Here is a 57671-nt window from a genome sequence, read left to right as displayed (position 1 = left end):
GCCCTTCATGCTCGTGACGATGTCGCCCGGCTTCGTGGCCGTGCCCGAAGGCATGTTCTCGACAGCCGGAATGATGCCGACCACATTGATCTTCAGGCCCATTTCGGCGACCCCGCGCAATGTGCCCAGCACCGAACCGGCGCCGCACATGTCGTACTTCATTTCGTCCATGCCTTCGCCGGGCTTGAGCGAAATGCCGCCCGTGTCGAACGTCACGCCCTTGCCGACCAGCACGACCGGCGCGGCCTTCGCGGCGCCGCCCTGGTACTGCAGCACGATGAACTGCGCGGGTTCGGTGGAGCCCGCCGTCACCGACAGGAACGAGCCCATCTTCAGCGCTTCGCACTGTTTTTCGCCGAGCACTTCGACCTTCAGCTTCCAGTCTTTCGCGAGCTTCTTCGCGGTGTTCGCGAGATAAGTCGGCGTGCAGACGTTGCTCGGCAGATTGCCGAGGTCGCGCGTCAGGTCCATGCCGTTGGCGAGCGCGGCGCCCTGCTTCGCGGCGAGCTTGGCGGCCTTCTCGTCGCCGGTATTCACGCTGAACACGATGCGTTTCAGCGCGCGCGCCGAGTTGTCCGGCTTGCTCTTCATCTGCGTGAACTTGTAGGTCAGTTCGCGCAGCGCGAGAATCGCGGCGCGCACAGCCCAGTCGGCCGAACGCTCGAGGATGGGCAGTTGCGCCAGCGTGAACGTGACCTGCACGACCTTGGTGGCGAGCAACGCGCGCCATGCCGCGCGCACCGCTTCGCCATAGGCTTTCTGACTGAAAGCGTCCTGTTTGCCGAGCCCGACGAGCAGCACGCGCGATGCGCCGATACCCGAGACTTCATGCAGGAACAGCGTGCTGCCCGCTTTGCCTTCCATGTCGCCCGCCTTGATGATGCGGGTCAGGAGGCCCTTGGTGGCTACGTCGATTTCGAGTGCCGCGCCCGAGAGCGTCTGCGACTCGAACACGCCGATTACGATGCAATCCGATTTCCCGGTGAGGAAACCGTTTGACGAGCCTTTGGTCCAATCACAGGCTTTTATGCTAAAGTCCATCGCGCTTGTCCTCGGATAAAATCTGGGCTTAGGATGAAAGCCGCAATTATCCGCTATTTTTCCTGCGGCGGCTGCACCGGAGGCGTGGCGGAAAGCAATCCGCGCGTCGCTGAGAGCGCCCCCTCTCGTCATCAATAATGATCTTCGAACGCTCCCTCCAGCGCGAACTCGCGTATACGGCTGGTGCCGTGTTCATGGTTCTGCTTACGCTCGTGCTGACCACGATGATGATCCGCATCGTCGGCTTCGCGGCGCAAGGCGAGATCGACCCGCGCGACGTGCTGGTCCTGATCGGCCTGACCGTGATCGGCTATCTCGCCATCATGCTCGTCGCCACTTTGTTCGTGTCGATCCTGTTCGTGCTGACGCGCTGGTACAAAGACTCCGAGATGGTCGTGTGGCTTTCGTCGGGCGTGAGTCTCAGTCACCCGGTTTATCAAGCCCATCGGCATGTTCGCCACGCCGATCATTATTCTTATCTGTTTCTTCGTATTCGTCGGCTGGCCGTGGTCGAATCAGCAAAGCAAAATGATCCGCGCGCGCTTTCAGCAGCGCGACGAAGTTTCACTGCTCGCGCCAGGCCAGTTCCGCGAATCGGCTAGCAGTCATCGTGTGTTCTTCATCGAGAAGATGTCGCCGGATCAGGGCCACGTCGAGAACGTATTCGTGACGAGCACCGAGAACGGCAAGGTCAACGTGGTGGTGTCGAAGAACGGCCATACCGAAACGCACAAGAACGGCGACCGCTTCGTCGTGCTCGAAAACGGCCGGCGCTATGAAGGCGAGCCGGGGCATCCGGATTTCCGCATCATGGAGTTCGAGCGTTACGGCGTCAAAATCGAGAGTCAGCCGGTGGTCAACACGCCCACCACGACGGGCACGCCCACGCTCACGCTGCTGCGCAATCCGACCCAGGTGAATCTCGCCGAATTCGCGTGGCGCGCGGGGCTGCCGCTCATCGCAATCAATCTGATGCTGCTCGCCATTCCGCTCGCGCATCAGAACCCGCGGCGCAGCCGCACGATCAACCTCGTGATGGCCGTGCTGATCTATCTGACGTATTCGAATCTGCTGAACGTCGTGCAGTCGTGGATCGAGCAAGGCAAGATGTCGTTCGCGCTCGGGCTCGTGATTCTGCATGTCATCGTGGCAGCGATTGTCGCGTTTATCTTCTGGCTGCGCGTGCGCAACCGGCCGCTCTTCACGAGGGCCATGTTCAGCCGTTCGCAGGGAGCCTGATCAATGCGCATCTATGAAAGGTACTTCGCGCGTCAGGTCTACCTCACGTTCATTTTCATTCTGTTCGCGTTTTCGGGCCTGTTCTTTTTCTTCGACCTGATCAACGAACTGAACTCGGTCGGTCACGGCAACTATAAATTCCAGTACGCGGTGCTGCGCGTCGCGCTGCAAACGCCGTCGCGTTTCTACGAGATCATTCCGGTCGCCGCGCTGATCAGCGCGATCTACGTGTTCGCGCAAATGGCGGCGAATTCCGAGTACACGATCTTTCGCGTGTCCGGGCTCGCCACTAATCAGGCGCTGCGCTCGCTGCTGAAAATCGGCATTCCGCTGGTGTTTTTGACGTACCTGATCGGCGAAGTGGTCGGCCCGTACACGGATCAGTTGTCCGAGCGCGTGCGGCTCGAGGCGCTCGGGTCGTCGGTGTCGAGCAACTTCCAGTCGGGCGTCTGGGTGAAGGACACGCTGACCGCGCGCGCCGACGGCGAGCAGGTCACGCGCTTTGTCAACGTCGGCGAACTGAAGCCGGACGCGACCATCAGCAATGTCCGCATTTACGAGTTCGATTCGAAGTTCCGGCTTTCGAATGTGCGCATTGCGAAGAGCGGCGTGTATCAGCCGCCCGGTCATTGGCAATTGACCGGCGTGACGGATACGCAGTTGATCGACGTGCCCCCGCCTTCCGGCACGCCGGCCGATGCGCTGAATCCGGTGTATCGCGCGAGGCAGGTTGCGCTGCCCGAATATTCGTTGCGCTCGGAATTGACGCCGCAGATTCTGTCGGTGCTGCTGGTGTCGCCGGATCGCATGTCGATGTTCAACCTCTTCCGCTACATTCAGCATTTGACCGAGAATCATCAGGACACGCAGCGCTATGAAATCGCGCTGTGGCGCAAGGTGCTGTATCCGTTTGCGGTGTTCGTGATGCTGGTGCTGTCGCTACCCTTTGCGTATCTGCATACGCGCGCCGGCGTGGTCGGTATGAAGGTGTTCGGCGGGATCATGCTCGGCATGAGCTTCCAGTTGTTCAACACGCTGTTCTCGCATATCGGCACGCTAAACACGTGGCCAGCGCCGTTGACGGCGGCCACGCCTGGACTGGTTTATCTGGTGCTCGGCCTCGTCGGGCTAAAGTGGGTTGATCGCCATTAGGAGCCTTCGCGATGGCTACGCATGGGTTGATCCTGTTTGGGCATGGCGCACGCGATGTGCGCTGGCGTGAGCCCTTTGAGCGGCTCGCGCAGAAGCTGCGCGCAGCGCGCGCTTCGGGCGCGAACGGCGACGATGGCCGTGTGCGTCTCGCTTTTCTCGAGTTGATGGAGCCGGACTTACCCACCGCGGTCGGCGAACTCGTTGCCGACGGCTGCGATGCGATTACCGTCGTGCCCGTGTTCTTCGGGCAAGGCGGGCATATCAGGAAAGATCTGCCCGAGTTGATTCAGCGTTGCCGCGACGCGCAGCCTTCGGTGGAGATTACGTGCGCGGTTGCCGTGGGTGAGGATGAGGCTGTGCTCGATGCTGTCGTGGGGTATTGCTTGCGGCAGGGGTGATTCTTTTGTTCCAGGATCGCTAGTTGCAGCCGGCGTTTAAGCCGCCACCAGAATCCCACCCGCCACAGAGCGCGCCGCGTCCTTCGCCTTCACACCTCCGCGCGCCGCAAACGCCTCGCCGATCATCAACAGACTCGGTTGCGAAGCGTCCAGCCATCTTTGCGCTTCCCCCGCAGCCAGCTCTTCGAGCGTCAACGTCAGCATGCGCTCACGCTCGGTGCTGCAGGCCTCGACAATCGCCACGGGCGTCGAAACCGGCTTGCCCGCGTCGATCAACTGCTGCGCAATCTCGACGCCGCTGTCACGCCCCATATAGAACACGAGCGAATCGGCGTTCACCTGCTCGCGAATTTCATCGGAGCCCGGCGCGCGGCTGAACGTCGCGAGTGCGACGCTGCGCGACACGCCGCGCAACGTCAATGAACGCTTCAGGGAGGCCGCGCTGGCGAGCGCAGCCGTGATGCCAGGCACCACTTCATACTCGATGCCCGCGGCCTCGAGCGCACGCATTTCCTCGTCCGCGCGACCGAACAGCATCGGATCGCCGCCCTTCAGGCGCACGACGACTTCGTGTTCGAGCGCCGCATCGACGATCTGCTTGTTGATGAACTGCTGCGCCGTCGATAGCTGTCCGCAGCGCTTGCCGACAGCAATCCGCTTTGCGTGGGACGGCGCGTAGTCGAGCATCGCCGGCTCCACCAGCGCGTCGTGCAGCACGACGTCGGCGCTCGCGAGAAGCCGCGCACCGCGCACCGTGATCAGGTCGGCGGCGCCTGGTCCCGCGCCGATCAGATAAACCTTACCCATGTGTGTCAGCCTGTTCGTCAGTGCGCTCGCTGCCAATCAATCGCCGTTACGCCGAGAACGCGCGGATCATGCCGGCCGCGACTGTGTGATGCGTCGCTTCGTCGATCAGCACGAACGCGCCCGTGCCCTGATGCGAGTCGTACACGTCGCACACCAGCGGCTTTTGCAACGTGAGCGCCACGCGGCCGATGTCGTTCATCGCGAGCTCGCGGCGATCCGTCGACTGCGACAGCGTATGCACGTCGAGCACTTCCTTGATGGAGCCGATGCGCGCGAACACAGTGTTGGTGGTCTGCTTCAGCAGATACTTGCGCTGTGTCGACAGCGGCGTGTCGTCAAACCAGCACAGGTCGGCCTCGAGCTTCTTCGCGGGTTCAGGCGCGGCCTCGCGCAGCACGAAGGTATCGCCGCGCGACACGTCGACGTCTTCCGCGAGACGGATCGTCACCGTCTGACCGGCAAACGCGCGGTCTACCGCAGCCGTGCCGCCCACCACCGGCGCGATGATCTCAGCAACCGTCGCTTCGCGATTAGCCGGCAGCACGACGATCGTGTCGCCGACCTTCACCTCGCCCGCTTCGACGCGGCCCATATAGCCGCGGAAGTCGTCGGCCTGGCTGCCGTCCTGGCGCGCGACCCATTGCACCGGGAAACGCAGCGCCTGGCCCGTCGGCACTTGCACCGGCAGCGCTTCGAGCAGATCGAGCAGCGGCTCGCCCGCGTACCACGGCATGCGTTCGCTGGCCGTCACGATGTTGTCGCCCTTGAGCGCCGACACCGGCACGAAGCGCACATCGCTCAAACCGAGCTGACGCGCGAGTTCGACATACGCGTCGCGAATCTCGTTGAAGCGCGTCTCGCTGTAATCGACCAGATCCATCTTGTTGATCGCGACGATCGCATGCTGCAAGCCGAGCAGCTTCACGATCGCGCTGTGACGCTTGGTCTGCGGCAACAGTTGCGCAACGCCGTCGACGAAGGTCACGCGCGTTGCGTCGACGAGAATGATCGCCGCGTGCGCGGTCGATGCGCCCGTCACCATGTTGCGCGTGTACTGCTCGTGGCCCGGCGTATCGGCGATGATGAACTTGCGCTTCGCGGTCGCGAAGTAGCGATACGCGACGTCGATCGTGATGCCCTGCTCGCGTTCGGCTTCGAGACCGTCGGTGAGGAGCGCGAGGTCGATTTCGTCGCCGACGGTGCGCTTGTTCTTCGCGCGCGACAACGCGGAAAGCTGGTCGCTCAACACAGCCTTGCTGTCGTACAGCAGGCGGCCGATCAACGTGCTCTTGCCGTCGTCGACGCTGCCCGCGGTGATGAAGCGAAGCACGCCGAGGTCTTCTGGTTGGTGAATGCTGCTCATGATGTTCCTTTACGTATGTCGGCGTGCTTAGAAATAACCTTGCTTCTTGCGCTGTTCCATCGCGGCCTCGGAGACCTGATCGTCCATCCGGGTCGCGCCGCGCTCCGTGATTTCGGTCACGGCCGTTTCGGCGATGATCTTTTCCAGATCGTCCGCATCGCTTTCAACGGGACACGTGCAGCTAATGTCGCCGACCGTGCGGAAACGCACCACCGCCGTTTCGCTGACTTCGCCTTCGCGCATCGGCGTGAGCGGCGTGACGGGCACGAGCAGGCCGTTGCGGCGCACGATCTCGCGTTGGTGCGCGTAATAGATCGACGGCAATTCGAGCTTCTCGCGCGCAATGTATTGCCACACGTCGAGTTCGGTCCAGTTCGAAATCGGGAACACGCGCAGATGTTCGCCGTTATGCAGACGCGCGTTGTACAGGCTCCACAGTTCGGGGCGCTGCGCCTTCGGGTCCCATTGGCCGAACTCGTCGCGGAACGAGAAGATGCGCTCTTTCGCGCGGGCCTTTTCTTCGTCGCGACGCGCGCCGCCGATCAGCGCGGTATAGCCATGCTGTTCGATGGTTTCAAGCAACGTCACCGCTTGCGCCGCATTGCGCGAATCCGTTTCGCGACGCAGACGCACCGTGCCGCGCTTGATCGAATCTTCAACGTGGCCAACCACCAGTTCCGCGCCGATCTCTTTCGCGCGACGGTCGCGGAAGTCGATCACTTCGTCGTAGTTGTGGCCCGTGTCGATATGCACGAGCGGAAACGGCAGCACGGTCTTGCGATTCGCGCCGATGCCGAACGCCTTCAGTGCGAGCGCGAGCACGACGACCGAATCCTTGCCGCCCGAAAACAGCAGCGCCGGCTTGCTGCATTCGGCGACCAGTTCGCGCAGGATATGAATCGACTCGGCTTCGAGCCAATCGAGGTGATCCATCCGGTTCGCCGTGTTGGCAAGCGGAGCGTTGACAGTGGAATCGAGCGTGGTGCTCATGTTTGGGTCCTTCGTTGATTCGCTTGTCGAGCGGTTGCTCGCGAAGCGCACAGATTCAATTCGGTATGTGCGGCGTGAAGAAGCAAAGACAAGTCTTCAACTCCACGCCGCATCAATAAGCGATGCTTCAGGCCGGGGCGTTCTCGCTGCGATCCACCGCAATCGGCGTGATCGTCGTGATGTGCAGTCCGCATTCCTTCGTGTCGCGCGACTCCCACCACCAGCGGCCCGCGCGGCTGTCCTCGCCGGGACGCACGGCGCGCGTGCACGGCTCGCAGCCAATGCTCGGATAACCGCGCGCATGCAGCGGATTCACCGGCACGTCGAACGCCTTGAGGTAATCCCATACTTCGGCTTCGGTCCAGTCCGTGAGCGGATTGAACTTCGCGATGTTGCGCGCGGCGTCGTGCTCTTCCTCGTGCAGTTCGGCACGCGTCACCGACTGTTCGCGGCGCTGGCCCGTCACCCATGCGCTGACATCCGACAGCGCGCGATTGAGCGGCTCGACCTTGCGGATCTCGCAGCAGCGCTTGCGCAGATCGACGCTTTCATAGAACGCGTTCAGACCATGTGACGTGACGTATTCTTCGACGGCGGCAGCCTGCGGATGAAACTGCTCGATGTCGTAGCCATAACGCTCTTTCACGCGATCGATCATGCCGAGCGTCTCGGCGTGCAAGCGGCCAGTATTCAGCGAGAAGATGCCGATCTTCACGCCGCGCGACAGGATCGCGTGCGTGAGCAGCATGTCTTCGGCGGCGAGGCTGCTCGCGAACTTCACGTTCGCGTGACGCGCGGCGATCGAATCGAGCAGCGCATTGAGGCGCTCGACCTTGGCAGCGAGTTCGGGCGCGAGCGACTGCGATAAAGCGGCGCTCATGCCGAAACCTTTTGCGAAGCAGCCGACGACGAAGCCGAAGCAGCGCGGCGGCGGAACAGCGGCGCCGGTTCATCGAATGCGCCCTGATACTGCACGGTGAAATCGTCGAATGCCTTGATGGCGTCGCTAATGTCTTTATCCGCGCGCACGGCGAATGCGTCGAAGCCGCAACGCAACATCAAACGCACCTGGTCGCGCAGCACGTCGCCGATGGCGCGCAATTCGCCCTTGTAGCCATAGCGCTCGCGCAGCAGGCGGCCGATGCTGTAGCCGCGGCCGTCACGAAACACCGGGAAGTCCACGGCGATTACCGCGAGCTTGTCGAAATCGCCGGCGATGTCCGCCGGTTCGCTGTCCGGCGCAAGCCACACGCCGAGTTCAGCGGCGCCACGCGAGGCGCTCAATGCGTCGCGCTCCGCTTGCCAGAATGCCAGCGGCACGATGATCTTGCCGGCCGGCAGTTCGTTCACCGCGGGCAGCGAGCCGTCTTCGGCGGGACGCACGAGCGTCCAGTCATCGTTGACGATCGCGCGATTCTTGATGATAGAAGCCATCTGTTCTGTATCCTTTGCGCGCTTACGCGTGAGCCGGTTGACGCGATGCGTACACGCGTTCCTTAAACGGAGCGATGCCGATGCGGCTGTACGTGTCGATGAAACGCTCGCCTTCCTCGCGATGCTCGACGAACGTGTCGATCACCTTCGAGATCACGTCCGGCATTTCTTCCGCCGAGAACGACGGGCCGATCACGCGGCCGAGATGCGCGCCCGTTGCGCCGGTGCCCTGCTCGCCGCCGAGCGTCACCTGATACCACTCCGAGCCGTCCTTATCGACCCCCAGAATGCCGATGTTGCCCACATGGTGATGACCGCAAGCGTTGATGCAACCCGAGATATTCAGCGACACGTCGCCCAGGTCGTACACGAAGTCCAGATCGTTGAAACGCTCCTGAATCGCGAGTGCAATCGGGATCGACTTGGCATTCGCGAGCGAGCAGAAATCGCCGCCCGGGCACGCGATGATGTCGGTCAGCAAGCCGATGTTCGGCGTCGCAAAACCTTGCGCCTTGGCCTTTTCCCACAGCGCGAACAGGTCGCGCTTCTTGACGTTCGCGAGAATCAGATTCTGTTCGTGCGACACGCGAACTTCGCCCAGCGAATACTCGTCGGCCCAATCCGCGACGGCTTCCATTTGCGCGTCGGTTGCGTCGCCCGGCGCGACGATGCCGTTTTTCAGCGACAGCGTCACGGCCGCGTAACCCGCGACCTTATGCGGACGCACATTGCGCTCGACCCAACGCGCGAAGCCACGGTTTTCGAGCAGATGCTTTTCGAACGAAGCGTCGGTGTCGGCGAGCTTCTCGTACACCGGCGGCTGGAAGTATTGCGACACGCGATCGAGTTCGGCTTGCGTCAGCGTCGAAGGACCGTCCTTCAGATGCTGCCATTCCTCTTCGACCTGCGCGGCGAACTTCTCCGGCGACAGCGCCTTCACCAGAATCTTGATACGCGCCTTGTACATGTTGTCGCGGCGGCCGTAGCGGTTGTACACGCGCAGCACGGCTTCGCTGTACGTCAGCAGATGTTGCCAGGGCAGATCGCGACGAATGACCGCGCCGACGATCGGCGTGCGGCCCAGACCGCCGCCCGCCAGAATGTCGACCACGAGTTCGCCCTGCGCGTTGCGCTTCACATACACGCCCATGTCGTGAATCTGCACGGCGGCGCGATCTTCCTGCGAACCCGAAACGGCGATCTTGAACTTGCGCGGCAGCCACAGGAACTCGGGGTGGAACGTCGACCATTGACGCAGAATTTCCGCCCACGGCCGCGGGTCGACGAATTCGTCGGGCGCCACGCCCGCGAACTGATCGGCGGTAATGTTGCGGATGCAATTGCCCGACGTCTGGATCGCGTGCATCTGCACCGACGCGAGCTTGCGCAGAATCTCCGGCGTTTCCTCGAGCTTGATCCAGTTGTACTGGATGTTCGAGCGCGTCGAGAAATGGCCATAGCCGCGGTCGTGCTCGCGCGCGATCACGGCCAGCATGCGAAGCTGGTCGCTGCGCAGATTGCCGTAGGGAATCGCGATGCGGTGCATGTACGCGTGGCGCTGGTAGTACAGGCCGTTCTGCAGACGCAGCGGACGGAACTCCTCTTCGCTCAATTCGCCCGACAAGCGGCGGCGAACCTGATCGGCGTACTGCGCGACCCGTTCATCGACGATGGTCTGGTCGTACTGATCGTATTGGTACATTCGGGGACCCCAATTTTTTGGCTTGCACACACGACGGTCCGGCGACCGGCGCTCCGGTTCCACCGCGCTTCTGAACATCCGTGTTTGTCAGCTCGATCGAGTCAGGGTTTAGACCTATCTCTCATTTGCTTATAACAAATACAGATATCCATATTGAAAAAGATGGACAGATCGTAATAAACTCGCCTTATATTTCAAACGACTAAAAAATTCTTTTGATATGCGGAGAGGTTATATGAACCTGCATCAGTTCCGCTTCGTCCGCGAGGCTGTGCGGCAGAACTTCAATCTGACCGAAGCGGCCAAGGCGCTGTTTACAAGCCAGCCGGGGGTTTCCAAGGCGATCATCGAGCTCGAGGACGAGCTGGGCGTGGAAATCTTCACGCGCCACGGCAAGCGCGTGCGTTCGCTGACCGAACCGGGGCGCATCATCCTGCAATCGGTCGAGCGTATTTTGCAGGAAGTCGAGAGCCTGAAACGCGTCGGCAAGGACTACGCGGCGCAGGATCAGGGCAACCTGGTGATCGCGGCCACGCACACGCAGGCGCGCTATTCGCTGCCCGCCGCCATCGCGGAGTTCAAGAAACGCTTCCCGAAGGTTCACCTTTCGATTCTGCAAGGCAGCCCGACGCAAGTGGCCGAGATGGTGCTGCATGACCAGGCGGACCTCTGCATCGCCACCGAGGCGATCTCCAACTATAAAGAACTCGTCTCGCTGCCGTGCTTCCAGTGGCATCACGTCGCCGTGATGCAGCCGGATCACCCGCTGCTCGACCGCAAGCTGTTGTCGCTGGACGATCTGACGCAGTATCCGCTGATCACCTACGACAACGCGTTCGCCGGCCGCACCAAGATCAACGAGGCGTTCCGGCTGCGCGCGCTGCATCCGGACATCGTGCTCGAGGCGATCGACGCCGACGTGATCAAAACCTATGTCGAACTCGGCCTCGGCGTCGGCATCATGGCGGACATCGCGTTTAACGCCGAGCGCGACCGTCATCTGCGCGCGATGCCGGTCGGCCACCTGTTCGGCAGCAACGTGACGCGGGTCGCGCTCAAGCACGGCGCGTATCTGCGCAGCTATGTGTATACGCTGGTCGAGCTTCTGTCGCCGGGCCTGAACCGCAGGCTGATCGAACAGGCGCTCAAGGGCGAACACGAAACCTACGAACTTTGATTTGACCAACGCGCTTTGCTTTGTCCGCTACGGAGACCCATCGATGACGTCGCATAAAAACAGACTTCGCGGCCTCGCCGCTCTCGGCGTGCTCTTGCTCGCCACCGCCGCGCATGCCGACATCAAGGTCGGCATCGACCTGTCGAGCACCGGCCCGGCCGCCGTGATCGGCATCACCAGCAAGAACGCGATGCTGATGTGGCCGGCCACCATCGCCGGCCAGAAAGCCGACTATATTTTTCTCGACGACGCGTCCGATCCCGGCGCCGCCGTGCGCAATATCCGCAAGCTGATCAACGAAGACCACGTCGACGTGATCGTCGGCCCGAACATCACGCCGGCCGCGATGGCCGCGCTCGATCCGGTCGCCGAGAGCCAGACGCCGATGATCACGCTGATCGGCTCCGCCAGCGTGGTCGAGCCGCAGGAAGGCAAGAAGGTGTGGGCCTACAAGATGGCGCAGACCGACAGCGCGATGGCCGACGTGATGACGCGCTACATGTCGAACCATAACGTGAAGACGGTGGGCTTCATCGGTTTCGCGGACGGCTACGGCGAAAGCTGGCTCAACGAGTTCAGCAAGTTTGCCGCGCTGCGCCACATTCAACTGGTCGCGACCGAGCGCTATAACCGCACCGACGCGAGCGTCACCGGGCAGATTCTCAAGCTGATGGCCGCGAAGCCCGACGCGATTCTGATCGCCGGCGCGGGCACGCCGACGGTGCTGCCGCAGCGCACGCTGATCGAGCGCGGTTATAAAGGGCCGATCTATCAGACGCACGGCATCGCGACGCCGGAGTTCATCAAGCTGGGCGGCAAGGACGTCGAAGGCACGCTGTTTCCGACGCAGCCGGTCGTCGTCGCGCGCACGTTGCCGGCGGATCATCCCGCGAAAAAAGCGGCGCTCGCGTTCGCGAACGACTATGAAGCGAAGTACGGCGCCGGCAGCGTCACGCAATTCGCGGGCGATGCAGCGGGCGTCTATCCGCGTCTACAGGATGCGGTCACGCGCGCGCTGAAGACGGCGCAACCGGGAACGCAGGCTTTCCGCGTGGCGCTGCGCAACGAACTCGAGCACGCCCATGAACTGGTGGTGCCGAACGGCGTCGTGAGTACGAGCGCGAAGGATCACGTGGGACTGGATCAGCGCGCGAGCGTGATGGGCATCATTAAGAACGGCAAGTTCGTGTACTTGAGCCAGTAAGCGTCTAACAAGCGACGGTTACGCGAGGAGCGGCGCTTCACGCGTAACTTAACCGCCGCGCTGAAATTGTTAAAGTAGTAGTCTTCAACCGACCGGCATTACCACACCATGCGCACCACGCGAGCCATCCACGCCGTCGAGCGCCTGAAAACGCGCAGCGGCAATCCGCAGTTCGCCGCGATCAGCCTCTCGGGCGGCCTCTTTTATCTCGTCGACAAATCAGGCGGCTCCGACAAGAAAGTCTCCGACCCGCTCACGCTGGACGACTTCGTCAAGTTCGTCGACGCATACGGCCCGCCCAAGCCTCGCAAGGCAAGCAAGCTCGATATCGCATTCGAAGCGCAGATCAAGAAGAGCAAAGGCGGTTAGAACGGTTACGGCGCAATCTCGCGCCACTGACCATCGGCCGCGCTGCTCGCCAGCACGGCGTCGATAAAACGCAGACCCGCCACGCCGTCATCCACGGTTGTCAGCAACAGACTTTCCGGCGGCAGCGCGCGGCCCTCGTTCAGCGCCTCGATCTGCAACGCCGCGTCCTTGTACAACTGCGCGAACGCTTCCAGATAACCTTCGGGATGACCCGCCGGCACCCGCGTCGCATGGGCCGCGCTCGCGCCGCTCACGCGTGCGCGCGTCAAACGCTGCGCTGCTGCGCCGAGCGGCGTGAACCACAATTCGTTGGGCTGCTCCTGATCGAATGCGAGGCTCGCTTTCGTTCCGTAGACACGCAGACGCAATGCGTTCTCCGCGCCGCTCGCGACCTGGCTCGCCCACAGCATGCCGCGCGCGCCGTTCGCGTAGCGCAGCATGGCCTGCACATGATCGTCGATGCGCCGTCCAGGCACGAACGTATGCAACTCCGCGGAAAGCGCGACGGGCGTCATGCCCGTGACGAACGCGGCAAGCTGATAAGCATGCGTGCCGATATCGCCGAGACAACCTGCCGGCCCCGCCAACGCCGGGTCCGTGCGCCAGCCGGCCTGCTTGTTCAGGCCGCCGTTTTCAATCGGTTCGGCGAGCCAGTCTTGCGCGTATTCGACCTGCACGACGCGAATCTGGCCGAGTTCGCCCGCTTCGATCATCTCGCGTGCGTGGCGCACCAATGGATAGCCGGAGTAGGTGTGCGTCAGCGCAAAGAGCCGGTTCTTCTCGCGCGCGAGTTTCGCCAGCGCTTCGCCTTCGGCGAGCGAAATGGCGAGCGGCTTGTCACACACCACATGGATGCCGGCTTCGAGAAACGCGGTCGCGACCGGCGCATGCAGATGATTCGGCGTGACGATAGCGACGGCGTCGATGCCGTCATCGCGTGCCGCTTCCACGCGCGCCATCTCGCGCCAGTCGTCGTAGCTGCGCCCGACGCCCGCTTCCGCCGCGCTCTGACGCGCGCGCTCGGGATCGGACGACAACGCGCCCGCCACCAGTTCGAAGCGATCGTCGAGCCGCGCCGCGATCCGATGCACCGCGCCGATGAACGCGCCCTGCCCGCCGCCGACCATCCCTAGCCTGAGTCTTCTGAGTCTCTTGTATGGCATCGCGCTTCTTCCTTTCGCCTGTCGTTGCTGTCGTTGCTGTCGTTGCACTGCGCTTGACTACGCTTACCTACGCTCAAATGCCGAGCACGCGTTTTAATTGCGCCGCGTCGACGCCGCTGCCCGCGAAGTCGTCGAATGCATGTTCGGCCACGCGGATAATGTGCTCGCGAATGAACTGCGCGCCTTCGCGCGCGCCGTCGTGAGGATGCTTGAGCGCGCATTCCCATTCGAGCACTGCCCAGCCGGGGAAATCGTATTGCGCCATCTTCGAGAAGATCGCGCGAAAGTCGATCTGCCCGTCGCCGAGCGAACGAAAACGCCCCGCGCGCTCGACCCAGCCGCTATAGCCGCCATACACGCCCTGCTTGCCGTTCGGCCGGAATTCCGCGTCCTTCACATGAAACGCCTTGATGCGCTCGTGATAGATGTCGATGAACGCGAGATAGTCGAGCTGCTGCAAAACGAAATGGCTCGGATCGTAGAGAATGTTCGCGCGCGGATGCTGCCTCACTGCATCGAGAAAACGCTCGAAGGTCACGCCGTCGTGCAGGTCTTCGCCCGGATGCAGCTCGTAGCAGACGTTCACGCCGGCGGCGTCGAATGCATCGAGAATCGGCGTCCAGCGGCGCGCGAGTTCGTCGAATGCGGCTTCGACCAGACCGGCTGGACGCTGCGGCCACGGGTACAGATACGGCCACGCGAGCGCGCCCGAAAACGACACATGCGCATCGAGCCCGAGACGCTGCGACGCCTTCGCGGCGAGCTTCAATTGCTCGATGGCCCATTCGGTGCGCGCTGACGGATTGCCGCGCACGTGAGCCGCCGCAAAGCCGTCGAATAACGTGTCGTACGCGGGATGCACGGCCACGAGTTGTCCTTGCAGATGCGTCGACAACTCGGTGATCGTCACGCCCGCGTTGTCCACGGTCTCGCGCAACTCGTCGCAATACGACTGACTCGACGCGGCCTGTTCGAGATCGATCAGGCGCGCATCGCACGGCACCTGAATGCCCTTGAAGCCGAGACTCGCGGCCCAACTGGCCAGGTGCGCGAGATTGTCGAACGGCGCCTCGTCGCCCATGAATTGAGCGAGAAAAATCGCCGGACCTTTGATGGTTTTCATCGTTGGGTTCCTTTAACCTTGGGTTCCTTTGATCTTGGGTTGATCTACCCATTAACGAGGGCCGCGCTTCACGATCAGAACGGCGAATCGGGGAAGTAGAACTGCTGCGCGTTTTCCTTCGTGATGAGCACCGAAGGAATGATCGTCGTGGCCGGCAGCTTCTCGCCTTTAAGACGTGCCTCGGCGGTGAGCTTGATCGCGTCGTAGATGAACTTCGGCGAGTACGACACGTCGGCCTTGATGAGCGGCGCGCCATCCATCACGTTCTTCACCATGCCCTTCGAGCCCGCGCCGCCGAATACGATCTTGACGTCGCTGCGCTTCGCCTGGTCGATGGCCTTCAGCACGCCGACCGCCATGTCGTCGTCGGCGGCCCAGACGGCGTCGATGTGCTTGAAGCGCGTGAGGTAATCCTGCATCACCTTGAACGCGTCGTCGCGATTCCAGTTCGCGTATTTCGCGTCGAGAATCTTGATGTTCGGATAGCCCTTCAATACGCCGGTGAAAGCGGTCCAGCGTTCGTTGTCGAGCGTGGTCGGAATGCCGCGCAGCGCGACGATGTCGCCCTTGCCGTCCAGCGCTTTCGCCAGAAATTCAGCGGGGATTCTGCCGAACGCGGTGTTGTCGCCGGCCACGTACGCATCTTGCGCGCTGGTGTCGGTCAGGCCGCGGTCCACCACCGTCACATACACGCCCTTCTTCTTCACCTGCGCGACCGGTTGCGTGAGCGACGCCGATTCGAACGGGAAAATCACGAGCGCATTGATCTTGTTGACGGTCACGAGATCCTGCAACTGGTTGGCCTGCTCGGGCGAGCCGGCCGCGGTCTTGACGATCACTTTCAGATTCGGATGTTCTTTCTCAAGATCGGCCTTCGCCTTGTTGGCCCACCAGACGATGCCGCCCGTGAAGCCGTGATCGGCGGTTGGAATCGCGACGCCCAGCGTGACCTTGTCGTCGGCGCGCGCGATGCCCGCCGTGCTCACTATGCCCAACGCCAGCATGCCGGCGCCGATCGCTCGAATGACCTGCTTCATGGTGTGTCTCCTATCTGATGTTGTGAGGCGATCGTGCGCCCCTTCCGTTGTTTCACCGTGAATCACCGTGAATCGCTACCGCCTTCCGCGTTGAACGAACGCGACGAAGATAATCACCACGCCCTGCACCGCCGCGTTCAGATACACGCTGATGATGCTGGTGAGATTCAGAATGTTGGCGATCACCGACAGCAGGATCGCGCCGACCACGGTGCCGACCACGCGTCCTTCGCCGCCCTTGAGCGCCGTTCCGCCGACGACCACCGACGCAATCGCCTCCAGTTCCCACAGCAGGCCGGTGGTCGGCGTCGCCGAGCCGAGGCGCGGCACGTACAGCACCGTGGCCACGCCGACGCAGATGCCGAGCAGCACATACGTGACGATCTTCACCGTGTCGACGCGTATCGCCGCATAACGCGCGACCTGTTCGTTCGAGCCGATCGCCTGCACGTGCCGGCCAAATGCGGTGCGGTTGAGAATCAGCGCGCCGCCTGCGGCCGTCACGAGAAACACCCAGATCGGCACCGGCACGCCGAAGAGGCTCGCGTAATACACCGGCCCATAAAGATCGGATAACGAATTGTCGAGCGTCAGCGCGCCGCCGTCGGCGAGCCAGGTCAGCACCGCGCGAAAGATGCCGAGCGTGCCCAGCGTGACGATGAACGGCTCGATGCGTCCTTTAGTGATCAGCAAACCGTGCGCGCAGCCGAACAGTCCGCCGAGTACGAGCGCGAATGCGATGCCCAACGTGACGATGACGAGCGGCGGGAACGTATGGCCGCCGACGCCCGCCGCGAGCCCGTTCATCAGCCAGATCATGCTGCCCGCGATCAGCGCGGCCATTGAGCCGACCGACAGATCGATGCCGCCCGAGATGATCACGAACGTCATGCCGACCGCGATGATGCCGATGAACGACGTGCGCGTGAGCACGTTCATCATGTTGTCGAGCGTGGCGAAATCGCGGTTCAGCAGCGTGCCGGCGATGCACAGCGCGATCAGGCCGGCGAACGGCCCAAGCGCATACAGACGATGCGCGAAGCGCAACGCGCGGCCGGATTGCACGGCTTCAGTGGGTGCCGGTCGCATGAGCGATCAACTCCTCTTCGGTCAGATGGTCGAGCGTGAGCGTGGCTTGCAGACGTCCCGCGCGCATCACGGCGACGCGATGGCACAATCCGATCAGCTCGATCAGTTCGGATGAAATGACGATCACCGCGCGGCCTTGCGCGGCGAGACGATGAATCAGGAAATAGATGTCGCGTTTCGCGCCGACGTCGACGCCGCGCGTCGGTTCGTCGAGCACGATCACGTCGGGCTCCGGCTGCAGGAACTTGGCGAGCGCGAGCTTCTGCTGATTGCCGCCCGAGAGCATGCGCGCGCGGCTCGACAGATCGCCCGTGCGTATGCCGAATTCGCTCACCGCATGCTTCAACGCGTCGCGGCCCGCCTTCATGTCGAGCAGCGGATGCGCGTAGCGTTCGAGCGTCATCAGCGTGACGTTGTCCTGCAGGCTCAGGTTCACATGCAGGCCCTTGCCCTTGCGGTCCTCGCTGAGATACGTGAGGCCGTGACGCATCGCATCGCGCGGGCTTTTCAGATCGACGGCATGCCCGGCGATTTCGATGCGCCCAGCCGTGCGCTTGCGCAAACCGATGATCGCTTCGAAGGCTTCGGTGCGGCCCGCGCCGACGAGTCCGGCGAAGCCGAGCACTTCACCGGCGCGCACGTCGAAGCTCAGATTGTCGACCCACTCCGGCACCGCGAGCCCTTCGACTTTGAGCGCGACCGGCGCGCTCGCGGACACGGTGATCTTGTCGGGGAACATGTCGGACACGTCGCGGCCGACCATCAGGTTCGCCATCTGCTGCCGCGCAAGCGCCGCCGTTTCGTTGCGCGCGACGAAGCGGCCGTCGCGCATCACGATCACTTCGTCGGTGATGCGCTCGACTTCATCGAGCTTGTGCGAGATGTAGACGATGGTCGCGCCGTCGGCCTTCAGCTTCGCCATCAGCGTGAAAAGCCGCTCGGTTTCGGACGGCGTGAGCGTAGCGGTCGGCTCGTCCATGATGAGCAGACGCGCGCGGCGCGACAGCGCCTTCGCGATCTCCACCATCTGCTTTTCCGCGACGATCAGTTCGCGCACCTTCGTATCCGGCGCCTTGTCGAGACCCACCTGCGCGAGATAACGCGCGGCTTCGGCGCGCATCGCGGCGTCGTCGACGAACCAGCCGCGCCGCTTCTCGTGGCCGAGGTACATGTTCTGCGCAATCGTCAGATGCTCGGCGAGGTTGAACTCCTGGTGAATCAGCACGATGCCTTGCGCTTCGGCGTCGCGCGATCCGGCAAAGTGTTGCGCATGGCCGTCGACCAGCAACGTGCCCGACGTCGCGGTTTCGTAGCCGGCGAGAATCTTCATCAGCGTCGACTTGCCCGCGCCGTTCTCGCCGAGCAAACCGTAGATGCGCCCAGGCGCGAGATCGAAGCTCACGCCGTGCAGCACGCACACGGGGCCGAAGTCTTTGCGGATGTCGTCGAAGCGGATCGCGAGACTCATGGCTCAGGTGCTCCCGCGAATCACGAGCCGATGCGGCAGCAGCACGCCCGGCACGTTCGCCAACGGATTCGCGAGCCGCTGCAACAGCAGACGCGCGGCGGTCTCGCCGAGTTCGCGCATCGGCTGGGCGATGGTGGTGAGCGGCGGATCGACTTGCGCGGCGATCGAGATGTCGTCGAAGCCGACCACGGCGACATCCTGCGGCACGCGTTTGCCGATGCTGCGCAAGCCGTGCAGGACGCCGGTCGCGAGCGTGTCGGAGACGGCAAAGATCGCGCTCGGCGGCTCCGTTTGTCCTTGTCCCCGCCCTTGCCTCGGCAGCATTAGCGAAACCGCCGCCGACGCGCCCGCCTCGTAGTCGAGACTGTTCAGATTCATGCGCCAGCCGTCGAGCGGCTCGATCCCCGCCTCGGTCAGCGCATCGAGATAACCTTGCTGACGCTGCCGCGCGTACAGGTAGTCGACGTCCGAATTGATGAGGCCGATGCGCCGGTGGCCGCGCGCGAGCAGATGCCGCACGGCGTCGCCCGCGGCCCGATAGTTGTCGATGCCCACATACGGCACGCCCATCGCCGGATCGAACTCGCAGCACGCGACCCACGGCAGCGCGCTCGACGCTTCGCCGAGCGCCTGCTGGATCGTCGCGGGATCGAGGCAGATCGCGCCGTCCGCGCGGCGGCGGCGCAGCAGATCGAAGTAGCTGCGCTCGCGGCCGGGGTCGGCGCCGGTATCGCACAGAAGCATGAAGTAGCCGTGCTGGCGCGCGATGCTGTCGATGCCGCGCACGATCTCCGCGTAAAACGGATTGCCGAAGTCGGGGACCATCGTCAGCAGCAGGCGGCTTTCCGCGGTTCGCAGATTGCGCGCGAGTTCGTTGACGCGGTAGCCGCTTGCGTCGATGGCGGCCAGCACCTTGTCGCGGGTCGCGGGCCGCACGTTCTCGTGCGCGTTCAGCACGCGCGATACGGTGGCGACGGAAACGCCCGCCTGCCGCGCGACGCCGGCGATCGACAAACCTTCGGGCGCGGGCGTGACTGCGGCTGCGCGTGTGGCAGCGCTTTCCACAGGCTTCGCTTTCGACGTCGGTCTCGGCACGGACGCGGCTCCAGAATGTAATCGATTACATTTTTGAGCGATGACAGCCCGAAGTGCAAGCCCAGATTGCTAGGGATTAACACGGGGGCAACGGCGGGCAGCAGCGGGGCAACGCGGACAAAAGCAGCCGCGCCGCGCTGCGCGCCCTGGCCCGGAACCCCGGCGCCATTTGGTACAATCCCGCAGTTACCCTGCCGTGCCTGCCTGCCGGCTTCAATGCCGAGGCTCATGCCCAGGCGCCCGCGCAGCGGATAAATCGCAAAACTCGCAAACCAGAACCGCCAATCCACCATGAACATCGAGCAAGCGCGTTTCAACATGATCGAACAGCAGATCCGCCCCTGGGAAGTGCTCGACCAGGACGTGCTGAATCTGCTGTCGATCGTCAAGCGTGAAAACTTCGTCCCCGCCGCGTACCACGAACTGGCCTTCGTCGACTTCGAAGTGCCGCTGCCGGCCGGCCAGCACATGCTGGCGCCGCGCGTCGAAGCGCGCACGCTGCAGGAACTGGCGGTGAAGAAGCACGAAAGCGTGCTGGAAATCGGCGCCGGCTCGGGTTATATGGCGGCACTGCTCGCGCATCGCGCGCAACACGTGCTGACGGTGGACATCGAACCTGAACTCGCCGAACTCGCGAGAACCAACCTGATCGCCAACGGCGTGCTCAACGCGGAAGTCGCGACCGGCGACGCCGCGCGCGGCTGGTCCGCCGCCGCGCCGTACGACGTGATCTGCGTGTCGGGCGGACTGCCCGTGCTGCCGCAGGAAATCCTCGAACAACTGAAGGTGGGCGGCCGTCTGGCGGCATTCGTCGGCACGGCGCCGGTCATGAAGGCGCAGATCATCACGCGCATCGACGAAAAGCAGTACCGCATTGCCGACGTGTTCGAGACGTATGTCGAGCCGCTCGTCAACGCCGTGCAGCCGCCGCGCTTCAAGTTCTGATTCGCCTGTTTTTCACGGACGGCCGGCGCGCGCCGCCGTCCTTTGAACGGAAGTCCCGCTGATGCAAAACCTGACCGCTCCCGCACTCGCCGAATGGCTCGCCGACACGTCGCGCCCCGCCCCCGTGCTGCTCGACGTGCGTGAACCGTGGGAAATCCAGACGGCGGCGATGCCGGGCATCGTGTCGATTCCGATGCGCGAGATTCCCGCGCGCAGCGAGGAACTCGACGACGACGCGCAAATCGTCTGCATCTGCCATCACGGCGCGCGCAGCGCCCAGGTCGCCATGTTCCTCGAATCGCGCGGCCACGCCAACGTCTTCAATCTGCAAGGCGGGATCGACGCCTGGTCGCGTCAGGTCGATCCGTCGGTTCCGACGTACTGATCGCGTACTGATCGTGTAGAGGCGGTTCGTTTCCGCCAGCTCGAGCGTGAGCCCGCGAAACGCGGACTCACGTCAATCGCTACTACGCCTGCACGAACGCCAGAAGATCCGCGTTCAACACATCCGCATTCACGGTCAACATGCCGTGCGGGAAGCCCGGATACGTTTTCAGCGTGCCGTTCTTCAGCAGCTTGATCGACTTCAGCGCCGCGTCCGCATACGGCACGATCTGATCGTCCTCACCGTGCAGCACGAGCGTGGGCACCGAGATCGCGCGCAGGTCCCCCGCTCTGGTCCGTTTCCGAGAAAGCCTTGATGCCTTCATAGTGGGCCTTCGCGCTGCCCATCATCCCCTGACGCCACCAGTTCTGAATCACGCCTTGATGGACTGTCGCGCCCGCACGGTTGAAGCCGTAGAACGGACCCGCCGGAACATCGACAAAGAATTGCGCGCGATTGGCGGCCAGCGCCGCGCGAAAGCCGTCGAAAACCTCGAGCGGCAAGCCTTCGGGATTCGCCTCGGTCTTGAGCATCAGCGGCGGCACGGCGCTCACCAGCACCGCCTTCGCCACGCGGCCGGAAGGCTCGCCATGCTTCGCCACGTAACGCGCCACCTCGCCGCCGCCCGTCGAATGGCCGATGTGCACCGCGTTGCGCAAGTCGAGCGCTTCGACCACGGCGAAGGCGTCGGCGGCGTAGTGGTCCATGTCGTGTCCTTCCGACACTTGCGACGAGCGGCCGTGGCCGCGCCGGTCATGGGCGATCACGCGATAGCCCTTCTGGACGAAGAACAGCATCTGCGTATCCCAGTCGTCGGAAGACAATGGCCAGCCATGATGGAAGACGATCGGCTGCGCGTCTTTCGGGCCCCAGTCCTTGTAGAAAATCTCGACGTTGTCCTTCGTTGTCACATACGGCATGGTCGTTTCTCCGGTTGAGATTTTTGGCGATAGCCGGCTACATGATCCGGCTGCCGTGTTACGAAAGCCACCACGGTGGCGGCGACTGCACAAGCAACTGCAAACGCATCGAATGGAGAATACGGACGCGCTCCGCGTTATGGAAGAGATTTGCACCGCTTCGCCGCATTGATTGCGAAATTTCACAGGTTTTTCGGAATGCCACACAGGCACCATGCTCTGTTCATTCTGGGAGCCGTGTGATGAGACTAATAAAGATCGCGATGCTGGCCGCAACGTTGTTGCCGCTGTCGTCGTTTGCGGCGCTTGGCGGCGCCCCCGTCGCGAACGCCTCCGCGCCGCTCGTGCTGCGCGCCGCGGCGACGCAGTCGGTTTCGGATTCCGCTTCGGCGTCCGCTTCCGCGTCCCCTGCCGCGGGCAGCCAGCCGGCCAGCGCCGTCACCGCCACGGCGCCCTACACGATGCGCCAGTCCGTCGACGCGAACGGCGTCACGATCCGCGAATACCTGCTGCCGGCCAACGTCGTGTTCGCCGTCACCTGGCAAGGGCCGATCCGCCCGAACATGCGCGCGCTGCTCGGCAGCTACTTCACGAACTACGTTGCCGCCGGCCAGACCGGCGTGCGCGGCTCCGGCCCGCTGATAGAAGGCAACGACGATTTCCGCATCGAGTCCGCAGGCCGCCTGGGGAACTTCTCCGGCATGGCCTGGCTGCCGCGTCTGTTGCCCGCGGGCGTGCGTCCCGGCGACCTCGAATAACCGCCGCTCGGCACGAAGAGAACAAGACATGAATACATTAAAGAAGACGCTTTCGCTCGCGGCCGCCATTGGCGTGTTCGCGCTTTCGGCATGTGGAGGCGGCGGCAGCAGTGGCGGCAGCAACAATCAGGGCAGCAATTCGGTTGGCTGGAATGCGACGCCGGACTGGACGCCGCACGGCTCAGGCACGGACTCGGGGAATTCATCGCCGCCCGCAACCGGCGACAACACGGCGACGATCACCGTCGACAAGTCGATGGGCAGCATCAACATGCCGAAGGTGTCCATCAAGATCTGCGTGCCGGGCACGCAGAGCACGCCGCAATGCGTGACCGTGGACAACATGCTGGTCGACACCGGCTCCACGGGCGTGCGCATCGCCGCGCGCGCGATTCCCACGCTGGCCCCGTTGCTGCTCACGCAGGTCGGCGCTGCGGACGACACGAGCGGCTCGGCGCCTATTGTCGAATGCATGCCGTTCGCGTCGGGCTACACGTGGGGCTCGGTCAAGCGCGCCGACATCACGATCGGCAGCAAGACGGCGAGCAATCTTCCCATTCAGGTGTATTCGGACAACGCCTATCCGGTGCCGGACGACTGCTCGAACTCCGGTGCCGACATTGGCGGCGCCGACTTCTCGAACATGAACGGCATTGTCGGTGTGGACAGTTTCACAAGCGATTCGGCGGACGCACTGACCACCGCGGTTCCCGGCCTTTACTACTATTGCCCGTCGCAGAACTCGTGCGTCAGCACGCGCATGCTGGCCGGCAAGCAGGTCAGGAATCCGATCGCATCATTCGCCACCGACAACAACGGCGCGATCATCCGTCTGCCCGCCGTGCCGGCCGGCGGCAAGACTAGCGTGACGGGGCAACTGGTGTTCGGCATCGGTACACAGCAGAACAATCAGGTGCCGTCCACCGCGACGATTCTTGCCGTCGACAAATACGGCAGTTTCACCACGCAGTACAAAGGCCGGGCCTTCACCCACAGCCTGATAGACAGCGGCACGAACGCCTATGCCTTTCCGGATGACACCATTCCGACCGCGCTCGGCGACTGGTACACGCCCGCTGCGCCGCTCAGCCTGAGCGCAACAATGGAGTCGACCAACGGCTCCGGCAAGCCGCTCGATGTGCCGTTCTCGATCGCCAATCCGGGCGGCCGAAGCTCAGCGGGTTACTACGCGCTGAGCGACGCGGGCAGCAACTTCTCGCAGCACAAGAACAGCATGTTCTTGTGGGGACTGCCGTTTTTCTATGGACGCGACGTTTATACGGCCATGGGTAACGCGAAGGTAGGCACTCAGACCGGACCGTTCATCGCGTTCTAACCATTTGGCGCGGCACTGAAGGCGCGGCGTTACCGCTGTTACCGCCGCGCCTTCTTGCGCCATTTCCCAGGACACATTCAGCTTTGTCGGCATATTCCGGTACGGCTGCGCTGGCAACATGCTCCGACCTGTTTTCTGGAGCATTGCGATGAATCTTGTGAAGGCCGCGCTCGCCGCTGCGGTGATGTTGCCGCTGGCTTCCTATGCGGCGTTGGGCGGCGCGCCGACGATCAGTGCAGCGTCGCAGTCACGGCTGCGGTCCGCCGCCGTTGCCGCGCCCACCGCTTTGGCTTCCGCCTCGTACACCGTGCGTGAAGCGCACGATGCGGACGGCGTCACGATTCGCGAATACGTGCTGCCCAATAACGTCGTGTTTGCCGTCGCGTGGCAGGGGCCGGTGCGCCCCGACATGAATGCGCTGCTAGGCAATTATTTTCATCGCGCGGCGTCGGCGGGTGCGGGTAAGCCTCGCGGCACCGGTCCGTTAATCGACCGTAGCGACGACTTCCAGATCGAGTCGGTCGGCCGGCCTGGCAATTTCTTCGGCAAAGCGATTTTGCCGCGGCTGCTGCCGGCGAATGTCCGTGCAGAAGATGTCCGGTAACGGCCCGCGTCGATTTACGAAGAAGAAAATAATGAAGACTTTCAGCAAGACAGTTTGCTTCGCTTTGCTCACGGTTAGCGTCGGGCTTTCCGGTTGCGGCGGCGGCGGTGGCGGCGACGATGCATCGGGCGCGGCGGTGCAGAATAACGATAAAGCGGATTCTGTGAGTCCGGCTTCGAGTCCGCGTCCTTCGCCGGCTCCGGCACCTGCACCGACTCCGGCTCCGACGCCCGCTCCAGCTCCGACGCCTGTGCCGACTCCGACTCCGGCACCTGTTCCGACGCCTACGCCCACGCCAAGGCCGACTCCGACGCCATCCCCGGCTCCGACACCGACACCGACACCGACGCCAACTCCGACTCCGGCACCGGCACCGACACCAACGCCGACGCCGACGCCGAAACCAACACCGACTCCGACTCCGACTCCGACTCCGACTCCGACACCAACTCCGACTCCGACTCCGACTCCGACTCCGACACCAACTCCAACTCCGACTCCGACTCCAACTCCAACTCCGACACCGACACCGACACCAACCCCAACCCCAACACCGACACCAACACCGACACCAACACCGACACCAACGCCCACACCAACGCCCACGCCAACGCCCACACCAACGCAAAACACAGCCCCCATTACAATAGAACGATGGACAGGCGGCTACGCGAACACGCCGTACGTCACGGTCACGATCTGCATTCCCGGCGTGCAAGGCGCGAATCAATGCGCGACCATCGATCACATGTTGCTCGATACCGGCTCGGCAGGCGTGCGTGTGATGGCGAGCGCGCTCGGGTCGGCGCTGGCGGGCAGCTTGCCGGCGCAGACAGGCGCGACCGACGATCCCACGCACAACGCGTCCATCTCCCAGTGCGCGATCTTTGCGTCGGGTTACACGTGGGGCTCGGTCAAGCGCGCGGACGTGAGCATCGGCGGAAAGCTGGCGGGCAGTCTGCCGGTGCAGATCATCAGCGACGGCGCGAATCCGACGCCGACCGATTGCGCGTCGCGCGGCGTCGTCGATATTGGTAGCGTCGCGCAGCTCGGCGCGAACGGCGTGGTCGGCATCGGCTCGGCGGTCCGCGACTTCCCGCTCGCCGCGCAATATATGTTGCCGGCAACGTACTATTACTGTCCGTCGTCGGGTCCATGCGCGAACACGCGCGTGCCGCTCGATACGCAGGTCATGAATCCGGTTGCGGACTTCACGACCGACAACAACGGCACGATCATCCGTCTGCCTTCGTTGCAGCCGGGCGGCCAGGCAAGCGCGACGGGCGAGCTCGTGTTCGGTATCGGCACGCAGCAGAACAACGCGCTGCCGTCGACCGCGAACATCATCCCGCTCGACAGCAACGGCTTTTTCACGACGACGTACAAGGGAAGCGCGTTCGGCAACGGCGTGATCGACAGCGGCTCGAACATAACGATCTTCGGCGACACGGCCATTCCGTTCGATGCATGGGGCCGCTATACGCCATCGACCACGCTGAGCCTGTCTGCCGTGCTCAAGCCGACGAGCGGCGCGCTCAAGTCCGCGACCGTGCCCTTCCAGGTCGCCAACACCGCGAGCCTCCTCGCCGGCACGTATGCCGCGTTCGACAACATCGCCGCGTACACGTCGGTCTCGGGCTATTTCATCTGGGGCTTGCCGTTCTTCTTCGGCCGCAGTGTTTATACGGCGCTTAGCGGCTCGCAAGCCGGGCCGCAGAGCGGGCCCTTCGTTGCGTTCTAAGAAAGCCGACGCACAACGCGGGTAATGCACGAGGCCGGCATAGGCAACAGCCGGCCTCATGCAAGACCATTCATACGCGTTCAATAGCGGACATTGGACGCGTCGGCGGCGGTCGCGAATATCGCCGCGATCTTGCGGTTTCGATCACGTCCGAAAAGCCGCCGAGGCTGACGAACCACGCGGCGATAGTCGCGCTCGCACCCGATCGAGCGCGTGCGCTGTCTTCGCCAAGCCGGCGGTGAAACGCGAGCGCTATCGAACAGTACGCTGCCCCTCCTCACGCCGGCCGTGAAAGGCGAGCGCAATCTCAGCGGCGCGTTGCGTTCGCCACAACCACCGCCATACGCGAGCGCCACCCCAAGCGCCGCATCCCCATGCACAACGCCGCTGCGCATGTGCACCGTCAAAGCCCGCTTGCCGATTCTCACGCCTCGTCGCGGCGCGTCCCGCACCCGAACGAGGCGCATCCCATCTGCATGCACCACATTCGTACGCCAGCACGCATAAGCCCGCTTGCTCCGGGCCGCGCCACAGCGCGCGACGCTGCCATCCCGCGCGTTTCATCAACATGGCATATGCCTTGCAGTACAGGAGCGGCAAATCATGCAGGGCACGCCCCTGTGGCTGAGATCGACGCCCATAAACATTCATCATCAATGGCAAGGGGATACACATGAAACGTCGCAGTCTGTTGAAGTTCGGCTCCATGTCCGGCGCGCTCGCGCTTGCAGGCCGCGTGCCGTTCGCGCACGCACAGTCCTCAAGCGGCCCGATCAAGGTAGGCGTCCTGCATTCGCTGTCGGGCACGATGGCGATCTCCGAGACATCGCTGAAAGACACCGCGCTGATGACGATCGCGGACATCAACAAGAACGGTGGCGTGATGGGCCGTCAGCTTCAGCCGGTGGTCGTCGACCCGGCATCGAACTGGCCGCTCTTCGCAGAAAAAGCGCGTCAACTGATCACGCAGGAAAAATGCGCGGTGGTGTTCGGCTGCTGGACTTCCGTGTCGCGCAAGTCGGTGCTGCCGGTCTTCGAGGAACTCAACGGCCTGCTGTTCTACCCCGTGCAGTACGAAGGCGAAGAGATGTCGCGCAACGTGTTTTACACGGGCGCGGCGCCGAACCAGCAGGCGATTCCCGCAACCGAATATCTGATGAGCGCGGAAGGCGGCGGCGCGAAGCGCTTCTTCCTGCTCGGCACCGACTATGTGTATCCGCGCACGACGAACAAGATCCTGCGCGCGTTCCTGAAGTCGAAGGGCGTGCAGGACGCCGACATCCAGGAGGTCTACACGCCGTTCGGCCATAGCGACTACCAGACCATCGTCGCGAACATCAAGACCTTCTCGCAAGGCGGCAAGACGGCCGTGATCTCGACGGTGAACGGCGACTCGAATGTGCCCTTCTACAAGGAACTCGGCAACCAGGGGGCTGAAGGCGTCGGACGTGCCGGTCGTCGCGTTCTCGGTCGGCGAGGAAGAACTGCGCGGCATCGACACGAAGCCGCTCGTCGGCAATCTCGCGGCATGGAACTACTTCATGTCGGTGCGCAATCCGGCCAACGAGAAGTTCAAGAAGCAATGGGCCGCGTGGGTCAAGGAAAACAACCTGCCGGGCGGCACGAAGCGCGTGACGAACGATCCGATGGAAGCGACTTTCGTCGGCATTCACATGTGGAAGCAGGCGGTCGAAAAGGCCAAGAGCACGGACGTCGACAAGGTACGCGTGGCGATGGTCGGCCAGCAGTTCGCGGCGCCGTCGGGCTTCACGCTCGAGATGGACGGCAACCACCATCTGCATAAGCCGGTGATGATCGGCGAAGTGCGCGCGGACGGTCAGTTCAATGTCGTATGGCGCACCAAGACCGCGGTTCGCGCGCAGCCGTGGAGTCCGTTTATCGCGGGCAATGCGGGCAAGCCGGATGTGGTGAGTTCGATTCCGGCGTTTCTGAAGCGCTCGCGGTCGCGGGTCGCCTGATTGGGTGGTGCGGCGTGTCGCGGCGGCTTGTGTTGCCGTTGCGATGCGTTGGTTTTGTGGTTGCGGCGCGCGTGCGGGGAGTCGCTTTGCGGCGCATGGCTTCGGGTTGAATTGCGTGGCCGTGCGTTGCTCGAATCGCGTGGATCGCGTAGTGCGTGGGTTGTACTGCGTCGCCGTGTTGCGTGGTCGTACTCCGTGGTCGCGTCGTGTGTCGTACTGCGCTGTCGCACTGCTGGTCGTCCTGCGCCGTCGTACTGCACCGCCGCACTACGCCGCATCGCGCCGCCAGCACCTCGCCACAACAAGCGGCCGGCCACAAGCATCCGCAGCGCTCCCGCAACCCATCGCGCGAAACGCTGCCTTGCATCGCGCCGCGTCGCTAGTCATTCTTCAAAGGCCATCATGGCGTTTTCATTTCTCACTTCTGCGCAGCGGTTCGCTCGACGCGGCACCGCATCTGCACTGCTCGCGTTAGCAACATTAGCCACGCTAACGCCACACGCCGCGTTCGCGCTGACCACCGCCGATGTCGCGCCGCTCGCCGCCGACGACTTCGACGCCAAGTCCGCAGCCATCGACAAACTCATCGCGAACCACGACAAGGAATCGCTGACGGTGTTAAAGGCGCTGTCCGAAGACACAGTGCTCGCCACCGACTCCGGCGCCGTCCTGCTACAAGACGGCGACACGCTGCACGATGCAGTCACCGGCAAGACAGTGGAAGCCAGCGACGCCCAGCCCGTCACGCTAAACAACCTGCTGCGCTCAAAAGTATCAGGCGCGCTCTCCGGCCTGCAACTCGACTCCGCCGACAAAACGACGCGCGAAGAAGCCATCAATGCGCTGCTGAAAAACCCGGACCCGTCGATCAAACCACTCGTCGACGCGGCCCGCGCAAAGGAAACCGACCCGGCGCTCAAGAAGCGCCTCGATACGCTTTGGGCCATGACCGCGCTGCATGACGCCGACGCAACGAAACGCCTCGAAGCGGTGCAACTCGTCGCCGCTCGCCACGACCTCGACATGAACGAACTGCTGCGTCCGCTCGTCGCGAAGAAGCCCGACGGCACGTTCGCCGAAACGGACGCTCGCGTGCGGGCCGCCGCACAAACGGGTATCGACGAACTCGATGCAATCCAGCGCCGCAGCGCAATTGCGGGCACGCTGTTCGCGGGTCTGTCGCTCGGCAGCGTGCTGCTGCTCGCCGCGCTCGGCCTCGCGATCACGTATGGCCTGATCGGCGTCATCAACATGGCGCACGGTGAATTCCTGATGATCGGCGCCTACGCCACCTATGTCGTGCAGAACCTCTTTCAACGCTTCGCGCCCGGCGCGTTCGACTGGTATCCGCTGCTCGCGGTGCCTGCGTCGTTCGTCGCGGCGGCGCTTGTCGGCATCGTCATCGAGCGGCTTGTGCTGAAGCATCTGTATGGCCGTCCGCTCGAAACACTGCTGACCACGTTCGGCATCAGCCTGATTCTGATCCAGGCAACGCGCATGCTGTTCGGCGCGCAGAACGTGCAAGTCGTGAACCCTTCGTGGATGAGCGGCGGCGTGACCGTGCTGCCGAATCTGATCCTGCCGTATAACCGCCTCGTGATCCTCGCGTTTGCGCTTTTTGTCGTCGGCATTGCATGGGCCGTGCTGACGAAGACGCGCCTGGGTCTCTTCGTGCGTGCCGTCACGCAAAACCGTCGCATGGCCGCATGCGTCGGCGTGAAAACCGCGCGCGTCGATTCGTATGCGTTCGCGTTCGGCGCGGGCATCGCGGGACTCGGCGGCTGCGCGCTCTCGCAGATCGGCAACGTCGGCCCTGACCTCGGTCAGAGCTACATCATCGATTCGTTCATGGCGGTCGTGCTGGGCGGCGTCGGTCAACTGGCGGGCACGGTGATCGGCGGCTTCGGGCTCGGACTCGTCAGCAAGGCAATCGAACCGTTCTGGGGCGCGGTGCTCGCGAAGATCGCGGTGCTCGTGCTGATCGTGCTGTTCATCCAGAAGCGTCCGCAGGGCATGTTCGCCCTCAAGGGCCGCAGCGCGGAGGCATGACATGACATCTGCGACTTCTTCTTCGAACGCGCCGGCTCACGTCGGCACGCACGGCACAAGCGGCGCCGAAACGCGCGCCGCGCAATCCGGCTTCGCGCTCGGCTTGCCGCCGCGTCCCGCGCTGCTGTCGCGGCGCGCGTGGCTCGCGCTGATCGCGTTGATCATCGTGTTCGGGCTCGGCGTGCCATTCGCCACGCTCGTCGTGCCGGAGACGAGCCCGCTGCATCTGTCCGCCTACGCGATGACGATCACCGGCAAGTTCATGTGCTACGCGATCGCCGCGCTGGCGCTCGATCTCGTGTGGGGTTACTGCGGCATTCTGAGCCTCGGTCATGCGCTGTTCTTCGCGCTCGGCGGCTACGCAATCGGCATGTACCTGATGCGCGCCATCGGTCACGACGGCAAGTACGGCAGCGACCTGCCGGACTTCATGGTGTTCCTCGACTGGCATCAACTGCCGTGGTACTGGGAAGGCACGCAACATCTCGGCTATGCGCTGCTGCTGGTCGTGCTGGTGCCGGCCGTGGTCGCGTGGGTGTTCGGCTTCTTCACGTTCCGCTCGCGCGTGAAAGGCGTGTATCTGTCGATCATCACGCAGGCCATAACCTTCGCCGCGATGCTGCTGTTCTATCGCAACGAAACGGGCTTCGGCGGCAATAACGGCTTTACGGATTTCAAGCGCATCGGCGGCTTCGCGATCACGCACCCGGGTACGCGCACCGCGTTGCTGCTGATTACGTTTGCCGTGCTGATTCTCGCGTTCATCGGCGCGCGCGCGATCGTCACGTCGAAGCTCGGGCGCGTCGTCACCGCCGTGCGCGACGGCGAGACGCGCCTCATGTTCCTCGGCTATAGCCCGCTCGCCTACAAGCTGTTCGTGTGGACCGTCTCCGCGGTGCTGTGCGGCATTGCCGGCGCGTTGTATGTGCCGCAAGTCGGCATCATCAATCCCGGCGAAATGTCGCCGGGCAATTCGATTGAAATGGCGATTTGGGTCGCCGTGGGCGGACGCGGCACGCTGATCGGGCCGATTGTCGGCGCGTTCGCGGTGAACGGCGCGAAGAGCTTTTTCACGGCGAATTTCCCTGAATACTGGCTGTTCTTTCTCGGTCTGATTTTCGTGCTGGTCCCGCTGTTCTTGCCGAACGGCATCATGGGACTCATCGAACTCGTGACCCGCAAGAGGAACCGCTCATGAACGAAAATCCGATGGTTCCCGATCTCGCGTTGCCCGAACAACCTTCCGAGCATGCGCTAAGCGGCGTCGCCAGCATGGGGCACGCGGTCGTGCCGGGCGAGATCGACGTGTCGCACGGCACGATCCTGTATCTCGACGACGTGACTGTGAGCTTCGACGGCTTTCGCGCGTTGAATGCGCTGACGCTTTCCATCGACGCCGGCGAATTGCGCTGCATCATCGGCCCGAACGGCGCGGGCAAGACGACGATGATGGATGTGATCACCGGCAAGACCGCGCCCGATTCCGGCAAGGTGTTTCTCGGCCAGTCGATCGACCTCACGCGGATGAACGAGCCGTCCATCGCGCGCGCCGGCATCGGACGCAAGTTTCAGAAGCCGACGGTTTTCGAGCAGCATCCCGTGTGGGAAAACCTCGAACTGGCGATGAAAACCGACAAGGGCTGGCTCGCGTCATTGCGTGCGCGGCTCGATCGCGAGGCGCAAGCGCGCATCGAAGAAACGCTGGCGTTGATCGGTCTTGAAAGCGAGGCGCGGCGTTTGGCCGGCGAGTTGTCGCATGGACAAAAGCAGCGGCTCGAAATCGGCATGTTGCTGATGCAACAACCGGCGCTGCTGCTGCTCGACGAACCCGCCGCCGGCATGACCGACGACGAAACCATGCAGCTCGCCGAACTGCTCAACCATCTGCGCGGCACCTGCTCGATGATGGTGGTCGAGCACGATATGGAGTTCGTCGCGGCACTGTCGGGCAAGACCGGCAAGGTCACGGTGATGGCCGAAGGACGCGTGCTCGCACACGGCACGCTCGACGACGTCAAACGCGACGAGACCGTGATCGAATCGTATCTCGGCCGCTGAGTTAGCCCTATTAGTTTGTTCGATCAGCGCGCAGTGAATCACAGGACCGGACCACCATGCTAGAAGTACAAAACCTCAACCAGTACTACGGCGGCAGCCACATTCTTCGCGATGTGAAGCTGACCGTGCCCGACGGCAAGCTCACTGTGCTGCTGGGCCGCAACGGCGTCGGCAAGACCACGCTGCTGCGCTGCCTGATGGGCGTCGTGCAGACGAAGAGCGGTTCCATCGCGTGGCGCGGCGCGCCGATCACGAAGCTGCCCACGTATTCGCGCGTCGAGCATGGGCTCGCCTATGTGCCGCAAGGGCGCGATATTTTTCCGCGGCTCACCGTCGAAGAAAATCTGCTGGTGGGCGCGGCCAGCAAGAAAGCGCCGAAGAAAGTCCCCGAGCGCATCTACGAATTGTTTCCAGTGCTGAAGGATATGCGCGGGCGTCGCGGCGGCGATCTGTCGGGCGGTCAGCAGCAACAGCTCGCGATTGGCCGCGCGCTGATGAGCGAGCCGCAACTGCTGATTCTCGATGAACCGACGGAAGGCATTCAGCCGTCGATCATTCAGGACATTGGCCGCACGCTGCGTCAACTGGTCGAGGAAATGGGCATGACGGTGCTGCTGGTCGAGCAGTACTACGACTTCGCGAAGGAGATTGCCGACCGCTATTGGGTGATGAGCCGCGGCGAGATCGTCGCGGGCGGAGAAGGCGCGAATATGGATGCGGACGGCGTGCGTGCGCTGATCGCTGTGTGACTCGTGGGCGTTGGTTCGCGTGCTATGCTCGGCGCGTCTTGTGCGTGTTGCGCGGGCCTCGCGTTGGCTCCGGCTCGCGCCTGTAGTTCCTGTACTCACACATCGATCGCACGCTCATTAGCACGTCCACTTGCATGTCGCTTCACGAAAACCACGTCACGTTGGCCAATGCGCAAAGCGAAGCGCATGCGCAATGGCGCGCGCGTCTTGAACTCGGCTTCGTCAGGCGAGCTCAGCGCACGGCGCTTGAACACCGGCTCCACGATGGACCGTTGCGCGTGCAGCGGCCGCTTTATCCCGAGGGCGAGTCCATCTGTCATGCGGTGATCGTGCATCCGCCCGGCGGGATTGCGGGCGGCGATCAGCTCGACATCAGCGTGAATGTCGGCGCCGCCGCGCATGCCGTCATCACGACGCCTGGCGCGACCAAGTGGTACAAATCCAATGGACGCGCCGCGCGGCAAAACATCGCCGTGCACGTCGGCGAGAACGCGAAGCTCGACTGGCTGCCGCAGAACAACATCGTGTTCGATCATGCGAATGCGGCGCTGGATTTTTCGCTGACACTCGACGAAGGCGCGACGGCGATCGGCTGGGACGCGACGCAGTTGGGCCGGCAAGCGGCTGGCGAGCGGTGGTCGGAGGGAAGCCTGCGAGCGGTGTCGCGGATCGTGCGGGCAAAGAACGACACGAACGGCGACTTGCTGTGGTTCGAGCGCGCAACGCTCGTCGCTGGCGACCCGTTGCGCGATGCCGCTCAAGGACTCGGCGGCTTTCCCGCGTACGGCACGCTGTGGGCGATCGGCGCTGCTTGCGACGACGCGCTCGCCGAGGCGCTGACCGCTCAGCTTCCATTCGACAGCACGATACGCGCAGCGGCCACTTGTGTGACGAGCGGCGTGTTGCTGGTTCGAGTCGTCTCGCGTTCAATGGAGAGCTTGCAACGCGCGTTGACGCAATGCTGGATGCAGTTGCGCCCCATCGTGCACGGCGTCGATGCCATGCCGCTAAGAATCTGGACCACATAAGCGCGCCGCCGCGCTTTCACCGCGTAAGACAGCCCCGCACCACACTGGCGCAACGGCGAGCCCCCACATGGTGCGCCGCGCTGAAAACTCCCCGCTCGCGCCCGCCGCACCACGATGGCACACACCTTGCGTTGTTAGCGCGCGATGCTGCCGCGCCTCGCGCGTCGACATCGCGCCCGAACGCGCACACCGACCACACCACGCCTGGACCACGCCTACATCACATGAACCGACCCACGCTTCGTTCCATGCGCCGCACGCTGCTCGCCGCACTGCTCGCCTCACCTGTCCTCGCCGTCACCGTGCCCGCCCACGCGGACACGCTCGACAACATCGCCAAGGCGGGCGTGCTGAAAGTGGCCGTGCCCGAGGACTATCCGCCGTTCGGCTCGGTCGGCCCGGACATGAAGCCGCAAGGCTATGACATCGAGACGGCCGCGCTGCTCGCGAAGTCGATGAACGTGAAGCTCGAACTCGTGCCCGTCAACAGCGCGAACCGCATTCCGTATCTGCAAACGAACAAGGTCGACCTCGTGATCTCGTCGCTCGGCAAGACGCCGGATCGCGAGAAAGTGATCGACTTCTCGACCGCGTACGCGCCGTACTACCAGGGCGTGTTCGGTCCCGCCGACGTCAAGGTGAGCGGCCCCGCCGACCTCACCGGCAAGACGGTCGGCGCGACGCGCGGCGCGCTCGAGGAACTCGGCCTCACGCAAATGGCGCCGAACGCGACGATCAAGCGCTTCGAGGACAACAACGCGACCATCGCCGCATTTCTGTCGGGCCAGGTTCAACTGATCGCGGCGGGCAACATCGTCGCGGCAGCGATCCTCGCGAAGAATCCGCCGCGCCGTCCCGAGCCGAAGTTCGTCATCAAGAACTCGCCGTGCTTCGTCGGCATGAACAAGAACGAGCCGCGCCTGCAGCAGAAGGTCAACGCCGCGATCGCGCAGGCGAAGCAGGACGGCACGTTCAACACGATGTCGAAGAAGTGGTTCGGCGCGGCGCTGCCTGCCGATCTGTAAGCGCGCCGTTAGCCGGACTTGATAGCGTCGCTGTTTGGTCCGGCATTGCACGGGTCGCATCCGCGACCCGCAACGCATATCATTGTCGCGACCCGATCCACTTGGACCGGGCGCCACTCACCGCACTCATTCGATGAAGCTGACACCTCGCGAGAAGGACAAGCTGCTGATTTTCACCGCTGCGCTGCTTGCCGAACGGCGCCGCGCGCGCGGCCTCAAACTGAACTATCCGGAAGCGGTCGCCTTCATCACCGCCGCGCTGATGGAAGCGGCGCGCGACGGCAAGACCGTCGCCGAGGTCATGCACTACGGCACGACGCTGCTCACACGCGACGACGTGATGGAAGGCGTGCCCGAGATGATCCCCGACATTCAGGTCGAGGCGACCTTCCCTGACGGCACGAAGCTCGTCACCGTTCATCATCCGATCCCTTGATCCGCTGAACCACAAAGGCACGCCCATGATTCCCGGCGAACTCCTCACCGACGACGGCGAGCACGAACTCAACGCGGGCCGCGCCACCGTCACGGTCGTCGTGTCGAATACCGGCGACCGGCCGGTGCAGATCGGCTCGCACTACCATTTCTACGAAGTGAACGACGCGCTCGCGTTCGACCGCGAAGCCGCGCGCGGCTTTCGCCTGAACATCGCGGCGGGCACGGCCGTGCGCTTCGAGCCAGGCCAGGAGCGCACCGTCGAACTCGTCGAACTGGCGGGCGAGCGCATCGTCTACGGCTTTAACGGCAAGGTGATGGGCAAGCTGTGATGCCCTTGCGGGCACTCGCCCCGAACGACCTGCTCATTTCCGGACCCACACCATGACCTTACGCATTGGCCGCCGCGCATACGCGGAAATGTTCGGCCCCACCACCGGCGACCGCGTGCGTCTCGCCGACACCGAGTTGCTGATCGAAGTCGAGCGCGACTTCACGACTTATGGCGAGGAAGTGAAATTCGGCGGCGGCAAAGTGATTCGCGACGGCATGGGCCAGTCGCAGCGCGTGCATGCCGAGGTTGTCGATACTGTCGTGACGAATGCGGTGATTCTCGATCACTGGGGCATCGTGAAGGCCGACATCGGCATCAAGGACGGCCGCATCGCCGCGATCGGCAAGGCGGGCAATCCCGACATTCAGCCGAACGTGACGATTGCGATTGGCGCGTCCACCGAAGTGATCGCGGGCGAAGGACTGATCGTGACGGCGGGCGGCATCGACACGCATATTCACTTCATCAGCCCGCAGCAGATTGAAGAAGCGCTCGCAAGCGGCGTGACGACGATGCTCGGCGGCGGCACTGGCCCCGCAACGGGCACGAATGCGACCACTTGCACGCCGGGTCCGTGGCATCTCGAACGCATGCTGCAAGCCGCCGACGGTTATCCGATGAACCTCGGCTTTCTCGGCAAGGGCAACGTGAGCCAGCCGCAGCCCGCGCTCGAACAGATCGCGGCGGGCGCGATCGGCCTGAAGCTGCATGAGGACTGGGGCACGACGCCGGCCGCGATCGACAACTGTCTCTCCGTTGCCGATGACACCGACACGCAGGTCGCGATTCACACGGACACGTTGAACGAAGCGGGTTTCGTCGAAGCGACCGTGGCCGCGTTCAAGGGCCGCACGATCCACACGTACCACACCGAAGGCGCGGGCGGCGGCCACGCGCCGGACATCATCAAGGTATGCGGCGAGGCGAACGTGCTGCCTTCGTCGACGAATCCGACGCGCCCTTACACCGTCAACACGCTCGAAGAGCATCTCGACATGCTGATGGTCTGCCATCACCTGGACCCGTCGATTGCGGAAGATATTGCGTTTGCCGAGTCGCGCATACGCCGCGAGACGATTGCCGCCGAAGACATCCTGCACGATCTCGGCGCGCTCTCGATGCTGTCGTCCGATTCGCAGGCGATGGGCCGCGTGGGCGAGGTGATCATCCGCACATGGCAGACCGCGCACAAGATGAAGGTGCAGCGCGGCGCGCTGCCCGAAGACGGCGCGCGTCACGACAACTTTCGCGCGAAGCGTTACGTCGCCAAGTACACGATCAACCCCGCGATCACGCACGGCATCGCGCATGAAGTCGGTTCGATCGAGCCGGGCAAGTGGGCCGACCTCGTGTTCTGGGAGCCGGCGTTCTTCGGCATCAAGCCTTCGCTGATTCTGAAGGGCGGCATGATCGCGATGGCGCAGATGGGCGACCCCAACGCGTCGATTCCCACGCCGCAGCCGGTGCATTATCGCGAGATGTTCGCGACGCGCGGCGGTGCGTTGGGGCGCACGTCGCTGACTTTCGTTTCGCAACTGGCCGCCGAGGCTGGCGTTGCCGAGCGTTATGGTTTGAACAAGCGTATCGTGGCCGTGAAGAACTGCCGCAACATCACGAAGGCCGACATGATTCACAACGCGTGGCGTCCGTCGATCAGCGTCGATCCCGAAACCTATCAGGTGATCGCCGATGGTCAACTGCTGACCTGCGAACCGGCCACGGTCTTGCCGATGGCGCAACGCTATTTCCTGTTCTAATCATGCGCACACTCGACAAACTGCTTGCACCTCATCTGAAGCTCGCGCCCGTGCTGATCAAGCGCGCGCCGACCTTGACACTCGCGTTCGACGAACGTCGCAAGAGCCGCCTCGCGGCCACGCTCGATAACGGCGAGGAAGTGGCGATGCTGCTGCCGCGCGGCACCGTTCTGCGCGACGGCGATGTGCTGGTCGCCGACGACGGCGGCCTCGTGCGCGTGGTCGCCGCGGCGGAAACCGTGCTCGTGGTCCGCGCGAAAGATACGCTGACGCTCACGCGCGCCGCGTATCACCTCGGCAATCGTCATACGCCGGTTGAAGTCGGCGCGGATTATCTGAAGCTCGAATACGATCCCGTTCTCGCCGATATGTTGAAGCGCATCGGCGCAACGGTCGATCAGGTGTCGATGCCGTTTCAGCCCGAGTCGGGCGCATATGGCGGCGGCCACAAGCATGGCCACGACGAGACCTTCGCCGAAGACTATGCGTTGGCGCAGCAGGTGTTCGGCGAGCATCATGGGCATGAGCATTCGCACGATCATGAGCATGGCCACGAAGGCCACGGCCACTCGCACGATCACGGCCACTCGCACGATCACGAAGCCCACGTACACGACGAATCTTGCGGCCACGCGCATCACGCTCACCATGCGCATCGCTGAACTCACTGCGCTATTGCATCTCGCGTCGCCGGCGTTGCCGATCGGCGCATTCAGTTATTCGCAGGGTCTCGAAGCGGCGATCGAAGCGCAACTGATCACCGACGCCGACTCGGCCCGCGACTGGATCGCAAGCGGCCTTACCGACGTCCTCGCGCATGGCGAACTGCCGTTCCTCGCGCATCAAATGGAACGCTGGCGCACGCACGACGCCGACGGCCTCGCACAAGCGAACCGCGAATTCCTCGCGAGCCGCGAGTCCGCCGAGTTACGTCGCGAGACCGAGCAAATGGGGTGGTCGCTGCGGCAATTGTGCGTGTCGCTCGAATGGAGCGATGCAGCGCGGCGCGCGACGCTTAGTGCGATCACGCCGCTCGCTCAGCCCACGGCATTCGCTTTCGCCGCCTATGCGCACGACGCCGCGGTCGATGCCGCTCTCGCCGCGTACGCATTCAGTTGGGTGGAGAACCAGGCCGCTGCCGCATTGAAGGCGGTGCCGCTCGGGCAACTCGCGGGGCAGCGCATTATCGTCGCGTTGCGCGGACCGATCGACGCAGCGGTGACGCGCGCGCTCGCCACATCGCCGGAACACATCAACACTTTCGCGCCGCAGCTCGGCATTCTGTCGGCGCGTCACGAGTCGCAGTATTCGCGGCTCTTTCGCTCATAAATCGATCCATCATGAACGCACCTCAACATTCCGCTCACTCGTCCGTTCGCACGAAGAAACTGCCGCCGCTGCGCGTGGGCGTCGGCGGTCCGGTCGGCTCGGGCAAGACCACGCTGCTCGAAATGCTCTGCAAGGCGATGCGCGAACAATACGATCTTGTCGCGATCACCAACGACATCTATACGAAAGAAGATCAGCGCCTGCTGACGGTGGCGGGCGCGTTGCCGGCCGAGCGCATCATGGGCGTCGAGACGGGCGGCTGCCCGCATACGGCGATTCGCGAGGACGCGTCGATCAACCTCGAAGCCGTCGATCGCATGCTCACGCGCTTCCCGGACGCGGACATCGTTTTCATCGAATCGGGCGGCGATAATCTCGCGGCAACCTTCAGCCCGGAACTGTCGGACCTGACGATCTACGTGATCGACGTGGCGGGCGGCGAGAAGATTCCGCGCAAGGGCGGCCCCGGCATCACCAAGTCGGATTTGCTCGTGATCAACAAGACGGACCTCGCGCCGATGGTCGGCGCGAACCTCGACGTGATGGCTTCGGACGCGAAGAAAATGCGCGGCGAGCGGCCTTTCGTGATGACCAATCTGAAGGCGCTCGACGGGTTGGATCAGGTGGTGCGGTTTATCGAGCGGAAGGGGTTGTTGAGGGTTTGACGGCGGAGCATGATGCTCGGCGTCTCACTCGCCCGGATGAGGGTGATCGGTGCGAAACGCAGTTGTCTTCAGGATATACGAGTTAATTAGCAAGAAGCGCCGAGCCCCCCTCACTCCGGCAACACCGCCATCAACACATCCACCGTGCGCGCGGTCGCGCCGCGATGGCGCGCGGCGAAGGCCGATGCCGCGCCGCCCATCGCGAGGCGCCGCGCCTTGTCGTTGAACAGATCGCGCAGTGCGCGGGCGAGATCGGCCGGGTCTTGCACCTGCACCGCCGCGCCCGCGGCGACCGCATCGGCCGTGGCCTGCGTGAAGTTGAACACGTGCGGGCCGATCAGCACCGGCACGCCGACCGCGCATGCCTCGATCAGATTCTGTCCGCCGAGCGGCAACAGACTGCCGCCGATAAACGCCAAGTCGGAGGCCGCATAATAAGCGCCCAGTTCGCCCATCGAATCTCCGAGCAGCACATTCACGTCCGCCGGCAACGCAGGCACGCCGCCGCTCGCAGCCACCGCGGCCGATGCCACCTTCGCATCCGGCGCCCATTGCGAACGCCTCGCGAGCCGCAAGCCCGCTTTCTCGACGAGCGCCGCCACTTCGTTAAAGCGTTGCGGATGACGCGGCACGAGAATCAGCAGCGCGCCTTCCACGCCAAGCTCGGAGAACGCCTGCAAAACGAGTTCCTCTTCGCCCTCGCGCGTGCTTGCCGCAACCCACACGGGACGCGCGCCGATCGCCGCGCGCCACGCATGACCGCGCGCCGCCAGTTCAGGCGGCGTGCTCATGTCGAACTTCAGATTGCCGAGCACCGCGACGTTGCGCGCACCGAGCGCGGTGAGCCGCTCGGCATCCGACGGACTTTGCGCCAGCACGCGCGCAAAACCGCCGAACACGTCCTTCGTCGCGCCGCCGAACTTCGCCGCGCGCTTGAATGAGCGCGCCGACATGCGCGCATTGGTCAGCACGAGTTGCACATCCGCGCGACGGCATTCGTCGATCAGCGTGGGCCACACTTCGGTCTCCATCACGAGACCGACCGACGGCCGCCACGCGCGCAGAAAACGCCGCACGGCGTGAGGCATGTCGTACGGCAGATAGCTGCGCAACACGCGGTCGCCGAAAATCTGCTCGCCGGTTGCGCGGCCGCTCGGCGTCATGTGCGTCAACAGAATGCGCGCATCGGGACGCGCCTTCATGAGCGCGTCGATCAGCGGCTGCGCGGCGCGCGTCTCGCCGACCGACACGGCATGCACCCAGATCAACGGCGCGTTGTCCTCAGGCAAACGTCCGCGCGCATGCCCAAAGCGTTCGCCGATATGCTGACGATAACCGCGCTCCTTGCGCGAGCGGATCAGCAAACGCAGCACGGCGACAGGCGCGATGATCCACCACAGCGCGTTATAGATCACCCTCAGCATGCGCGCTCCGCATCACGAAGCACGCGACGGGCTGACGAAGCCGGCGACTCGCAATAAGCGGCGCTCAAACCAGCGCCCTGCCCTTCAGGCGTTCGAGTATGCCGAGCGGCGCGCACTCGGGTTGCGCCATCGCCTTGACCGGCAGAAAGAAGGTCTGTTCGAGCATGAACTGACCGGACATCACCGCGTGCGAAGTCTGGTCGGAGAAACACACCCACACGCTGCCCGGCGGAAACGGCATGGTCTCCTGCGGACTCGTCTTCTGATACTCGAGATCGGCCTTCATGCCGTCGTGCAGATTCAGCATCAGATGGTCGTATTCGCTGCGCGGCGACTTCGTCACATGCAGCAGATTCAGCAGCCACGCGGCGCCCGGCATTTGCGGCTTGATGCGCGGCAGGAAGCGTTTGGCCATGTCCTCGAACGGTTCGCCGACTCGCCACACGCGCGGCACGCCATGCGGATTGACGTTGGTGAACACGCGCAGAATGCGCTCGCCGTAATTCGGCCGCGACGGGAATGCGTCGACGTGCAGACGGCTATCGTCCTTGCGCCACGAGGTCTGGCGCGTTTCCACCTGATGCAGCCGCAGGCTCGTGGGCGCGACCCGCAGCCGGCCGTTGTATTCGGGAAAGAGCCCGTCGACCAGCGTGCGTGCATTCGCCTGATAACGCGCGATCAACGCGCGCACCGCGGACTGCGTGACGGCGTCCCCAGCCACGCCATGCAGCGCGCCGCCGTTCGGTTCGAGGCTGATGTTCTTGCGATTCGGATCGGCGAGCGCGGGATCGAGCAGCGCCTGCTCGCCGCCTTCGATAGCAAAGCGCAGATTCGGAAAATACAGCACTTTGCCGCGTTCGACGCCGGCCAGCAGCGTCTCGCGCGGCACGGACAGATTGCGTGCGTGCCAGTCGGCGTTCGCGACTTCGATGATCTGTGTTTCGTTCATGATCGCCCTTGAAAACGGATGATGCGTAAGGCGAAGCGCGCCGGACGAATTACAGCAGGCCGAAGCCGGCAAGCGCGGACTTCACTTGTTGCAGCGTGGGCGGTTGCCCGGCCGTGCCGAGATTGACGACGTTCGGCGACCAGTAGCCGCCGGTACGCCACGCGGTGGCGAAATTGTACAACTCGACCGTGGGCCGCTTCAGCGCAGCCGCAATGTGAACCAGACCTGTGTCAACGCCGACTGTCGCAGCCGCGCCTTCGATCAATCCGACGACCGCGGGCAACGACAACTTCGGCGGCACGATGGCCGCCGCGCCGAATTCCTTCGCGAGACGCTCGCTCGTCGCGCGCTCGGCGTCGCTGCCCCACGGCAGGACGATCGACGCGCCGCGCCGCACGAGCGCCTGGCCCAATTCGATCCACGCGGTATCGGGCCATTGCTTGTCGGCGCGCGAGGTCGCGTGCACGAACACCACGTAAGGCACCGGAAGATTCAGATTGGCCGCCGACAACGCCAGCGCAGCGCGCCCCGTGTCGATGCCGAAGTCGATCTCGTCGGTGGGTTGCGGCTCGGGCTCATTCAGCGCCGCGGCCACCAGTTGCCGCGTGCGTTCGACAACATGCGTGCGCGGCGCGATCGGCACGCGCTTGTCGTAGAAGAATCGCACCGGCCATTCGTAGCCGGCGCCATCCGTGCGATTGCCGAGCCCGACGAGCGGTCCGCGCGCCATGCTCGCGACCCATGCGGTCTTGATGAGCCCCTGGCAGTCGATCACGAGATCGTAGTGCTCGGCGGCGAGCGCGCGGCGAAACGCGCCGATCTCGCGCCAGTTGTCGAGCGAAAGAATGCGTTTGCGCCAGCGCCGCAGCGACACAGGAATCGCACGCCGCACGCCGCTAACGAGTTCGACCAGCCCCACGAAGCTTTCCTCGACGAGCCAGTCGATCTGCGCGTCGGGATGGCGGCGCCGGATGTCGGCGATCACCGGCATGTTATGGACGACGTCGCCCAGCGACGACACCCTCACGATCAATATCTTTTGCACGCTCAAGAGAGGAAAACCGGCCAGGCGGTCCTAAGATGCATTGAAAGAGGCGCGGCGAAAAACCTGCCGCTTCGCTTCACGCGATATACCTCCAGCGAGCGGCGACACGACCTTGATGCGCTTATGCGCTGATGTCGCGTCGCCAGGACGGCAATTCTAGCGCGACATAGCTGATCGGCATGAAAAAACGCGGCGCGGTAAGTGAGACCCGCGCCGCGTTTTGAAAATCACCGCAGCCTATTGCGAACCGCAGCGCCTTCGCTGCCGCCGTTCAAGCTTTTAGAACGGCAGCTTTGCGTCCGCCTTCTCCGCCATTATCACGCGGCGGAAATCTTCCTGGATGCGCTTGAGCGCCGCGTCGTTATCGGCTTCGAAACGCATGACCACGACCGGCGTGGTGTTCGACGAACGCGCAAGGCCGAAGCCGTCCGGATATTCGACGCGCAGGCCGTCGATCGTCACCACGTCGTCCGCGCCGGTGAATTGCGCGTTCTTCTGCAGGCGCGCGATCAGTTCGAAGTTCTCGCCTTCCTCGAGCTTGAGTTGCAGTTCCGGCGTGGAATGCGAGTTCGGCAGCGAGTTCAGCAGCTTGCTCGGGTCCTGCACACGCGTGAGGATTTCGAGCAGACGTGCGCCCGTGTACAGGCCATCGTCGAAACCGTACCAGCGGTCTTTGAAGAACACGTGGCCGCTCATTTCGCCCGCGAGCGGTGCGCCCGTTTCGCGCAGCTTCGCTTTCACGAGCGAGTGACCCGTCTTCCACATGAGCGGCTCGCCGCCCTTGTCTTTGACCCACTTCGCGAGATTGCGCGTGCACTTCACGTCGTAGATGATCTGCGCGCCCTTGTTGCGCGACAGGACTTCTTCGGCGAACAGCATCAGTTGGCGGTCCGGATAAATGATCTGGCCGTCTTTGGTGACGACGCCAAGGCGGTCGCCGTCGCCGTCGAACGCGAAGCCGATTTCCGCGTCGGTTTCCTTCAGCGCGCGAATCACGTCCTGAAGATTTTCCGGATGAGCCGGGTCCGGGTGATGGTTCGGGAAGTTGCCGTCAATCTCGGTGAACAGTTCAACGAGTTCGCAACCGAGCTTCTTGAAGAGCTTCGGCGCGAGACCGCCCGCGACGCCGTTGCCGGTATCGACCACGATCTTGATCGGACGCGCGAGCTTGACGTCGCTCGCAATGCGTTCGAGATACGCGTCGGCAATGTCGTAGTCGGTGTAGGTGCCGCTGCCTTCGGAGAAGTTTTCGTCGACGATGCGCTGATGCAGCGCGAGAATCTGCTCGCCATAAATCGCCGAGCCGCGCAGCACCATCTTGAAGCCGTTGTAATCCGGCGGATTATGACTACCCGTCACGACGATGCACGAATCGACACGGCGTTCGCCGCCTTCGAGCTGCAACGGCACGCTTGCCGCGAAGTAGCCGACCGGCGTGGGCACCATGCCGACATTGACCACGTCGACGCCGGCCGCACGCAGGCCGTCCGACAATGCCTGGATCAATTCCGGACCCGACAGGCGACCGTCGCGCGCGACGACTACAGCGTCGCCGCCTTGCGCACGCACTTCGCTGCCGAATGCGCGGCCGATCGAACGCGCCGTGTCGGCGTCGAGCGTCTTGCCGATCACACCGCGAATGTCATACGCCTTGAAAATAGATTTGGAGATCATGTTGGCTCACTTGCGTGCAATGGAAAATTTTGACCGGCGCGGTCATGCAGATCGGTAAATCATGGTGATCGGACATGGTGCCGCGCCCTTGCCGGAAGCGATCCGGTTCCAACTTATAATTGCGCTTTTCGGACCAGCCTGGTAACGCCATTCTAATGCTTAGACGCCCTCCATTTGTAAAGTTGCCGGGATGGCCTGCCAGGTGCGCGCACTCGCGCACGATGCATTGGCGGGCGCCTGCCGGATGCTGACGCTCAAACGCTTCGCCAATCCGGACGTCACGCGCGCGTTCACGAATATCGTCTGGCTCGGGCTCGAACGGCTCACGCAAATCGGCGTGGCGATTGCGATCAGCGGCATCCTCGCGCGTTACTTCGGACCCGATACGTTCGGCAAATGGCAATACGCGAACACGCTGCTGCTCGTGCTCTCGCCGATCACATGGGTATGCGGCGCGGAGATTCTGGTGCCCACCATCGTCGCGCGGCCGCCCGCGCAACTCGGCACCGTGCTCGGCAGCGCCTTCACGCTGCGCTTTGCCGTTTCGGTCGCGGCGTTGCTGCTCACATGGCTCGCCATTGCACTCGGCCTCTTCGATCCGCTCGTCGGCGCGATGCTCGCGGGCCTTGCCGTCACGATGCTGTTTCGCGAACCGTTCGTCGGCGTGATCAATGCGTGGCTGCAAAGCATGACGTACAGCAAGCCGCAGTTGCTCACGAGCATGAGCACCGCGGTCATCAAGGCGGGCTTCGTCTATCTGCTCGTGCGCGCGGCTGCCGAGCCCTCGCGCTTCGGCTGGCTGTGGGCGCTGGAGTCGGCGGCCATCGGCGGCGTGCTGGTCGTCTATTACATTCGACGTCATGGCGGCAAGCTGGGCTGGCACTTCGACCGCTCGCTGTTCAGGCATTTTGCGAGCGCGGGCACGGTGTTCTGGCTCGGCCTGATCTGTATGTACCTGTTCCTGAAACTGGACCGGCTCATGCTCGAACGCGCCATTTCATTCGCCGATCTTGGGCGTTATTCGGCCGCGCAGCAACTGAACGAAAACTGGATCACGCTTGCGTTAATGCTCGCACAGACTATCGCGCCCGCCTTCGTCTACCGTGTGCAGCAGGCCGCGCAATTGCGCCGGAACATCTGGCGCCTCACCGCGATGACCGCCGCGTTGATGATCGGCGGCGCGCTCGTGCTCGACCTGCTCGCGGGCTTTATCATTCGCCGCGTGTTCGGGCCGGGCTTCGAAGGCGCCATCGAGATTTTCCGCTGGGCCGTGTGGCTTTCCGTGCCCGCGGGCATCGAGGCGATCGGCAATCTCGTCGTGCTGAAGTATCAGGCGAAGTTCGTGTTGCTGTTCAAATGGCTGCTCGCGCTTGCCGTGGCGTTCGTCGTCAATCTGCTGGCGATTCCACGGCTCGGCGCCTATGGCGCGTTGGCCGGACTCGCGTGCGGTTATCTGGCGGCGGCGGCAGTTAATCTTTATTACATTCGTTTCAAATTGCGCCCATGACGCTTCCCGCCACCGACACGCCGCCGCACTGCCTCGACGACGTCGCGGTGCTGATGCCCGCCTATAACGGCCAGGCCGACGTCGATCTGACGCTCGCGTCGTTCGATGAACGTCCGCTGGTGCACGTTCTGATCGTCGATGACGGCAGCACGCCGCCCATCGTCGCGCCCGAGCTTGCAAACATGCACATCGAAGTGCTGCGCATGCCGGTGAACGGCGGCATCGAGCGCGCACTGCAAGCCGGCATCGACGCGCTCGCGCAGCGCGGCTATCGTTACGCGGCGCGCATCGACGCGGGCGACCGCAGCGTGCCGCAGCGTCTTGCGAAGCAGCGCGCGTTCATGGAAGCGCATCCGCGCGTCGCCGGGCTCGGCATGTGGACGCAGGTCGTCACGCGCGCGGGCGAGCCGCTCTTCATGCTGACGCCGCCGAGCGACCCGGTGGACATCCGCCGCCTGCGCTTTTTCCGCTCATGCCTCGCGCATCCTTCGATGATGCTGCGAATCGACGCGGTGCGCGCCGTCGGCAACTATCGCGCGATGTATCGCTCGGCCGAGGACCTCGATCTGTTCGTACGCCTGATGGAGCGCTACGACTGCGCGAATCTGCCGGAGCTGGGCCTGTACTACGAGCTGAACGAAGGCGGCATCAGCGCGACCATGCGCCGCCGCCAGGTGCTGTCGACGCTGCGGCTGCAACTGCGCTACTTCAACATCGCGAATCCGTACGACTGGTTGGGCCTCGGCAAAAATCTGCTGCATCTCGTGACGCCTTACCGCGCGTTGCAGCGGGTCAAACGCGGCCTTCTGGCTGCGCGCGCGAGCCATTGAGCCGCGGCCTCGCGCGGTTTTGCGCAGTTTGGTTATCGTCGTCCGCCTGTTCTCACAGCTTGTCTTTTCATTCACCGCCGAGTTCGTTCCCGCATGAAGCCAGCCCTGAAGTCGACGCCCGCGTTGCGCATTACACTCGTGTGTAACACCGCTTGGGCAATCTATACGTATCGGCAAGGCCTGATCCGCATGCTGGTGGGACGCGGCGTCGACGTGACGGTGCTCGCGCCGCGCGACCGCACCTTCGAACTGCTGACCGCAATGGGTTGCCGCTGCATCGAATTGCCGGTCGCGTCGAAAGGCACCAATCCGCGCGACGATCTGCGCACGCTGTGGTCGCTCTACCGCCGTTACTGCGCGATTCGCCCGCACGTCGTGTTTCACTACACGATCAAGCCGAATATTTACGGCTCGATTGCGGCGAAGCTCGCGGGCGTGCAATCGGTTGCGGTCACAACGGGTCTCGGCTATGTGTTCATCCAGCGGAGCCGCGCCGCGCAGGTCGCCAAAAAACTGTATCGTTTCGCGTTCCGTTTTCCGCGCGAAATATGGTTTTTGAATCGCGACGATCAGACAGCGTTTGTCGAACAGAATTTGTTGGTGCATCCTGAACGCGCGCGGCTTCTGCATGGCGAAGGCGTCGACCTCGAACAATTCGGCTTCACGCCCTTGCCCGAGCGCGCGGAATTCAGGTTCGTGCTGATCGGCCGTTTGTTGTGGGACAAGGGCGTGGGCGAATACGTCGAAGCGGCGCGGCGTGTGCGCGAACGCTATCCGCATGCGTGCTTCCAGTTGCTCGGGCCGGTCGGCGTCGACAATCCGAGTGCGATCACGCGCGACGAAGTCGCGGCGTGGGAACGCGAAGGCATCGTCGAGTATCTCGGCGAGGCGCACGACGTGCGGCCCTTTATCGCCGATGCGGATTGCGTCGTTTTGCCTTCGTATCGCGAAGGCGTGCCGCGCACGCTGATGGAAGCGTCGGCGATGGGACGGCCGATTGTCGCGACCGACGTGCCCGGCTGCCGCGAAGTGGTCGCGCACGGCGTCAACGGATTGCTTTGCGAAGCGCGCAACGCGGACAGCCTCGCGGACGCGCTCGCGCAGATGCTCGACATGGGCGGCGCAGAGCGCCGCGCGATGGCGGAACGCGGCCGGCAGAAAGTCGCGCAGGAATTCGACGAACGCGTCGTCGTCGAAACGTATAAAGACCTGGTGCAAAAAATGACGGGCGTTTTACTTTAACGGAGCAACAGCATGACCACGAAGGGCACGATTCTGGTAACAGGCGGCGCGGGCTTCATCGGCTCGCATACCTGCGTCGAACTGCTGAACGGTGGCTACGACGTCGTGGTAATCGACAATCTCGTGAACAGCAAGCGCGAATCGCTGCGGCGTGTCGAACAGATCACCGGCCGCACGGTCGCGTTTCATGAAGCCGACGCGCGCGACGAAGCCGCACTCAACCGGATTTTCGACGCGCATCCGATCACCGGCGCGATTCACTTTGCGGCGCTGAAAGCGGTGGGCGAATCGGTCGCGAAGCCTGTCGAGTACTACAGCAACAACGTCGGCAGCCTGCTCGCGCTGCTCGGCGTGATGCGCGATCGCAACGTGAAGCAGTTCGTGTTCAGTTCGTCGGCCACGGTGTACGGCGTGCCGAAAAGCTCGCCCATCGACGAATCGTTTCCGCTGTCGGCCACCAATCCGTATGGCCAGTCGAAGCTGATCGCCGAACAGGTGCTCCGCGATCTGCAGGTCGCGGACCCGTCGTGGCGCGTCGCCACGCTGCGCTATTTCAATCCGGTCGGCGCGCACGAGAGCGGCCTGATCGGCGAAGATCCCGCAGGCATTCCGAATAACCTCATGCCCTATGTCGCGCAGGTCGCGGTCGGCAAGCTCGACAAGCTGCGCGTGTTCGGCGGCGATTATGAAACGCCGGACGGCACCGGCGTGCGCGATTACATTCACGTGGTCGATCTGGCGCGCGGGCACCTGGCCGCGCTCGATGCGCTCGTGAAGCGCGACGCGAGCTTCGTGGTCAATCTCGGGACTGGCCAGGGCTATAGCGTGATCGACGTCGTGAAGGCATTCGAGAAGGCGTCGGGCCGGCCCGTGCCGTATGAAATCGTCGCGCGCCGTCCGGGCGACGTGGCGTCGTGCTTTGCCGATCCGCGCGCGGCGCTGGAGGTGCTCGGCTGGCGTGCCGAGTTCGGTATCGAAAGAATGTGTGCGGACCATTGGCGCTGGCAGTCCGCGAATCCGAACGGCTTTAATTGATGCTTCAATTGCTTCGCTTACCGAAGTAATTGCGCGCGCCGGCTCGACCGGCGCGCTTCTTTTAGCGCTTGTTTTAGCGCTTCTGTTACCGCGGCTCTTTCACGAGCCCCATCAATCGCGCCATCACCGGCCACTTCACCAGCGCATGCGCATACGCATGCTCGGCCTGCTCGTCGACGTATTTCGACGGATCGATCTCGGGCAGCGAGCGCGCAAGGCCGGCAATGTCGTTGACCGACCACCTGCGCTGCTTCGGCTCCTGCTTCGGCTCTTGCGCCGATTGCAATTCAGGCTTGTTCACTTCTCGTCCACCCCACACGCCGTCCGGCGTTTTCACCACGTAACCGGTTGCCGTCTTCATCGTGACGGTGCCTTCGTTTTCGCCGACCATCTCCGTTTTCGGCAGATCGGCTGCGTACTGCGACAGCGTCACGCCCGGCTTGAACGGACTGTTCGACACCAGATTCGACAGCAGTTGCGACACCGCCAGAAAGCTCGTGGGCTGGTCGATGACCGTGGTCGGCCCGTGGCTGCCAGGAAGATTGACGAGCCGCACGCCGACCGGTCCGTGCACGATCCGCGGCGTCGGAATCTCGCGCAGGCCCGCCACCTGGTTGGCGTCGCCGCGCAGCGCAGCGCCATGCTCCGGCACGAACACGATGACCGCGCGCCGTCCCGACGCGGCGATCAGATCGGCGAGCCGGTCGAAGTCGTTCATCAGCTTGTTGACTCGCGCCGGATACGATTCGATGCTGGTCTGTCTCACGCCCGGCAACTGGTTGCCGTCGTGCAGGCTGATCGTGTTGTAGTACAGCGCGACCGGTCCTGCCGTCTGTTGCCGTTGCGCGAACCACTTCGCGAGCACGCCGTAGTCGTCGTGAATCGCTGAGCCGTCGAACGCATGCATCGCAACGGGCACGTCGGCGCTCGAGATCATCGGCACATTCGGCACGCCGACGTTGTCCTTGATGATCTGCAGGAAGTTGTCGAAGTGTCCGTCGTGATTCAGGATGGTCTGCGGCGCGAAGCCGGCCTGCGCCAGTTGCGAGAACAGATAACACTGCTGCGCCGCCGGCTTGTACAGGTCGGCATGCGCCTCCTGCCCGCAGCTTGCGCGCAACACGCGGATCGCCGCCGGGCCGCTATAACTTGCCGCGGTGCTGAAGTTCGTGAACAGATAGTCGAAGTGGCTCAACATCGGGTTGTTGCGCGCCTTCGATACATCGAGGTCATCCCATGAAAGCGAGCACACGTGCAGCACGATCACGTCGAACTGCTGGTTCGGATCGCTCGTGAGATGGGCCATGCTCACCTGACGTTGCGATTCGCCGGCACGGAACGCGGCCAGCGCCGCCGTATGGTCGAGCGGCGCGCCGGGCTGCGCGACGCCGCCATCCTTTGCACCCGTGCGCAGCGTGGCGGCCGCCTGAATCGTGGCGAGCGCATTGGTGCTCGCCTGCCAGACCGGCAATGCCACGAGCGCGATGATGACGAAGCTCGTCACGCGCAACCAGCGGTTCACCACCACATACGCGACTATCGCGCAGCAGGCGGCGAACAAAGCCGCGGGCGGAACGAAGCGTTGCGCGAGCTCCATCCAGTAACCGAAGCTGAACGACTCGAGATTGCCGAACTCCTCGACGAGCCGCGCGAACGGCGGAATCGCGGCTTCGTGATACATCAGTACGATGCCGACGGCCAGCGCGATCATCGCGCGCAATACGCGCAGCAGACGGTTGCGCAACCCGCCCGTCGCGGCGAGCGCCAGCGCGAAAGCGATGTTCGCGAGCCACAGCGGATGCAGATGGCCTGTGCTGAACAGATACAGCTTCAGCAGGAAATACAGGTTCCAGACACTCATTCGATCCAACCTCAGATTCCGGCGCCTCGCGCCGGCGGTTCAATAGCTCAATGCTTCAATAGCGGCTTTCGTCCAGCGCAAACACCGCGCGCAGTTTCTGCGACAGGCCTTGCAGCAGGCGCGAATAACCTTCGGCGCCCATCAGCACCACTTCGGCGAGCCCGCGCAACGGCGCGTCTTCCTCGGTGCGCGCTTCGTCGGCGGCGGCAATCCATGCGTCCGCGCGGCCGAACGTGCATTGCACGAGCTGGCGTTCCTGCTCGAGCGTCAACTCGTCGAATTGCACGCCGAGATGCTGGCCGGCCGCACGCACCACGTGGACCGGAAAGGCAAACTGCCGGTCGCCGCGGCTCACGCATACCTGCAGCCAGTCGCCTTCAACGAGCGGCAGGCCGGGCGCGACGTGAAGACCGAGGCCGCCCGTCGAGTAGTCGCTCGTCATGCACGCGACCGTGGTGCCGTCGCTGAGCAAGAGCGTGGCCGGCATGCTCATCGGCACACGGTGGCTGCCGCGAATCTGCTTCGCCTCACGCGCGACGCTCACGGCCGCGCCGAGCATCACGAGGTTGTAGGCGGTCCAGAACACGTTCATCAGTACAGTGGCGAACTCCTCGCCGACACCGAACACGATGCGGTACACGCCCGCGAGCATCGCCACCACGTTCAGCACCAGCAGCACGATGTAGGGCTTCGACACGGACCAGTCGAGATAGCCCTCGTCCATGCGGCCGCCCTTGTCCGTCACGTTGAACTTGCCGTGCTTCGGGCTGAAGAACGCGAGCGTGGTCGGCACCGCGATGTACCACGCGAGCACCGATTCGTAGACCTCCGCCCAGAACGAGCGTCGATAGCGGCCTTGCAGCCGCGAGTTCGCGATGCTCGACAACATGATGTACGGCAACACGAATCCGGCGATCGTCGTCGCCGATGCGTTGATCACGTACATGCCGAAGAACAGGAACGCCATCGGCATCGTCAGGAAGATGAGACGCGGCACGCCATAGAAGAAGTGCAGCATCGCGTTGCCGTAGCAGATGCGCTGGAACAGGTTCAGGCCGCGCCCGAAAAACGGATTGTCGATGCGGAAAATCTGCGCCATGCCGCGAGCCCAACGGGTGCGCTGCTTGATATGGCCGGCGAGGCTTTCGGTGGCGAGACCCGCGGCCTGCACGTATGGGAGATACGCTGTCGTATAGCCGCGCCGATGCAGCTTGAGCGCCGTATGCGCATCTTCGGTGACGGTCTCGACGGCGACGCCGCCCACTTCTTCCAGCGGCGCACGCTTGATGACGGCGCACGAGCCGCAGAAGAACGTCGCGTTCCACAGATCGTTGCCCGACTGCACGAGCCCGTAAAACAGCTCGCCTTCGTTCGGCACGCGGCGGAACGTATTGAGGTTGCGTTCGAACGGATCGGGCGAAAAGAAGTGATGCGGCGTTTGCACCATCGCGCACAGCGGATCGCGCAGGAAGGTGCCCATCGTCGTTTGCAGAAACGACCGGCTCGGCACGTGGTCGCAATCGAAAATGGCGATGTAGTCGCCGCTCGTCTTCGCAAGCGCACGGTTGATGTTGCCCGCCTTCGCATGCAGATTGTCGGTGCGCGTCAGATAGCGAATGCCCGCCTCGCGCGCGAATGCCTCGAACTCCGGACGCTTGCCGTCGTCGAGCAGATAGATGTGCAGGCGGTCTTCGGGCCAGTCGATACCCTGCGCCGCGAGAATGGTCGGTTTCACGACCGCGAGCGGCTCGTTATAAGTCGGAATGTAGACATCGACGCTCGGCCAGCGCGAACGGTCGTCGGGCAGCGGCGACACCTTCCGTTCGAGCGGCCAGGCCGTCTGCACGAAACCGAGCAGCAGCACGAGCCACGTGTACGCCTCGGCACCGAACAACGCGTAACCGACGATCGCTTCGCTCGGGCCGTGAAAGTCGAGCGTCTGCGTCGCGCGCCACCAGACGTAGCGCAGCATCGCGAGCAACGACAACGACGCGAGCAGCAGCACCGGAAGACGGCCCGGCAGACGGCGGATCAGCAAAGCGAGCGCGATGGTCAGGCCGAAAAACACGTACTGGTTCACGCCGGCCAGCGGCGATGTGCCGACCAGCGCCCACAGCACGGCGCCGAGCGCCGCCAGCATCAACATCAGCCAGCGGATGCGGCCCGCGCGCGTCGCGCCCGCTTCCAGCGAAGCGCCCCAGCGCTGCCACGGCAGTCTCGCCAGTTGGCGGTCGAGCGCGCCGACTGCGCCGCGCCATAAGCGGTAGATGGGCAGCACGCCATAGCGTCCGAGCCAGACCAGGCCGCGCCCGATCTTCGGGGCAATGGAGAGCCGCAGCGGCCGCGGCCGCACGAACACGCGCCACAGCCAGGCGCGCAACGGCGCGGGACGCACGACATCGAAGCGAGCCGCGAGGAACGCCACCGACACGCGCGCGAGCCACAACGGCAGATCGCGCCGGCCATCGGCGGGCGGCCGGAAAAAGAGCCGCACCCACCATTCGAGCCGGCCGCCGCCGCTCACGCCGAGACGGCGCGCGAGCCAGTCGCCCGCACGCAAGCGCAACGGCCGCGCCGCAGGACGGGCGTCGGCGAAGGGCTGGTTTGGCTGTGGCGTCGTCATGTCAACGAGGCTCCGAATCCCGCGATGGCTCGGCGAGCGGCGCAAGCCATTCGTCGACCGCGCTTGCCAGTCCTTGCAGGTCGTGCGAGGTCTGCGAATACGGCGCATTGTCGAAAAGCCACGAGCCGCGCGCGAATGCTTCGGGCAGCGCGGCGTCGGCATGCAGACGGATGACCGGCGCCGCACCGGGACCGAGCGCGGCGGACAGCATGGAGAGCGCGTCGCGCTGCATCTCGCGCGCCGGGTTCAGGCGGTTCAGCACGAAGAGTGACTCGTTGCGCGCCGCCCGCAATTGCGGCAGATGGCGTGCGAGCGTCGCGAGCGGACCGGGCTCGGGCGGTGTCACGCAGACGATCAGATCGGCGCAGTAGAGCGCCTGCGCCGCATGCACCGACGGATAACGCGGCGTGTCGATCAGCACGACGCCTTGCGCGGGCAAGTCGATGCTCGCGAGCGAGTTCGCGAGCCACGCGGGTTCGTCGGCGAGCAGTTGGCTGATCGACACGAGGCTCGAAAGCGGCACGTCGCCGTGCGGGACGAACAGCACGCCGTCGTCATTGCGCCATGTATGCGCGTGCCAGGGCGCGCCGCTCGCGATGGCCGCGCCGATTCCGTCGGCGGGCAACTCGTCGAGCCCGAGGTGCGGACCAAGCAGGTTTTGCGGATCGAAATCGACGGCGACGACGGGACGGCCGCGGCGCGCGAGCAGCACCGCGAGCGCCGCAGTTAGCGTGGTTCGTCCGGCGCCGCCCGCCGTGGAGAGAATCGCGATGGTTTTCATTGGACGGACGACGCTCCAGTCGCGCGTTCTTCTTCAGCGGCCGGCGCGGCAACGGCTTGCGGCACGAGACGGCCCTTCAGCACGAGCGCGGCGGCGTCGAACGGGACTTCATGCCGCGGATCGAAGCGGCGCGTGGCGCGCATGCCGGAACGTCGGCGAAAGTGCTGCCAGACGATCCACAGCGGAATCCCGCCAATCATGCCGATGCCGAAGCAGATGAGGAAAAACAATGTCATAAGGCCTCCTGCTTGCGCAGTGGCATGGCGGCCGGCTCGGCGCGGCGGCGACGTGGGAGTTGCGCGGCGGCGTGTTCGGCGGCGGCGGGTTGCGGCGCGTGGTCGGCTTCGTCGGAAGGCAGGCTGTGTGAGTTGACGGCGCTGGCAGACGGGGCTTGCGCGATGTGTTCAGTCACGCCCGGTGTCGTGGCTTCTGCCGCGGTTTCTTGCCGGCTTTCTGTCGGGGTGTCCACCGGGCGTTGCGATGCATCCTGCGCAACAGCAACAGCCACAGCACCAAACAGATCGCTAAAGTCGACATTCGGCACGCGGCGCTCCTCGATGCGCAGCCGCTCGATCTCCGGCAACAACTGCTCGCCGGCGATCAGTTGCCTGCTTTGCGCGAGCGACTCGACCGGCACCTGAAAAATGCGCGCCAGCGATCCCTGCGCATCAGCCAGCCGGCAAGCGAACAGGAACACATAGAGATACGCGCCGTCGGCGGTGAATACATCGCCATTGCGCACCGGCCGACACTGCCGCAGCGCGTCCGCATGCGCGACTTCCGGCTTCAGCAGCAGCTTGACCAGCACATGCGGCAGGTTCAACGACAAGCCACGCCCGAGCACGTTGCTCACGTGATCCGCGAAACGCGCCACGGGCAAATAGCCGCAGACGGCATCGCTCAGCGCAGCGGCGAGCGCGGCGCGGTAATCGGCGGCGACCGGGCGCGCGTTGAGCTGCCCTCTTAACGACTGCATCAGCGACTGCATCCGCGAAAACGGCACGTCGCGTCCGATCACGAGGTTCGCGCCGAGATTCAGCACGAGCAGCTCGAACTGATGACGCAGCACCTGGCCGCGTTCGACCAGCACGATCTTCAGCGCGCGCCCGCACGTACGGCGCAGCGTGTGGATGGTCTCGCACAGCGTCTCGAGCTGATCGCCGCCGCTGTAGTCGAGCACGACGCTCGCCGCGCGCGCGCCAAGGCTCGCCTTGAGCGCCGCCTGCAAACCGTCGACGATCTCCCACTCCGCTGGCACCCACGGTTCATCGCCGACGGCTTTGCGCGTCGCGATCACGCGCATTTCGTCGCGTGCGATGCGTGCGTCGGCACGGCGGCAGGCTTCGGTTTCCTCGGGCGCGACCATCAGGCGGCCGGCGTTCGTGAAGCGCAACGCACGCACTTCGCCCGCGGCGAGCGCCGCGCGGCTGCGCCAGAAATCGACATGCCACAACAGTTCGCCGTGAGTCGGCTGCAATCGCGCGACGCCCTGGCAACTGGTGTGGAACGCGTCGCGCTCGGGATCGCGCGCCTCCTGTTCGAGCTGCTCTTCGATCGCTTCGGAATCGAGCGGCAGATCGTTCGTGGACGCCGCCGCGCGCCCGGCCAGCAGCACGAGCGTGATGTTGCGCGTCTCGCACCAGTCGGCGAGCACGCGGCCTTCGTAGGCGAGATCGTCCGGACGGTCCCAACTGAACCAATGCTCCGCGCCTTCGACGAAGAAAACGCTGCCTCGCCTGAAGCCAAACGGCTTCAGCGCGCGCAGCGCGCCGTAGAGACGCGCCAGCGGCCGTGCCGCGGCATCCGTCTGCGCGCCGCCCGCGGCGGCGTCGCTCGCGGACTCGCGCGGTCTTAGCGTCACGACGTTCAGGCGCGCCGGCAGATCGCCGCCGCCTTTCGCGTGCAAGCGCGCGAGCGGCGCGTCGCGTGTGGCGGACAGCACAAGCGTGACCGAGCGCGCGGCGCAGTCGCGGGCGCTTTCGAACAGCAGCGCGTCGGCTGCCGGGGTGCCCGCGATGCCGTACACGAGGTACACGCTGCCGGGCGCCAGTGTCGCCCAGCTTTCGGGCAGGCCGTCGAGCGCGAGCCGGTCGGGCGCCTTGTTCGGCGCAACCAGGCGCCTGAAGCCGGCGCCGAGCGCGCGCAGCGTCGACACCGACGAAGCCGCGTTGCCCGGCCGTTGGCCGGAATGTCGTGGATCTGACGTTGCGGGTCGCATGCCGTGCCTCCTCAATAGCTCGAATACAGACGCGTCGGCGTCGGCGACAGGCTCGTATCCGGCTTGCGAGCATCCAGGTTGTAGCGCACATAGACCATCGCGGAGCTCGGTGCGTAATCGTGCGAGCGGTCGATGTCGAACAGCAGCCCGGCCACCAGATGCGGACTAAAACGGTGTTCGACGACACCGGTCAGGCCGTAAAGGAACGACACGCCGCGCGTCGAGCTCGCTCCATACACGTTGTTGCTGTTGCTCAGCGCCGCCGGGTTCAGGGCCGCCGACGCCGGCAGACCGTTCGGATAGAACGGAGAACTGCGTTCATACGAGTTCGACACGCCGACCGTCGCGGTCAGATCCCAGCGCCACGCGCCGCGGCGGCCCTGCCATTCGACCGGGAAACCGAGCGACAGATAGCGCTGCGGGCTGTAATAGCCGCCCTGGCCGAAAGTGTAGAACCGCAGATTGTTCGCATAGTGCCATGCATTGCCGACCACGCCGGTGCTGACTCTCATGTCGGCGCGCTCGAAGACCGGC

At 63.9% G+C, this 57671-nt stretch carries 50 protein-coding genes and 5 pseudogenes (2 of these 55 cut by a window edge); 29 read left to right on the top strand and 26 right to left on the bottom strand.

Annotation, left to right across the window (positions count from 1 at the left end):
* On the bottom strand, positions 1-1041 hold the 5' portion of the coding sequence (locus ABIE53_RS05980) for a leucyl aminopeptidase (protein ID WP_107707211.1). The gene continues 501 nt to the left of window position 1, outside the view; the window shows 1041 of its 1542 coding nt (coding positions 1-1041); it begins with the start codon at positions 1039-1041; its stop codon lies off the left edge, out of view.
* Between the two features lie 137 nt (positions 1042-1178).
* Here ABIE53_RS05980 and lptF point away from each other — a divergent pair.
* The 3 genes and pseudogenes from lptF to ABIE53_RS05965 all read left to right on the top strand — a co-directional run bounded on the left by lptF (position 1179) and on the right by ABIE53_RS05965 (position 3830).
* Positions 1179-2280 (top strand): annotated as a pseudogene (gene lptF / locus ABIE53_RS05975) (LPS export ABC transporter permease LptF).
* Positions 2281-2283: 3 nt separating this feature from the next.
* The gene (lptG, locus tag ABIE53_RS05970) at positions 2284-3432 is read left to right on the top strand and encodes an LPS export ABC transporter permease LptG (protein ID WP_006048556.1); all 1149 of its coding nucleotides are present in this window, start codon (positions 2284-2286) and stop codon (positions 3430-3432) included.
* 11 nt (positions 3433-3443) lie between these two features.
* Positions 3444-3830, top strand: coding sequence for a sirohydrochlorin chelatase (locus tag ABIE53_RS05965; protein WP_107707212.1), 387 nt, complete (start codon positions 3444-3446; stop codon positions 3828-3830).
* Positions 3831-3866: 36 nt separating this feature from the next.
* Here the strand turns inward: ABIE53_RS05965 and cobA are convergent, their stop codons facing one another.
* The 6 genes from cobA to ABIE53_RS05935 form a co-directional block, all read right to left on the bottom strand.
* The gene (gene cobA / locus ABIE53_RS05960) at positions 3867-4637 is read right to left on the bottom strand and encodes a uroporphyrinogen-III C-methyltransferase (protein WP_107707213.1); all 771 of its coding nucleotides are present in this window, start codon (positions 4635-4637) and stop codon (positions 3867-3869) included.
* A gap of 46 nt (positions 4638-4683) precedes the next feature.
* Positions 4684-6000, bottom strand: a complete 1317-nt coding sequence (locus tag ABIE53_RS05955; protein ID WP_053857662.1) for a sulfate adenylyltransferase subunit 1 — start codon at positions 5998-6000, stop codon at positions 4684-4686.
* Positions 6001-6027: 27 nt separating this feature from the next.
* A complete protein-coding gene (gene cysD, locus ABIE53_RS05950; protein WP_006048560.1) occupies positions 6028-6990 on the bottom strand; it encodes a sulfate adenylyltransferase subunit CysD in 963 nt (320 codons plus the stop codon).
* Between the two features lie 127 nt (positions 6991-7117).
* Complete coding sequence (locus tag ABIE53_RS05945) at positions 7118-7870, bottom strand: phosphoadenylyl-sulfate reductase (RefSeq protein ID WP_029971109.1); 753 nt, start codon at positions 7868-7870, stop codon at positions 7118-7120.
* On the bottom strand, positions 7867-8424 hold the full coding sequence (locus tag ABIE53_RS05940; RefSeq protein ID WP_006048562.1) for a DUF934 domain-containing protein: 558 nt from the start codon (positions 8422-8424) through the stop codon (positions 7867-7869). The genes ABIE53_RS05945 and ABIE53_RS05940 overlap by 4 nt, the downstream gene beginning before the upstream one ends.
* Positions 8425-8446: 22 nt before the next feature.
* Complete coding sequence (locus ABIE53_RS05935) at positions 8447-10126, bottom strand: nitrite/sulfite reductase (RefSeq protein WP_029971107.1); 1680 nt, start codon at positions 10124-10126, stop codon at positions 8447-8449.
* Positions 10127-10361: 235 nt separating this feature from the next.
* On the opposite strand from ABIE53_RS05935, the gene ABIE53_RS05930 reads away from it, so the two are divergent.
* The 3 genes from ABIE53_RS05930 to ABIE53_RS05920 all read left to right on the top strand — a co-directional run bounded on the left by ABIE53_RS05930 (position 10362) and on the right by ABIE53_RS05920 (position 12876).
* Positions 10362-11303 carry a CysB family HTH-type transcriptional regulator gene (locus ABIE53_RS05930; RefSeq protein WP_029971106.1) on the top strand — a complete coding sequence of 314 codons (942 nt, stop codon included), beginning with the start codon at positions 10362-10364 and terminating at the stop codon, positions 11301-11303.
* A 43-nt stretch (positions 11304-11346) separates the two neighbouring features.
* Positions 11347-12507 carry an ABC transporter substrate-binding protein gene (locus tag ABIE53_RS05925; protein WP_192700152.1) on the top strand — a complete coding sequence of 387 codons (1161 nt, stop codon included), beginning with the start codon at positions 11347-11349 and terminating at the stop codon, positions 12505-12507.
* A gap of 108 nt (positions 12508-12615) precedes the next feature.
* A complete protein-coding gene (locus tag ABIE53_RS05920; RefSeq protein WP_006048566.1) occupies positions 12616-12876 on the top strand; it encodes a hypothetical protein in 261 nt (86 codons plus the stop codon).
* Positions 12877-12881: 5 nt separating this feature from the next.
* Here the strand turns inward: ABIE53_RS05920 and ABIE53_RS05915 are convergent, their stop codons facing one another.
* From ABIE53_RS05915 to ABIE53_RS05890, 6 genes are all read right to left on the bottom strand, one after another.
* Positions 12882-14039 (bottom strand): Gfo/Idh/MocA family protein, encoded by a 1158-nt coding sequence (locus ABIE53_RS05915; RefSeq protein WP_107707214.1) that lies wholly within the window; start codon positions 14037-14039, stop codon positions 12882-12884.
* A 73-nt stretch (positions 14040-14112) separates the two neighbouring features.
* Positions 14113-15162 (bottom strand): sugar phosphate isomerase/epimerase family protein, encoded by a 1050-nt coding sequence (locus tag ABIE53_RS05910; protein WP_053857659.1) that lies wholly within the window; start codon positions 15160-15162, stop codon positions 14113-14115.
* 74 nt (positions 15163-15236) lie between these two features.
* Entirely contained in the window at positions 15237-16199 is a 963-nt protein-coding gene (locus tag ABIE53_RS05905; protein WP_006048569.1) for a substrate-binding domain-containing protein, read from the bottom strand.
* A 75-nt stretch (positions 16200-16274) separates the two neighbouring features.
* Positions 16275-17288 (bottom strand): ABC transporter permease, encoded by a 1014-nt coding sequence (locus tag ABIE53_RS05900; protein ID WP_006048570.1) that lies wholly within the window; start codon positions 17286-17288, stop codon positions 16275-16277.
* On the bottom strand, positions 17269-18756 hold the full coding sequence (locus ABIE53_RS05895) for a sugar ABC transporter ATP-binding protein (RefSeq protein WP_107707215.1): 1488 nt from the start codon (positions 18754-18756) through the stop codon (positions 17269-17271). Before ABIE53_RS05895 ends, ABIE53_RS05900 begins: the two co-directional genes overlap by 20 nt.
* A 3-nt stretch (positions 18757-18759) precedes the next feature.
* Positions 18760-19821 carry a LacI family DNA-binding transcriptional regulator gene (locus ABIE53_RS05890; protein WP_044020760.1) on the bottom strand — a complete coding sequence of 354 codons (1062 nt, stop codon included), beginning with the start codon at positions 19819-19821 and terminating at the stop codon, positions 18760-18762.
* 321 nt (positions 19822-20142) lie between these two features.
* Here ABIE53_RS05890 and ABIE53_RS05885 point away from each other — a divergent pair, with 321 nt between their 5' ends.
* Together ABIE53_RS05885 and ABIE53_RS05880 are read left to right on the top strand one after the other, a co-directional pair.
* Positions 20143-20796, top strand: a complete 654-nt coding sequence (locus ABIE53_RS05885) for a protein-L-isoaspartate O-methyltransferase family protein (protein WP_006048573.1) — start codon at positions 20143-20145, stop codon at positions 20794-20796.
* A gap of 61 nt (positions 20797-20857) precedes the next feature.
* Entirely contained in the window at positions 20858-21181 is a 324-nt protein-coding gene (locus ABIE53_RS05880) for a rhodanese-like domain-containing protein (protein WP_006048574.1), read from the top strand.
* 82 nt (positions 21182-21263) lie between these two features.
* Here the strand turns inward: ABIE53_RS05880 and ABIE53_RS05875 are convergent.
* Positions 21264-22101: pseudogene (locus ABIE53_RS05875) on the bottom strand (alpha/beta fold hydrolase).
* Positions 22102-22343: 242 nt separating this feature from the next.
* Between ABIE53_RS05875 and ABIE53_RS05870 the strand changes: the two are divergent.
* The 3 genes from ABIE53_RS05870 to ABIE53_RS05860 all read left to right on the top strand — a co-directional run bounded on the left by ABIE53_RS05870 (position 22344) and on the right by ABIE53_RS05860 (position 24799).
* Positions 22344-22859 (top strand): DUF2844 domain-containing protein, encoded by a 516-nt coding sequence (locus ABIE53_RS05870; RefSeq protein ID WP_107707216.1) that lies wholly within the window; start codon positions 22344-22346, stop codon positions 22857-22859.
* Between the two features lie 28 nt (positions 22860-22887).
* Positions 22888-24195, top strand: coding sequence for a DUF3443 domain-containing protein (locus ABIE53_RS05865; protein ID WP_029971100.1), 1308 nt, complete (start codon positions 22888-22890; stop codon positions 24193-24195).
* Positions 24196-24343: 148 nt separating this feature from the next.
* Complete coding sequence (locus ABIE53_RS05860) at positions 24344-24799, top strand: DUF2844 domain-containing protein (RefSeq protein ID WP_107707217.1); 456 nt, start codon at positions 24344-24346, stop codon at positions 24797-24799.
* Positions 24800-25083: 284 nt separating this feature from the next.
* Here the strand turns inward: ABIE53_RS05860 and ABIE53_RS05855 are convergent, their stop codons facing one another.
* The gene (locus tag ABIE53_RS05855; protein ID WP_258196097.1) at positions 25084-25350 is read right to left on the bottom strand and encodes a hypothetical protein; all 267 of its coding nucleotides are present in this window, start codon (positions 25348-25350) and stop codon (positions 25084-25086) included.
* An 89-nt stretch (positions 25351-25439) separates the two neighbouring features.
* On the opposite strand from ABIE53_RS05855, the gene ABIE53_RS05850 reads away from it, so the two are divergent.
* Positions 25440-26540, top strand: coding sequence for a DUF3443 domain-containing protein (locus ABIE53_RS05850; RefSeq protein WP_502922736.1), 1101 nt, complete (start codon positions 25440-25442; stop codon positions 26538-26540).
* A gap of 80 nt (positions 26541-26620) precedes the next feature.
* On the opposite strand, the gene ABIE53_RS05845 is transcribed toward ABIE53_RS05850, so the two are convergent.
* Positions 26621-26968: a hypothetical protein gene (locus tag ABIE53_RS05845; protein ID WP_132384549.1), complete on the bottom strand. Its 348-nt coding sequence runs from the start codon at positions 26966-26968 to the stop codon at positions 26621-26623.
* Between the two features lie 245 nt (positions 26969-27213).
* Between ABIE53_RS05845 and urtA the strand changes: the two are divergent.
* The 13 genes and pseudogenes from urtA to ureG all read left to right on the top strand — a co-directional run bounded on the left by urtA (position 27214) and on the right by ureG (position 39948).
* Positions 27214-28519 (top strand): annotated as a pseudogene (gene urtA / locus ABIE53_RS05840) (urea ABC transporter substrate-binding protein).
* A gap of 402 nt (positions 28520-28921) precedes the next feature.
* Complete coding sequence (gene urtB / locus ABIE53_RS05835; protein ID WP_006048582.1) at positions 28922-30568, top strand: urea ABC transporter permease subunit UrtB; 1647 nt, start codon at positions 28922-28924, stop codon at positions 30566-30568.
* Position 30569: 1 nt separating this feature from the next.
* Positions 30570-31766, top strand: a complete 1197-nt coding sequence (gene urtC / locus ABIE53_RS05830; RefSeq protein ID WP_107707221.1) for an urea ABC transporter permease subunit UrtC — start codon at positions 30570-30572, stop codon at positions 31764-31766.
* A complete protein-coding gene (urtD, locus tag ABIE53_RS05825) occupies positions 31763-32626 on the top strand; it encodes an urea ABC transporter ATP-binding protein UrtD (RefSeq protein WP_006048584.1) in 864 nt (287 codons plus the stop codon). The genes urtC and urtD overlap by 4 nt, the downstream gene beginning before the upstream one ends.
* A 56-nt stretch (positions 32627-32682) precedes the next feature.
* Positions 32683-33375 (top strand): urea ABC transporter ATP-binding subunit UrtE, encoded by a 693-nt coding sequence (gene urtE / locus ABIE53_RS05820; RefSeq protein WP_006048585.1) that lies wholly within the window; start codon positions 32683-32685, stop codon positions 33373-33375.
* A gap of 134 nt (positions 33376-33509) precedes the next feature.
* The gene (locus ABIE53_RS05815; RefSeq protein WP_107707222.1) at positions 33510-34403 is read left to right on the top strand and encodes an urease accessory protein UreD; all 894 of its coding nucleotides are present in this window, start codon (positions 33510-33512) and stop codon (positions 34401-34403) included.
* Between the two features lie 224 nt (positions 34404-34627).
* Positions 34628-35428, top strand: coding sequence for a transporter substrate-binding domain-containing protein (locus tag ABIE53_RS05810; RefSeq protein WP_029971092.1), 801 nt, complete (start codon positions 34628-34630; stop codon positions 35426-35428).
* Positions 35429-35561: 133 nt separating this feature from the next.
* Positions 35562-35864: an urease subunit gamma gene (ureA, locus tag ABIE53_RS05805; protein WP_006048588.1), complete on the top strand. Its 303-nt coding sequence runs from the start codon at positions 35562-35564 to the stop codon at positions 35862-35864.
* Between the two features lie 25 nt (positions 35865-35889).
* The gene (locus ABIE53_RS05800; protein WP_006048589.1) at positions 35890-36195 is read left to right on the top strand and encodes an urease subunit beta; all 306 of its coding nucleotides are present in this window, start codon (positions 35890-35892) and stop codon (positions 36193-36195) included.
* Between the two features lie 52 nt (positions 36196-36247).
* Entirely contained in the window at positions 36248-37954 is a 1707-nt protein-coding gene (ureC, locus tag ABIE53_RS05795; protein ID WP_006048590.1) for an urease subunit alpha, read from the top strand.
* Positions 37955-37956: 2 nt separating this feature from the next.
* A complete protein-coding gene (gene ureE, locus ABIE53_RS05790) occupies positions 37957-38616 on the top strand; it encodes an urease accessory protein UreE (protein ID WP_107707223.1) in 660 nt (219 codons plus the stop codon).
* Positions 38603-39283, top strand: coding sequence for an urease accessory protein UreF (locus tag ABIE53_RS05785; protein WP_107707224.1), 681 nt, complete (start codon positions 38603-38605; stop codon positions 39281-39283). Before ureE ends, ABIE53_RS05785 begins: the two co-directional genes overlap by 14 nt.
* Before the next feature lie 11 nt (positions 39284-39294).
* Positions 39295-39948 (top strand): urease accessory protein UreG, encoded by a 654-nt coding sequence (gene ureG / locus ABIE53_RS05780; protein WP_006048593.1) that lies wholly within the window; start codon positions 39295-39297, stop codon positions 39946-39948.
* A gap of 110 nt (positions 39949-40058) precedes the next feature.
* Here ureG and waaA read toward each other — a convergent pair whose 3' ends face one another.
* The 4 genes from waaA to ABIE53_RS05760 form a co-directional block, all read right to left on the bottom strand.
* Entirely contained in the window at positions 40059-41372 is a 1314-nt protein-coding gene (gene waaA / locus ABIE53_RS05775) for a lipid IV(A) 3-deoxy-D-manno-octulosonic acid transferase (RefSeq protein WP_107707225.1), read from the bottom strand.
* Positions 41373-41436: 64 nt separating this feature from the next.
* Positions 41437-42321: a Kdo hydroxylase KdoO gene (gene kdoO / locus ABIE53_RS05770; protein ID WP_006048595.1), complete on the bottom strand. Its 885-nt coding sequence runs from the start codon at positions 42319-42321 to the stop codon at positions 41437-41439.
* 49 nt (positions 42322-42370) lie between these two features.
* Positions 42371-43372 carry a lipopolysaccharide heptosyltransferase I gene (gene waaC, locus ABIE53_RS05765; protein WP_029971088.1) on the bottom strand — a complete coding sequence of 334 codons (1002 nt, stop codon included), beginning with the start codon at positions 43370-43372 and terminating at the stop codon, positions 42371-42373.
* Between the two features lie 273 nt (positions 43373-43645).
* Positions 43646-45040 carry a phosphomannomutase/phosphoglucomutase gene (locus tag ABIE53_RS05760; protein ID WP_006048597.1) on the bottom strand — a complete coding sequence of 465 codons (1395 nt, stop codon included), beginning with the start codon at positions 45038-45040 and terminating at the stop codon, positions 43646-43648.
* A 244-nt stretch (positions 45041-45284) separates the two neighbouring features.
* Here ABIE53_RS05760 and ABIE53_RS05755 point away from each other — a divergent pair, with 244 nt between their 5' ends.
* The 4 genes from ABIE53_RS05755 (at position 45285) to galE (ending at position 49654) form a co-directional block, all read left to right on the top strand.
* Entirely contained in the window at positions 45285-46547 is a 1263-nt protein-coding gene (locus tag ABIE53_RS05755; RefSeq protein WP_107707361.1) for an oligosaccharide flippase family protein, read from the top strand.
* Positions 46544-47377, top strand: coding sequence for a glycosyltransferase (locus ABIE53_RS05750; RefSeq protein WP_192700151.1), 834 nt, complete (start codon positions 46544-46546; stop codon positions 47375-47377). Before ABIE53_RS05755 ends, ABIE53_RS05750 begins: the two co-directional genes overlap by 4 nt.
* Before the next feature lie 93 nt (positions 47378-47470).
* Complete coding sequence (locus ABIE53_RS05745) at positions 47471-48619, top strand: glycosyltransferase family 4 protein (protein WP_192700150.1); 1149 nt, start codon at positions 47471-47473, stop codon at positions 48617-48619.
* A 12-nt stretch (positions 48620-48631) separates the two neighbouring features.
* Positions 48632-49654 carry a UDP-glucose 4-epimerase GalE gene (gene galE, locus ABIE53_RS05740; RefSeq protein ID WP_029971085.1) on the top strand — a complete coding sequence of 341 codons (1023 nt, stop codon included), beginning with the start codon at positions 48632-48634 and terminating at the stop codon, positions 49652-49654.
* Between the two features lie 313 nt (positions 49655-49967).
* Here the strand turns inward: galE and bcsG are convergent.
* The 6 genes and pseudogenes from bcsG to ABIE53_RS05710 form a co-directional block, all read right to left on the bottom strand.
* Positions 49968-51515: pseudogene (gene bcsG / locus ABIE53_RS05735) on the bottom strand (cellulose biosynthesis protein BcsG); the annotation flags it as partial.
* Positions 51516-51570: 55 nt separating this feature from the next.
* Positions 51571-54138 (bottom strand): UDP-forming cellulose synthase catalytic subunit, encoded by a 2568-nt coding sequence (bcsA, locus tag ABIE53_RS05730; RefSeq protein WP_376914803.1) that lies wholly within the window; start codon positions 54136-54138, stop codon positions 51571-51573.
* 1 nt (position 54139) lies between these two features.
* Complete coding sequence (bcsQ, locus tag ABIE53_RS05725) at positions 54140-54919, bottom strand: cellulose biosynthesis protein BcsQ (RefSeq protein ID WP_192700149.1); 780 nt, start codon at positions 54917-54919, stop codon at positions 54140-54142.
* Positions 54916-55155, bottom strand: a complete 240-nt coding sequence (locus ABIE53_RS05720; RefSeq protein WP_035570544.1) for a hypothetical protein — start codon at positions 55153-55155, stop codon at positions 54916-54918. Before ABIE53_RS05720 ends, bcsQ begins: the two co-directional genes overlap by 4 nt.
* Positions 55152-57137, bottom strand: coding sequence for a cellulose biosynthesis protein BcsE (gene bcsE, locus ABIE53_RS05715; RefSeq protein ID WP_192700148.1), 1986 nt, complete (start codon positions 57135-57137; stop codon positions 55152-55154). Before bcsE ends, ABIE53_RS05720 begins: the two co-directional genes overlap by 4 nt.
* Positions 57138-57148: 11 nt before the next feature.
* Positions 57149-57671: pseudogene (locus ABIE53_RS05710) on the bottom strand (cellulose synthase subunit BcsC-related outer membrane protein) (it continues 3594 nt past the right edge of the window).

Source organism: Paraburkholderia sp. OAS925 (assembly GCF_040543975.1).
In the GTDB taxonomy this organism is placed as follows: domain Bacteria; phylum Pseudomonadota; class Gammaproteobacteria; order Burkholderiales; family Burkholderiaceae; genus Paraburkholderia; species Paraburkholderia graminis.
This window is presented reverse-complemented; position numbering and strand designations above follow the sequence as displayed.

Bases quoted from the DNA above. Each gene is read 5' to 3' on its own strand.
- ABIE53_RS05900 (WP_006048570.1), bottom strand. From the start codon at position 17,288: ATGCGACCGGCACCCACTGAAGCCGTGCAATCCGGCCGCGCGTTGCGC.
- bcsE (WP_192700148.1), bottom strand. From the start codon at position 57,137: ATGCGACCCGCAACGTCAGATCCACGACATTCCGGCCAACGGCCGGGC.
- ABIE53_RS05860 (WP_107707217.1), top strand. From the start codon at position 24,344: ATGAATCTTGTGAAGGCCGCGCTCGCCGCTGCGGTGATGTTGCCGCTG.
- ABIE53_RS05895 (WP_107707215.1), bottom strand. From the start codon at position 18,756: ATGAGTCTCGCGATCCGCTTCGACGACATCCGCAAAGACTTCGGCCCC.
- ABIE53_RS05920 (WP_006048566.1), top strand. From the start codon at position 12,616: ATGCGCACCACGCGAGCCATCCACGCCGTCGAGCGCCTGAAAACGCGC.
- ABIE53_RS05925 (WP_192700152.1), top strand. From the start codon at position 11,347: ATGACGTCGCATAAAAACAGACTTCGCGGCCTCGCCGCTCTCGGCGTG.
- ureG (WP_006048593.1), top strand. From the start codon at position 39,295: ATGAACGCACCTCAACATTCCGCTCACTCGTCCGTTCGCACGAAGAAA.
- ABIE53_RS05755 (WP_107707361.1), top strand. From the start codon at position 45,285: ATGCTGACGCTCAAACGCTTCGCCAATCCGGACGTCACGCGCGCGTTC.
- urtB (WP_006048582.1), top strand. From the start codon at position 28,922: ATGGCGTTTTCATTTCTCACTTCTGCGCAGCGGTTCGCTCGACGCGGC.
- ABIE53_RS05930 (WP_029971106.1), top strand. From the start codon at position 10,362: ATGAACCTGCATCAGTTCCGCTTCGTCCGCGAGGCTGTGCGGCAGAAC.
- ureE (WP_107707223.1), top strand. From the start codon at position 37,957: ATGCGCACACTCGACAAACTGCTTGCACCTCATCTGAAGCTCGCGCCC.
- ABIE53_RS05885 (WP_006048573.1), top strand. From the start codon at position 20,143: ATGAACATCGAGCAAGCGCGTTTCAACATGATCGAACAGCAGATCCGC.
- ABIE53_RS05800 (WP_006048589.1), top strand. From the start codon at position 35,890: ATGATTCCCGGCGAACTCCTCACCGACGACGGCGAGCACGAACTCAAC.
- cysD (WP_006048560.1), bottom strand. From the start codon at position 6,990: ATGAGCACCACGCTCGATTCCACTGTCAACGCTCCGCTTGCCAACACG.
- ureA (WP_006048588.1), top strand. From the start codon at position 35,562: ATGAAGCTGACACCTCGCGAGAAGGACAAGCTGCTGATTTTCACCGCT.
- ABIE53_RS05905 (WP_006048569.1), bottom strand. From the start codon at position 16,199: ATGAAGCAGGTCATTCGAGCGATCGGCGCCGGCATGCTGGCGTTGGGC.
- ABIE53_RS05760 (WP_006048597.1), bottom strand. From the start codon at position 45,040: ATGATCTCCAAATCTATTTTCAAGGCGTATGACATTCGCGGTGTGATC.
- ABIE53_RS05865 (WP_029971100.1), top strand. From the start codon at position 22,888: ATGAATACATTAAAGAAGACGCTTTCGCTCGCGGCCGCCATTGGCGTG.
- urtC (WP_107707221.1), top strand. From the start codon at position 30,570: ATGACATCTGCGACTTCTTCTTCGAACGCGCCGGCTCACGTCGGCACG.
- ABIE53_RS05870 (WP_107707216.1), top strand. From the start codon at position 22,344: ATGAGACTAATAAAGATCGCGATGCTGGCCGCAACGTTGTTGCCGCTG.
- cobA (WP_107707213.1), bottom strand. From the start codon at position 4,637: ATGGGTAAGGTTTATCTGATCGGCGCGGGACCAGGCGCCGCCGACCTG.
- ABIE53_RS05810 (WP_029971092.1), top strand. From the start codon at position 34,628: ATGAACCGACCCACGCTTCGTTCCATGCGCCGCACGCTGCTCGCCGCA.
- ABIE53_RS05745 (WP_192700150.1), top strand. From the start codon at position 47,471: ATGAAGCCAGCCCTGAAGTCGACGCCCGCGTTGCGCATTACACTCGTG.
- ABIE53_RS05915 (WP_107707214.1), bottom strand. From the start codon at position 14,039: ATGCCATACAAGAGACTCAGAAGACTCAGGCTAGGGATGGTCGGCGGC.
- ABIE53_RS05880 (WP_006048574.1), top strand. From the start codon at position 20,858: ATGCAAAACCTGACCGCTCCCGCACTCGCCGAATGGCTCGCCGACACG.
- kdoO (WP_006048595.1), bottom strand. From the start codon at position 42,321: ATGAACGAAACACAGATCATCGAAGTCGCGAACGCCGACTGGCACGCA.
- galE (WP_029971085.1), top strand. From the start codon at position 48,632: ATGACCACGAAGGGCACGATTCTGGTAACAGGCGGCGCGGGCTTCATC.
- urtE (WP_006048585.1), top strand. From the start codon at position 32,683: ATGCTAGAAGTACAAAACCTCAACCAGTACTACGGCGGCAGCCACATT.
- ABIE53_RS05720 (WP_035570544.1), bottom strand. From the start codon at position 55,155: ATGACATTGTTTTTCCTCATCTGCTTCGGCATCGGCATGATTGGCGGG.
- bcsA (WP_376914803.1), bottom strand. From the start codon at position 54,138: ATGACGACGCCACAGCCAAACCAGCCCTTCGCCGACGCCCGTCCTGCG.
- ABIE53_RS05945 (WP_029971109.1), bottom strand. From the start codon at position 7,870: ATGAGCGCCGCTTTATCGCAGTCGCTCGCGCCCGAACTCGCTGCCAAG.
- ABIE53_RS05940 (WP_006048562.1), bottom strand. From the start codon at position 8,424: ATGGCTTCTATCATCAAGAATCGCGCGATCGTCAACGATGACTGGACG.
- ABIE53_RS05750 (WP_192700151.1), top strand. From the start codon at position 46,544: ATGACGCTTCCCGCCACCGACACGCCGCCGCACTGCCTCGACGACGTC.
- bcsQ (WP_192700149.1), bottom strand. From the start codon at position 54,919: ATGAAAACCATCGCGATTCTCTCCACGGCGGGCGGCGCCGGACGAACC.
- ABIE53_RS05785 (WP_107707224.1), top strand. From the start codon at position 38,603: ATGCGCATCGCTGAACTCACTGCGCTATTGCATCTCGCGTCGCCGGCG.
- ABIE53_RS05815 (WP_107707222.1), top strand. From the start codon at position 33,510: ATGTCGCTTCACGAAAACCACGTCACGTTGGCCAATGCGCAAAGCGAA.
- ABIE53_RS05935 (WP_029971107.1), bottom strand. From the start codon at position 10,126: ATGTACCAATACGATCAGTACGACCAGACCATCGTCGATGAACGGGTC.
- urtD (WP_006048584.1), top strand. From the start codon at position 31,763: ATGAACGAAAATCCGATGGTTCCCGATCTCGCGTTGCCCGAACAACCT.
- ureC (WP_006048590.1), top strand. From the start codon at position 36,248: ATGACCTTACGCATTGGCCGCCGCGCATACGCGGAAATGTTCGGCCCC.
- ABIE53_RS05910 (WP_053857659.1), bottom strand. From the start codon at position 15,162: ATGAAAACCATCAAAGGTCCGGCGATTTTTCTCGCTCAATTCATGGGC.
- ABIE53_RS05955 (WP_053857662.1), bottom strand. From the start codon at position 6,000: ATGAGCAGCATTCACCAACCAGAAGACCTCGGCGTGCTTCGCTTCATC.
- waaA (WP_107707225.1), bottom strand. From the start codon at position 41,372: ATGCTGAGGGTGATCTATAACGCGCTGTGGTGGATCATCGCGCCTGTC.
- lptG (WP_006048556.1), top strand. From the start codon at position 2,284: ATGCGCATCTATGAAAGGTACTTCGCGCGTCAGGTCTACCTCACGTTC.
- ABIE53_RS05965 (WP_107707212.1), top strand. From the start codon at position 3,444: ATGGCTACGCATGGGTTGATCCTGTTTGGGCATGGCGCACGCGATGTG.